Raw genomic sequence first — 44,561 nt, 5'->3', positions numbered from 1 at the left:
TCAACGGGATCATCGAGCTCCACCGTCGCCTCGCCCGCGGCTACCGCAACCGGCACAACTACCGACTCCGCATGCTCCTCGCCGCCGGTGGCCTCACTCCATGACCCCACCGGATGTCCGAAGAGCCAGATAAGCATGGACGTTCGCCTTTTCAGACTCGGTCAGGCGGTCCGGAAACTCGGTAGTTATCGACGAGAGAAACGCAGCCTCCAACGTCGAGATCTGCGTGACGGTGTCCACGAGTCAGGTCCTGATGAGTGGGGCTGGCAACTCATACGTCGCGCCCGTAACCTTCGCGACAGTGTCGCGCCACGCGCGATGCCGAGTGATGAACGCATCCGGGGTCTTGGTGGTCGCGGAGATGGCGCGAATGAAGGAGTCGTTTGTGCCTGAGAGCACTTTGAACTCGGCGAGGACCTCGTCCGCGCGAGGCACAATGGCATCGCGCACTCTCGGGATCGCAAAGGCATAACCCTGAACATCGAAGACGGCGCGATTAAGAGCGCGCTCAAACCGGTCAGGCTTGCCGTCTCCCGAAGTCCACTTCCGCGCGAACGCGTCGTGACCGAACGCCTCGATGCCTGCTAGTACGCCCCGCTCAAACTCAGCCAGTGCAGCGTCGAGCTGGCCCTCGCGCGAGTCCCACTCGCGATTGAATACGCGCGAGGTGTCGTCGAGGAAAGACTTGAGATTCCCGCGATACGGCACAGGCGACATAGAGAACGCGAGATGTCGCAGGAGGAGCTCCGCATCGACCATCCGCCGATCCGGGTTCCGGTTGTTCAAGAGCGTTTGCAGGGCGACCGAATCGCCCGAGTTGCGGTCAAGCCACCTGATGAAATCCCCATGGATCAGCGCCTGCCGCAGTTCCTGAGGAGACAGAGGAACGCTACCCGTGTTGAGGCGGAGGAAAAGCGAAAGCAGCATCCGCTCAGAGTTCCAGTCCCCGAGCACGACAGTCCGGATGCTGTGGTTCTCGACCGTTGCCAGAAGATCGGGGCGCTTTGCCTCCAATTCGGCGATCGTGAACCTGTTCAGTTCCGGCAGCACCTCTAGACCAGTTAAGCGCAAAGGCTCAAAATCCTGGTCTCTTTCTTCTTGGGGGTCGACGAAGAACTGACGGAGTGCGAGGAGGCGTTGCTTTCCGTCCAGCACAAAGAAGTGGCCCTGGCGATGCGGCTCCTCTGCGATGACGATCTGGGGAATCGGGAACTGGAGCATGATCGACTCGATGAGCTTGCTTTTCCGGCCACCGAGCCACGCATTGCGTCGTTGGAAGGAGGGAGCGAGGTCGATGCGGCCTTTTCGCATCTGCGATACGAGGGTCTCGACTGTCCAGTCCTTGCTGCTAATGGACGCGACGAAGGTCGACGGCGGGTCGTCGAGGTCAGTTTCGTCTTCGCCCTGGTCAGGGACAAGCGGGACGCTCTCCTCCAGCAGGTAGTCTGCGTCCTGATTGTCCTCAGCCATACGTGTTGTCCTTTCGCATCCCGCCGCTCGGACGCCGGGTCGCTGCGATCCTATAGGCGAGAGCCCACATCACGAGGGCGAACTGCGGCATGAGGCCGCGGCGTGGGCTGGCGAGTTCGATCCCGCCTCGGCCAGGCGTCGTCGTGGCAAGTGAACCGCCCTGAGTTTGTTGGAGACTTCTGACCTTGGGAACGAGGTTAGGGTCATGCCGAGAGAACAGGCGATCGGAAAGCTGACGACGCGTAGCTATTCGCGGGAGGAGAGGGTCGCTGCGTGGGGCCAACAGGTTCACCGTCGACATGGCCTTGGGGCGCGAGGTGAATCAGTGCGTCCTCGGCTGCGCATCACGTCCCCCAGTAGGCCTCAACGAATAACAGTCTTCCTCCGACAATCAGCCGCCCAGCGCTCGGGCGCGGCGCAGTGCTCGTCGTCGAACGGTTGCTAAGCGACGCGCGCAAGCGCGGAGTCTGCAAGAAGAGAGCGGCGAGAACGGAGACGCGAGCGATCGCTACACTCTCGGCGTCGGAGGGAGGCGCGCTCAACGCCAGTTGACGACGTCTTCCGACATCTATCCACATCTGTGATCGGCGGCGTTGACGAGGCGCGATCAGTGTCCGACACTGGCCGATACTGGCGCCAAACGCGGTAGGAGCGGAGGTCGAGATGGGTAGCATCACCCCTTACGAATCGGCGAAGGGTCGCCGCTACCGCGTGCGGTATCGCAAGCCGGATCGCACCGAGGCGGAGAAGCGCGGCTTCACGACGATGCGCGAGGCGAAGTTGTACCTGTCGATGGTCACCGTGTCGAAGTCGAAGGGGGAGTACATCGACCCGTCCACGTCGCGGGTTCCTGTCCGGATGTTCGCCGAAAGCTGGCTGCGATCCAAGCAGCCGCCGATGTCGAAGCCCTCGTACTACATGACGCTGGAGCGGGCGTGGAAGAACCACGTCGCGCCAGTGTGGGCCGACCGGGAGATCTCGTCGATCCGTCGCTCGGAAGTCCAGGATTGGGTCTCCGACCTCGCGACACAGAAGTCGCGGACCGTCGTGATTCGCGCCCTCGGAGTCCTCGCCGGCATCCTCGACGTCGCGATCGACGATCGGCGCCTCGCGAGCAACCCGGCCCGCCACGTGCGCAGTCTTCCTCGACGCGGGCCCGGCAAGCGGCGTGTCTACCTCACGCACGACCAGGTCGCGACGCTGGCGGCGTGCTCCGCGTATCCAACGCTCATCCTGACGCTGGCGTACACCGGCCTTCGCTGGGGCGAAGCTACGGGACTCCGGGTGCGCAGCGTGAACAAGCTGCGCCGGCGCTTCGTCATCGAAGAGAACGCGGTGATGATCGCGTACGAGATCCACGTCGGCACGCCCAAGACTCACGAGAAGCGCTCGGTCCCGTACCCGGAGCGTCTTGCTCCGATGATCGAGCAGGCGTGCGCCGGCAAGGGGCCCGAGGGGCTGCTGTTCGGCGACGGGGTCAATCACATGCGCAACTCGGGCAGCAAGGGCTGGTTCGCCAACGCGGTCCGGCGTGCGCAGGAGTTCGATCCGTCGATCCCGCGTCTCACTCCTCACGACCTTCGGCACACCGCCGCGTCGCTCGCGATCAGCTCGGGCGCGAACGTGAAGGCCGTGCAGCGGATGCTTGGTCACGCGTCGGCCGCGATGACGCTGGACACCTACGCCGACCTCTTCGACGACGATCTGGATGCCGTCGCCACGCGACTGAACGCCCAGATGCCGTTGGTGGCGCTGCCATCAGGCCCGCAGACCCGCTACGCGCGGCCGCAGTGATCGCCGAGCGCAGCCCAATGCTCCAAGGTGCGGTTCCTGGTAGGTGGCGCAACCCCCGCTAGGTTGAAACCAACCTGTACGTCGAGGACGCGCCCTTGGGAGGAAGCTGTTGAAGACTCAACTAGAAGTGCCCGAGATCGCAAGTCTCTACGCCGCGCTCGACGAGTTCCGAGAACGGTCACTACGGCGGTTGAAGTCGAGCTTCCTTCCTGCGGACGACCCCGACGTGGACAACGTGTGGACTCATGCATCCGCATCTGAACTCGTACGCGAATTCGTCGACAAGCCAGACGAGACCAAGCGCGGATTCCTCGACAAGTTGAGAGATCAGCTGGCGAACATCTCGCGCCCTGCCGGCCAACTCATGGAGGAGCTCACCTGGCTCCACCTTGTCGTCGCGTCCAAGCAGGGGTATCCCTCCAAGCGCCAACTGCTCGACGAGGTCGCGAACATTGGGGGCGCCACCGGACCGTCGGGCAGCTTCGACGATGTACTCCATACCGGGCTCGCCGCGACCGGCACGTCCTTCTTCACGCGACGCCCCAACCAGCTGTGGTTGCTCGTACACTTCGCCGAGAGATGGACTGCGGCATCGGCGCACGAGCGCGATAGTTGGCTGAGCGACCCGAACGCGTTCCGCGCGATGGTGTTCGCACTCGAAGGCGTCGCAGATCAGACGCAGCGGCACGCCCTGCTACACCTCGTGCACCCGGATTCGTTCGAAGATACCGTCAGCCAGTACCACAAGCGGAAGATGGCTTCCCTCGCACATGCCTCCGAGGATAGCGAGAACGACGACGCGACTATCGCGCGCGTCCGCGAACGCTTAGCGAAGACCTACGGTGACGGTTTCTCGTTCTATCAGTCCGAGGTGCGTGAGTTGTGGGACCCCGAGCCTGAGCCGACAGTCGAACCGATGACTGCCGAGCCCGCCCACGCGGAGTCGATCGGGCCGAACGAGCCACAAGTTCGCGGCGCATGGCTGATCCGCGGGTCCGGCGGCGAGCGCGTTCCAGACTGGCTGGCAGACGGCACGTGCGGGATTGGATTCGCCGACACATTTCCGTTTGAGCTCGTGCCGGGTGTCAGTCGCGACGAGCTCAGAGCGCTGGCAGACGAAGCAGGCACCGACACGACTGCTGGCGGATTCAACCACGAGCTCGGCCAGGTCTGGCGATTCGTGAACAAGATGGAGATCGGCGACTACGTGGTTACCGTCAACGGGCAGAACGTCTACCTAGGCGTTGTTGACTCCGGTCCGCGAGACGTTCTCGCTCGAACACGAAAAGAAACAGTTCGGGCGGTTGAGTGGCTGAATGCTGACGCTCCGATCCAGCGACGCGACATCGCGAAAAGCCTCCAGTCCAAGATGAAGACGCTGCTCACGCTGACGCTGATCACCCCCGAGATCGACGAACTCGAACGCTGGGTGAGCGGAGAGAGGCTCCAGTCGGCAGCCGTCGATTCCGCGCAAGTGAAGCTTCCTCTTGCCACCGCGAAACTAACGCAGGATCTCCTCCTCGATAAGCTGTGGCTCGACGAGGTCATCGAGCTACTCGAAGAGAAGCGTCAGATCATCCTCTACGGCCCCCCTGGCACCGGAAAGACGTACCTCGCCCAAGCTTTGGCTGAGCATCTCGCCGACGGCGTCGGCAGCTTCGAGATCGTGCAGTTCCACCCCTCCTTTACATACGAGGACTTCTTCGAGGGATATCGTCCTGTGCTTGGCGGTGCCGGCAAGGTCGACTTCGCTATCAAGTCGGGCCCGCTACGGCGGATAGCGGATGCTGCGGCGGCGGCCCCCAGCATCCCTCATGTTCTGATCATCGATGAGATCAACCGCGCCAACCTCGCGAAGGTCTTCGGCGAGCTGTACTTCTTGCTCGAGTATCGCGAGCAGCCGATCAGTCTGCAGTACTCCGACATGGAGTTCACACTCCCCGAGAACCTCTACATCATCGGGACGATGAACACGGCTGACCGCTCGATCGCGCTTGTCGACGCCGCCATGCGCCGCCGGTTCTACTTCGTGGAAATGTCACCCGCGGTGGCGCCCGTGAGCGAGATGCTCAGTCGTTGGCTCTCAGCTCGGGGAATGTCAGACGAGCCAGCGCGCTTGCTGACCGAGCTGAACTCGCGCCTCGGCGATCCGGATGCGGCGATCGGTCCGTCGTACTTGATGACTGAGCACATCCTGAAGCCGGGTCGCCTCGAACGCATCTGGACACACGGCATCATGCCTCTGCTTGAAGAGCGCTTCTACGGCAGTCGCGATGAACTGACGCAGTTTTCGCTCGATAGCATCCGGGCGGCGATTCAACGCTCGGGCACATGACGATCGAGCTGAAGGAGTGGGGTGCGAAGGGCAACCTCGAACTCGGGGCCGATGCCGTCAGAGCGCTCGCCAATGCCAAGCAATTCGAGATTGCGCCAGATCGCGAAGTCGCGGGGAGATGGCGTGTTTCCGCGACTCGCTATGTAGGCGTTGCCGCCATCGGCGGGCACGTGATCCGCGTGGCGCCGAAGATCCCGGTGCATAGGCTCTTCGAACTCCTCACCCACACGATGCACCTTGTCGAGTGGCGGTCAGAGGCAGCGGACTGGGAAGAATCTGACGACCTCATCTCGGTGATTGCGGCATCCTTTCTCGACAACGCCGAGCGCGCGTTGCGAGGCGGGATGCTGCAGGGCTACGTCACGGTCACCGACGACCTCTACTCGGTGCGCGGCCGGATCGACTTCGGCCGCCTCTCCGGAAGACCACGGGAGCTGCCGTTGCCGGTGGCGGTGACCTACGACGACTACACGACCGACGTGCTTGAGAATCAGCTGCTCGCGGGTGCGGGGCGAGTGCTTCTTAGACTTGGAATGCTCACCCCCGCCTTGACCCGCAGGTTGCGTCGTCTTGAGTTCCAACTCGTCGACATCACCCCGGCGCGTCCATCCGCCTCACCCGCGGAGGTGCGTTGGACGAGGCTGAATGTGCGCTATCGAACCGCCGTCACATTAGCCCGACTCATCCTGCAGAGCACGGCCTTCGACTTCGAAGGCGAAGGATCGTCGCGCGGATCAACGTTGCTCGTGAATATGGATCGGGTGTTCGAAGATGTCGTGGGCCGCGGCATCGACCGAGCGCTGTCGCCGAGGGGCTTGACTGTCGACCTGCAGCACCGTGGCCATCTCGACTACGAGAAACGCATTGATATTCGCCCCGACGTTGTCGTCTTCGACGGGAGCGATGTGGTTGCTGTCGCCGATCTCAAGAACAAGCGCACAGGGGCTCTGAGTACCGGTGACGTCTATCAAGCGGTCGCGTACGCGACGCGGTACCGGCTCACAGAGGTGTGGCTGATTTATCCGGAGCCGCCACCCTACGATGAGGTGACCGTGGGGGAGGTGCGGGTGCGTTTGTTGTCCGTCGACATCTCGCTCCCGCCAGTTGAGCGGCAGTATGCCATGCTCCAGGTTGCAGAGAACCTCGTGTCGAAGGTTCGATCGTCGATCGTTTGACCGTCATGACACCAGAGAGCAGATTGCTCAGTTTTCCGACGAGGCAGATTTCGCCCGAAACGCTCGAATTTGGCGCTCTCAGGTGTCGCGCGCGGGCCGTTGTAGACGGCCGATTTCGGCTCACCGAATTTTCAGAATGCGGGCAAAAAGCGGGCAAAAATGCATTCTGAGTGGTCTGACCACATAAGAAATACCTGGTCAGAGGCAAAAAAAGACTGTGCCCCTGGAGGGACTCGAACCCCCAACCGTTTCCTTAGGACGGAACTGCTCTTCCATTGAGCTACAGAGGCTGGCCGCATGAGTCTACCCGGCCGAAACACCCGCGCCGTGTACCCTCGCTGGGTGATCGTGAGCCGACAGACGCGCCGCCCGGCTCTCATCGTCGCCGTCATCGCGCTCTCCGCGATCCTCGCAGGCTGCGCCGCCGAGGTCCCCACCGCACCGACCGACGACACCACGCCGACCCCCGCCGCCAGGATCGCCCTGCCGCCCGCGGGCGCCGTCCCGGACTATCAGCTGGGCGCGGCGTACGACCCGCCGGCCGGGGTGCAGGTCGTCGCGCGGGATCGCACCGCGGAACCCGCGCCTGACGTGTACTCCATCTGCTACGTCAACGGCTTCCAGACGCAGCCGGGCGAACTGGGTGACTGGCCCGAAGAGGCCGTACTGACGGATCCCGACGGCGACGTGGTGTTCGATCCGGACTGGCCCGACGAGGCGCTGCTCGACACATCGTCCGCAGCGAAGCGCGCGCGGATCGCCGACGTCGTCACCCCGTGGATCCGCGGCTGCGCCGACGTGGGATTCGACGCCGTCGAGTTCGACAACCTCGACACGTACGAGCGAAGTGGCGGCGCGCTGACGCTCGACCACAACCTCGCGCTCGCGACGCTGCTGGTCGATGCGGCCCACGGCGTCGGACTGGCCGCCGGGCAGAAGAACGCCGCCGAGGACGCGGCTGTGCTCCACGCCACCGCCGGCTTCGACTTCGCGGTCGCCGAGGAATGTGCCGTGTACGACGAGTGCGCCCTCTACACCGAGGTCTACGGCGACCACGTGATCGCGGTCGAATACTCCGACACGAGCCTCGACTTCGCCGCCGCGTGCGCCGACCCCGCCGCTCCCGCGTCCCTCGTGCTCCGCGACCGAGATCTCGTCGGCCCCGATGACGACGCCTATGTCTTCGCGCTGTGCGGCGACGCCATGCCGCGCGCACAGTGAAGGCCCCGGCATCCCTCCCCGAAAACCGCGGGAGATGGATGCCGGGGCCAGAGGCGCGAGGTCAGCCCTGGGCTGCGAGCGCGAAGCGCACGCCGCCGTCGTCGGACAGTTCCGCGTCGAGGACGCGGTCCTCGAGCGCGATCGCGGCGGTCTCATCGAGGAAGACGCGGGCGCCGTCGGTGACGACGATCGTGTCGGCCGGCTGAGGGTCGGGTGCGACGCTCAGTTCGAATCCGCCGGTGCCTCCCGTGTCGCGGATGCGGACTCCTCCGTCCTGGACGGCGGGCACCCGCGCGACGATCTCTTTGACGGCCTCGGCGGCGGTCTGGGTCAGCGTGAGCATGCTTTTCCTTTCCGTTTCGGCTGTGGACGGGCCACGATTCCGAGAACCCCGGCGGTGCGCAACCCGTACGCGCCGGATACGGGGCATTCGGAGGAACCTCCCACGTTCGGGGGTGAGTACTGCGGTGTGGTTTCCGAGGTCGGCTTGCGGCGTTTCGACTCGCTGCGCTCGCTCAACGAGCAGGAGGGGGCGCTTGGCTCGTTTCGCTCGCTCGACGACCGGGGAAGGCCGGGTGCGTCACGGGCGCTGGCCGCCGCCGGGAGCGCCGCCCATCCCGCCGGGGCCGCCCATGCCGCCGGCGACGTTCGACCCCTCGGTGACGGTCGCCGCGGTCGTGCCGTTCACGGCCACGCTGTACGCGCCGCCGTCTGTCACGGTGGGGCCGCTGTAGAACACGGCGGTGAAGTCGCGTCCGGCCTCGAACGTGGCGATCACGGTGCCGGAGGCATCCATCACGGTGACGGTGTCGCCCGCCGAACCCGAGGCGCTCGCCGCCAGCCACTGCTGCGCTCCGGTCGGATCGACCAGCGCGGTGCCCGCCACGAGCACCTCGCCGCCGTCGATCGTGATCGCGCCGTTGGCGTCGAGGGCGCCCTGTCCGCCCGCGTCGCTCGGGCCGCTGAGCACCGTAGTGCCACCCGTGATCGCGATCGTGCCGTTCGAGTCGAGGCTGTCGCCGCCCGAGACGACGGCCACCGAGCCGCCCGAGATCGTGATGGTCTCGCCGGTGTCCTGCTCGCCGCCCGAGCTCGCGCCGGCGCCATTGACGCCATCGTCGCTCGCGGTCACGTCGACCGTGCCGCCCGAGATCGCGATGTCGGTGCCCTCCAGCCCCTCATACGAGTCGGTGACGGTGACGTCGCCGTCGCGGATCTCCAGACGCAGATCTGCGTGGATGCCGTCGTCGCCGGTGGTCACCGTCACCGTGCCGCCGCCGATGCCCACCGAGCCGTTGGAGTGGATCGCGTCGTCGGCAGCATCCACGGCCACCTCGCCGCCGTCGATCGCGACGACGGCGCCGGCGGTGATGCCCTTCGCGCCGTCCGAGGCGCTCGCGGCGTCGGCTCCCGCGCTGATCGTGACCGTGCCGCCGGTGATCACGGCGTCGGTGGCGACGGCGATGCCGTCGTCGCCGCTGGTGAGGTCGACGGCGCCGCCCGTGATGGCGACGAAGCCCTGTGTGGCGTCCGAGTCCTGGTCGCTCTTGAGGGCGTCGCCGCCCGCGGTGACCGCGATCGTGCCTCCCTCGACGGTGAGCGAGTCCTTGCCGCGCAGGCCGTCGTCCGCCGCGTCGACGGTGATGTCGCCCGACAGGACGACGAGGTCGTCGGTCGAGGTGATGCCGTCGTTGCCGTTGCCAGAGACGTCGAGCGATCCGGAGCCCGAGATCGTCAGGTCGGCCGTGCTGTAGATCGCGGCGTTCGCCTCCGCGTCGTCGGTGTACGCGGCCGCGTCGGCCACCGAGTTGGAGCTGCCGTCGGCGAGGTACAGGGCCACGTCGTCGGCCCCGGTCACGGTGATCGCGGGGGAGTCGGATGCCGCGATGTCGGCGTCGTCCAGGATGAGCACGACCTGCGCGTCGTCCGGTGCGGCCACGACCACCTGGCCGTCGAGCGAACCCGACAGCCGGAAGACGCCCGCCGCCGTGATGGTGACGGTCGAGCCGTCGACGGTCGCCTCGTCGGAGTCGGAGGACGCAGTGGACCCGCTGAGCGTGATGTCGGCGGCATCCGATTCGCTCCACTCGTCGTCGTTCACCGTGGTGACGTCGTGGTTCGCGGCGAGGACCGCGGCTGCGGTCAGGTCGGAGTCGACCACGACCGCGGTCTCGCCGTCGGACGTGTCGCCCGTCGATCCGGCGGGTGTGGCAGAGCGCGAGGTCACGGCGGTCTGGGCGGCGCAGCCGGCGAGAACGACACCGGCGAGGGTCAGCGGCGCGGCGGCCAGGATCAGGCGGCGGCGAAAGTGGGGGCGGGGCATGACGAGTCCTCCTCGTTCGTGGATGCGGGGTTCGTGGGTACGGGATTCGTAGGGACGGATCGGGTCTGCGGCACGGCGCGGTGCGCATCGTCGAAGGGGCCGCGCAGCAGCCGCGACCAGCGGTTGCGCGGCAGCTCTGGGTGCAGCGCCGCCAGCCCGGTGGCGTACTTGCTGACGGTCGCGGGGCGGTGCCCTGCCCGCCACAGCGCACGGTCGACGCCTGACGGGCGGGCGCCGGACTTGGTCTCGACGATCGCCACCTGCGGCAGTGCGAAGCCGCGGCCGTCGGGCTCGATCCACTCCAGCGCGGTGTCGACCGTGGCGCGGCCGGAGCCGTCCGGTGCGAGCAGCGTCGCGCGGCGGTAGCGGGTCATGAGCGTCGCCCCGAGCTCGTCGGCGCGCTCGGCTGCGACGCCGATCGTGGTGAACGCGTCGGCGACGTCGTCGCGCGCGTCGTCGGTCAGCCGGTCGCGGTGCCGCGGGTCGTACTCTCCGCGATCCTTCACCGTGGTGCCGCGTGCGCCCCGCGTCTTGATCTCGAGGTACGACGCGCCGGTGTCGAGGTAGCTGCGGGTGCGCAGCTTGAACCGGCGACGCCGCGGCTGCGCTGCCATGCGGAAGCTCAGCAGGTCGGGCGTGTCGAAGTACACCGACTCGTAGGCGAACGCGCGGCCGCCGTCGATCTCGAGCACGCGCGTGGCGGGGTCGAGTGCGGCGATGACCGCGTCGAGGCCGGCGCACGGCACGACGTATTTGCGGTCGACGCGTGTGAGAAGGGATGCCTCGGCCACGAGCTCCTCCAGCGTCACGGCGTCGAATCTGTCCAGCGCCGTCATCGGTCCGCTCCGGTCGTCGCGCCTGAACCCAGCGACGTGCCGGCGTGCGCCGAGGCGACCCGGGCCGTCGAGCGGGCGCCGGGACGCGGCATCCGGTACCTGACATCGACGAGGGTCGTGTCGTTCACGAGATCGAGCTCCTGGATGGTCGTGGAGCTGACCGTGCCGCCCAGACGCGCCTCGAGCTCGGCGCGCAGTTCGTCGTCGTCCGACACCGCGCGGTCCAGACGCACCACCTGGTGGCGGGTGCGGGCGAGGAATGCCGGGTGATCGGCGGCCCACAGCACCACGAGGATGAGCGCGACGAGCGCGGCGACCGGCCATGGGTCGGTCTGCGGCAGGCCCGTGACCAGTCCGATCGCGAGTGCGGCGAAGTAGTAGGCCACTTCGCGCTGCGTGATCTCGGACGAACGCAGCCGGATGATCGACAGCACGCCGAAGAGGCCCAGCCCCAGGCCCATGGCGACCTCGGCGGTGCCGAGCACCGCAGCGACGGCCATGACCCCGACGTTGACCCCCAGGAACGCGACGACGAGGTCGCGGCGGTGGTGCCGGCGGTAGTAGAGCCCGAGGCTCAGGATGAGGGCGGCGGCCAGATCGATGCCGATCAGGATCAGTGCGCTGGGGGTCATGGGTTCCTCCCGATGTGGTGTTCGTTCGCATCCATTCGAGCCGTGGCCGCTATGGGGTTGCTATGACGAGCCGAAGGCCCTGGTTCGAGTTCGGTACGACCCTGCTGTGCGCCGGGTGGGCTGCCGAACACGAAGCTGCGCTGCACGCCGTAGCTGGTGGCGAACAGCACCGCCTCGGTCACGACCTTGGCGAGCACGAGGGGCATGCCGTACCGCGTGAGCGCGTCCAGCCAGACGATGTTCGAGGCCAGCAGCGCGGCGGCCAGCACGGCGTACCGGATGAGCTGGCGCGGCATCCCTCGCCTTCGCGCACGGAAGACCACGCGACGATTCACCGCGAAGTTGACCGATGCGCTCACGACCCGTGCGGCCAGGATCGACGGCACCAGCGCGCCGGTGAGCGCGGTGAGCGCGAGCAGCATCACCGTGTCGACCGCGAACGCGATAAGCGACGACCCCGCGAACAGCAGCAGCGGCAGCATGATGCGCACGGAGTCGACGATCGGGCGGAAGTGGCTCGACGCGTTGCCGTCGAGGTAGACCGTCTCGATCGGCACCTCGCGGGTCCGCACGCCCGCGCGCCGGCAGCGCAGCAGCACGTTCTGCTCGTACGCGAAGCGCTCGCCGGGCTGGTCCCTCACCCACTCGAGGAGTTGTGACGGGATGCCGCGCAACCCGGTCTGCGTGTCGCTCAGGCTCCATCCGGCCGCGAGCCGGAAGACGCCGCGGGCGACCGTGTTGCCCGCCCGCGACCGCAGCGGCACGCGACCGCTGAACGCGCGGCACCCGAGCACCAGCGTCGGCGCACCCGCCGCCGCGTCGGCGCGCAGCGCGTCCGCCACGCGCAGGATGTCCATCACGGTGTGCTGCCCGTCGGCGTCCGCGGTCACGACGTCGTCGCCGGCATGGACGGCGAGCACCCGGTCGAACCCGGTGCGCAGCGCGGCAGCCTTGCCGCGGTTGGCCGCGTGGCGCAGCACCGTGGCGCCGAGACCCTCGACCATGGCGAACACGGTGGCGAAGCCCTCACCGCTGCCGTCGTCGACCACGACGATCTCGATGTCGGGATCGGCGGCGAACAGCCCGGCGACCACGCCCGCCAATCGCGGGCCGGGCTCGTACGCGGGGATGACGACGATCACGGGATCACTCCGTGCCGGACGCGTCGGCGATGTAGAGGATGTCGCTCGTGCCGCGCTCGCCGCCGTTGGACGGCTGGTTGACGACCTCGCCGTTGAAGTACATGGTCGACGAGCCGCCGCCGTCGAGGTTGTACGCGGTGGTGGCGCCGAGATCGATCATGATGTCGGCGAGCTCGGTGAGCGTGACGCCCTCGCTGTACCCCGACTGCCGACCGTCGACCACGATGAAGACCAGATGGTTCTCGTCGATGACGCCGACGGCCGTGCGCGGCTGGTCGCCCTGGATGGAGTGGTTGCCGAAGTTGGTGTCGACCTCGACGTCCTCGATGCCGTCGACCGCGGCGCCGTCCTCGACGATCACCGGACCGAAGCTCAGGGTGTTCCAGGCGCCGTCGGCGAGGAGCTCGGCGGCACTGGTCGTCGTCTCGTCGTAGACCTCGACACGACCGTCGGTGTAGAAGGCGAGGCCCTGCCGCGCCGGCTCGTCACGGAAGACCACGCCGTTGCGGATCACGATTCCGGTGTCACGGAACCCGTAGTAGTCGCCGTTGATGGCGAAGATCGCGCCGTTGTCGGCGGCGATCTCACTCGTCAGCTCCGTGATGTTCTGGCCGAACTGGTCCTTCGCGAACGCGCTGCGCACCGTCGTCGCGTCCGACAGCGTCACGTCGGCGACGTAGTACGTCACCGTGTCGGAGCCTGACCCCTCCGTCACCGTCGAGACCGTGATCGAGGTCGAGCCGTCGGAGTACGTGGTGTCGGTCACGGTGGCGTCCGCGACCGTGGAATCGGCGGCCTCCGCCGGATCAGAGGCCGAGTCCGTGGTCGCGGTGGAGTTCTGCGCCTCGTACTCCGACACGTCGGCGATCTCGACGTGCTCGACCAGGAAGCGCTCGGCGGCCCAGACGGCGCCGCCGCCGGCGCTCAGGGCCACCACCAGGCCGGAGGCGATGAGAAGGTTGCGGGTGCGCCGCTTCGTGCGTCGCGTGTCGGTGCCTGTCGTGTCCATGATCCACGGGTACGGGCGCCGCTTACGGCGAGGCTTGCCGTCGGCGATGAACCGGCTCGGCGACGAATCCCTGTGCCCTATGAAACTTCGGTGGTTCTTATCGCCGGATCGGGCGACACGCATGGCGTTCCGGCGCGGCGGTCTGACATCGTGGCACGCATGACCCGCATTGGCATCGTCGCCGAAGCACCCGGCGAGAACCGGGTGGCCGCGACTCCGACCACCGTCCCCAGACTCCTCACCCTCGGCTACGACGTCGTCGTCGAGTCCGGCGCGGGGTCGGCTTCGTCCTTTCCGGATGCCGCGTACGCAGCATCCGGCGCGGTCGTGGTCGATGCCGACACGGCGTGGGCGTCGCCGGTCGTGCTGAAGGTCACTGCGCCGACGCCGTCCGAGATCGACCTGCTCGCGGACGGCGCGATCCTCGTCGCGACGCTGAGCCCGTCGCTGCGGCCGGACCTGGTGGCGGCGCTCGCGACACGTGGCATCACCGCGATCGCCCTGGACGCGGTGCCCCGCATCTCGCGGGCGCAGTCGATGGACGTGCTGAGCTCGATGGCGAACATCGCCGGCTACCGGGCGGTCGTCGAGGCGGCGCACGAGTTCGGCCGGTTCTTCACCGGCCAGGTCACGGCGGCCGGCAAGGTGCCGCCCGCCAAGGTGCTCGTCGCCGGTGCCGGGGTCGCCGGACTCGCCGCGATCGGTGCGGCGTCGAGCCTCGGCGCCATCGTGCGCGCGACAGACCCGCGTCCCGAGGTCGCCGACCAGGTGGCTTCGATCGGCGGGCAGTACCTCGAGGTCGTGGTGCCCGACGAGGCGAAGGAGGTCTCGGCCGACGGGTACGCGAAGGCGACGAGCGAGGCCTACGACCGCCGCGCGGCGGAGATCTACTCCGAGCAGGCCGCCGACGTGGACATCATCATCACGACGGCGCTCATCCCGGGCCGTCCGGCGCCGCGGCTCATCACGGCCGCCGACGTCGCGAGCATGAAGCCGGGCAGCGTCATCGTCGACATGGCGGCGGGCCAGGGTGGCAACGTCGAGGGCTCGGTGGCGGGGGAGCGGACCGTCACGGCGAACGGCGTCGTGATCCTCGGCTACACCGACCTGGCGGGCCGGCTGCCGCAGCAGGCGTCGCAGCTGTTCTCGACCAACCTCGTCAACCTGGTGAAGCTCCTCACCCCCGCGAAGGACGGCGTGCTCGCGCTCGACTTCGACGATGTCGTGCAGCGCACCGTCACCGTCGTGCGAGACGGCGAGGTGACGTGGCCGCCGCCGCCCGTCCAGGTCTCGGCCGCCCCCGCCGCCGCGCCCGTCCCCGCCACGGCGGCCACCTCCTCGGCCTCGGCCCGCGCGCCGATGTCGGCCGGGTCGCGCACGGCGCTCGTCTTCGTGGGGATCGCCGCGCTGTTCGCGGTGTGCGCGTTCGCCCCGCCGCCGCTGCCGCAGCACTTCCTGGTGCTGACGCTCGCGGTGGTCGTCGGCTTCTACGTCATCGGCCACGTCGCGCACGCGCTGCACACACCGCTGATGAGCGTGACGAACGCGATCTCGGGCATCATCGTGGTCGGCGCCATGGTGCAGATCACGGTGCCCGATCTCACCGTGCAGATCCTCGCGGCGATCGCCGTGCTGCTGGCGAGCATCAACATCTTCGGCGGCTTCGCGGTCACCCGCCGCATGCTCGCGATGTTCCAGAAGGGCGACGCCCGATGATCCCGGTCGCCGGAGCCGTCGCGGGGGCGGCCTACGTCGTCGCCGCCCTGCTGTTCGTCCTGAGCCTGGCAGGCCTCAGCAAGCACGAGACGAGCCGTCGCGGCGTCACGTACGGCATCGTCGGCATGGTGGTCGCGCTGATCGCGACGGTCTGGCTGACCGTCGCAGGCGCGTGGGGCACACCGTCGGGCACGACGGGCCTCGTGCTGCTCGTGATCGCCGTCGTCGTCGGCGGCTCGATCGGGCTGTGGCGGGCGCGCATCGTGGAGATGACCGGGATGCCTGAGCTCATCGCGCTCCTGCACTCCTTCGTCGGGCTCGCCGCCGTTCTCGTCGGGTGGAACGGCGCCCTGTACGACACCGGGCTCACCGGGGCGCTCGCCGACATCCATCACGCCGAGGTGTTCATCGGCGTCTTCATCGGCGGTGTGACCTTCACCGGCTCGATCGTGGCGTTCCTGAAGCTGTCGGCGCGGATCTCTTCGCGCCCGCTCATGCTGCCGGGCAAGAACGCGCTCAACATCGGTGCGCTCGTCGCCTTCATCGCTCTCACTGTCTGGTACGTGATCACCCCCGAACTGTGGCTGCTGATCCTCGTCACGGTGCTCGCGCTCGCGCTCGGGTGGCACCTGGTGGCGTCGATCGGCGGTGGCGACATGCCGGTGGTCGTCTCGATGCTCAACAGCTACTCGGGTTGGGCGGCGGCCGCGGCCGGCTTCCTGCTCAACAACGACCTGCTGATCGTCACCGGCGCGCTCGTCGGATCGTCGGGTGCCTACCTCAGCTACATCATGTGCAAGGCGATGAACCGGTCGTTCCTGTCGGTGATCGCCGGCGGGTTCGGCATCGAGGCGCCGCGCGGCGGCGACGAGGACCACGGCGAGCACCGCGAGATCGACGCCGCGGGCGCCGCCGAGATGCTCGCCGGTGCGGGGAGCGTCGTCATCACCCCGGGTTACGGCATGGCTGTCGCGCAGGCGCAGCATGGTGTCGCCGACCTGGTGCAGAAGCTGCGCGAGCGCGGCGTCGAGGTGCGGTTCGGCATCCACCCGGTCGCCGGGCGTCTGCCGGGGCACATGAATGTGCTGCTGGCCGAGGCCAAGGTGCCGTACGACATCGTGCTCGAGATGGACGAGATCAACGACGACTTATCGCGCACCGATGTCGTCCTGGTGATCGGAGCGAACGACACCGTCAATCCCGCCGCCGCCGAGGATCCGTCAAGCCCGATCGCGGGTATGCCGGTGCTGCGCGTGTGGGAGGCGTCGAATGTGATCGTGTTCAAACGCTCGATGGCGTCGGGGTATGCGGGCGTCGCGAATCCGCTGTTCTACCGCGAGAACGCCCAGATGCTCTTCGGAGACGCAAAAGAGAGAGTCGACGAGATTCTCATCGAGCTCTCACGAATTACGGTGCCGTGACATGAAATGAGAAGGGCCCTCGCGGCGATCCGGGATCGCGGCGAGGGCCGAGCGTGCGGTGAGGTTCAGTGAGCCGCGTCGTATGCCTCGAGGATGGATGCCGGAACCCGGCCCCGTTCCGACACCTTGAAGCCGTTCGCCTTGGCCCATTCGCGCACCACGCCGAGGTCGCGCTGTCCGGCGCGGCGCCGGCCACCCGACGCCGGGGAAGGGGCGGCCGAACGACCGGACGAGACGCGTCGGCCTGCCTCGGTGTACGGACCGAGTGCGGCGCGGAGCGCATTCGCGTTCTCTGCCGAGAGGTCGATCTCGTATGCGGTGCCGTCGAGCGAGAAAAGGATGGTCTCGCCGTCGCCGACTTCCAGGACGGTCCCGTCGATGTCGTCGACGAGTTGGTGGATGATTTTACGGGCCATGATGTCGACATTAGCGACGGGAATTCGCCGCGATCAAGGAATGGCTCTCGCCACGCCGTGAATGGTGTCGGAATTGTCTCAGGGCAGAATTCCCGCGCGGCGGGCCATGACGACCGCTGCATGGCGGGTGGAGGCATCCAGTTTCGCCATCGCCGACTGCAGATACGACTTGACCGTGCCCTCTTTGAGATCCAGGGTCGCGGCGATCTCGGCGTTGGTCGAGCCGAGCGCGGCGCACGCCAGCACGTCCACCTCGCGCGGCGACAGGCGCACATCGAGTTCGGCGAGCGGCTCGACCGCGTCGGACGACAGCGCAGCCACGCGCTGCTCCAGGCGGTCGAGTCGCGCGCGGATGGCCGGGTCCGACACCAGCGCCGAGATGCTGCGCAGCTCGGCGTAGGTCTCGCGCAGTCCCTCCTGCGCCGCGGCGGGAAGCGCCGGCGACACCCCCGGCATGGCCCGCGCGAGCGCCAGGCGGCGCTGCACCTCGTCGCGGATCCGCAGCTCGCTCGACAGCTCGTCGGCGACGGCGAAGGCGGGGCGCGCGACGACGTCGCCGACGGGGGCCTCGGCCCACGACCCGCAGTAGATGACGCCGCGGGCGCGGCCCGAGACGAGGATCGGCACGGCGAACAGGGTCGCGATGCCCTCGCCCAGCACGGCCCGGTCGTAGTCGTGCGTGATGCTCCGCGCGGAGCGGTAGTCGATCGCGAGGCGCGGCCGCTTCTCGATGAGCGCCCGGCCGCCGAGTCCCCTCGCCTGCTCGACGACGAGGCCGTCGAGGCTGTGCGTGCGAGCGCCGTGGATGGAGGTGACGTGGATCGCGCCGTCGAGCACGAGCCCGCCGAAGGCGACGGGAAAGCGGGTGCGCCGCACGAGCTCGGCGACGGCATGGTCGAGGGCCTGTGCGTCGCTCAGCTCGTCGGGTGCGCCGACGGCAGCACGGACCCCTGACGATGAACGCTCGGGGACCGGTGCGTGGTGGGGAAGGGACGCGCCCACGACTACCTGCTTCCGGCGATGACGGCGTCCTCGCCGCCTTTTGTAGCGTCGACACTATCATCGGGCGGATTCAGCGGCATCGGGCCGATTCGGCGGCATCGGGCCCATTCAGAGGCACCGGCCCATTCAGGGGAGGGGTGTGCGGGGTCCGGGTCGGTTCCCGGACCCCGCTGCGCGGGCGGCCTACACGCCCGCGGTCCGGGCCTCGCGCGCCCCGGCGGGCGCGGGCGGGATGCTCGGTCCCTGCTCGAGGTCGATGAGGTAGCGCTTGACGTCGGGTCGCCCGCCGTACTCGCCGAGCGAGCCGTCGGCGCGCACCACCCGGTGCACCGGCACCACGATCGAGAAGGGCGTGGTCGCGCACGCGGTGCCCACAGCGCGGGCGGCACGCGCGATGCCGGCGGCGATCGCCACCTCGCCGTAGCCGGCGGTCTCGCCGTAGGGGATGTCGCACACCGCCTGCAGCGCGGCACGTGCGAAGCCGCCGCGCACGAGCCGCCAGTCCAGCGGCAGGTCGAACGCGCGGCGCTCCCCGGCGAAGTACTCGTCGAGCTGGGACTGCGCGGCCTCGAACACCGCGGCGGCGGTGCCGGGGGAGGGTGAGGCTGCGGCATCCGCGTCTTCGTCGGGGACGGGGAGGGCGTGCAGCTGCAGAGCGACCCGTTCGATCTCGCCGTGCAGCGGGCCGTCGAACGGATGGAGCGTCACGATGCCGTCGTCGGTGACGACGATCAGGACGTCGCCGATGGGCGACGGGTGGACGCGGTAGCGGGGCGGTTCCGTCGGGGTCATGCGACCATCCTGGCGCGGCCTCCCGACGCTGTGAGGGGTGGACCTCGCCGATCGGGGACAACCGGCGGACGGCATGGCGCGCGGACCTTCTGGGGAGGAAGGGCGCGCCCGGTCACGTGTCCAATACCGCGAAACTCAGGTCCATTGCAAGTACCCCGCGGGCACGGCGCTTAGGGTAACTCGTGTGTGGCGAGCAGAGCGGAGCGCCGTGTTGGGCGCAGAGGACGCCGAACGCGGGTCGATCGTGACCCCCGGCGACCTCGGTCTCGCCGAACCCGACGTCACCGTCATGCACGTGGCCGAACCTGAGCGCGAGCGGCTGCGGGTGCAGTCGGCCGAGCTCGGCGGCCGCTCGACGCTGCAGCACTTCGTCGACGGCCAGGACGCGGCGATCGAGATCACCAAGGCGCATCCCGGAAGCCTGCCGCAGTTCATCACCGGGCGCTCGACGCTGCTGTCGAACCTCTTCCGCGACGAGGTGGCGCTGCGCGGCGCCCGGATCGCGGCCGAGCGGATCACGTCGAAGGATCTCGAGCTGCGCACGACCCGCGGCCTCGACACCGTGCGTCTCGCGGTGGGCCTCGCGAACTGGCGCATCGGCGGGCTCGTGTGCAGCGCGCCGGTGCTGCTGCGACCGCTCGCGATCCGGCGGCACCACGGCGACTTCGAACTCAAGCTGCACGGCACGTTCTCGGTCAACCCCGAGCTGGTGCGGGCGATGCGCCGTCACTACGGCATCGCGATCGACGCCGGGGGCCTCGCCGCCCTCGCGTACGAGGGAGGCGTGTTCAAACCGCAGCCGGTCATCGACCATCTGCGTGCGCTGACGGCCTCGATCGACAGCTACGCCGTGAAGCCCCGCCTGCTCGTGTCGAGCTTCGCGGACGTGGGCGGACGCATGGCCGCCGACGCCTCGGACCTCGACCACCCCGTGCTCAACGCGCTCGCCGGCCACGTGTCGGATCGCGAGGCGCTCACGATCCGACGAGACGGACCGGTGCCGACGAGCCCCGATCACCGTCCTCCCGCCTCCGACAATCTGCTGCTGGACGCCGACTCCGAGCAGGAGCGCGTGCTCGCCCGCATCGCCGACGGCCAGTCGATCGTCGTGCACACCCTGCCGGGCACCGGCGGCACCCAGACCGTCATCAACACGGTGGGCCAGCTGGTGCGCGACGGCAAGAGCGTGCTGGTGGTCAGCGCGCGGCGCTCCACGCTCGACGGCGTGCGGCATCGCCTCGCAGGCATCGGGCTGCCCGGGCTGGCGGTGTCGCCGGATCGGCTGCAGCGCGACCTCATCCGGGCGATCGGGCGGAACGAGAAGGCCGAGGCGCCCAAGGTCGCCGACATCGACGACGCCCTCGTCCGCCTGCGCGGCGTGCTCGGCGACTACCGTGCGGCCGTGACCGACCGGCATCCCTCCCTCGGCGTCTCGGTGCTCGACATCCTGCGGGCCCTGGCCACCCTGGCCGACTCGGGCGCCGCACCGGCGACCGAGGCGCGCTTCGACGAGGACGCGCTCGAGAGCCTCGCGACGACGCGCCCCGAGGCCGCGGCGAAGCTCGCGGCCGCTGCGCGACTGGGGGAGTTCCGGTTCGGGCCTGACGACTCGCCCTGGTACGGCGTCACCTTCGCGACGGTCGAGCAGGCGCGAGCGGCGCATGCGCTCGCGGGCAAGCTGCAGCGCAGCGATCTGCCGACCCTGCTGGAGCGCGGGTACGAGCTCGTGGGGCAGACGCGCATGCGGCCGTTCCAGACCGTGGACGAGCTCGGGGTCTACCTGCGCCTCATGCAGGGGATCCGCGACTCGCTCGACAAGTTCAGCATGACCGTGTTCGAGCGACCGCTCGGCGAGTTGATCCAGGCGCACGCCGCGCGCCGCGACGCCCCCGAGATGACCGGCGCCAATCGCCGTCGCCTGCGCCGGCTGTCGCGAGAGTACCTGCGGCCGGGCGTGCACGTCCCCGACATGTACGAGGCGCTGGTGCGCATCCACCACCAGCGCACCGAGTGGCAGCGTTACGTCGAGGCGGGGGTCACCCCCGAGGTGCCGCTGGGCCTCGGCGACGTGCAGGTCGCGTGGCATCGCGTGGAGTCGGAGCTCGGCGAGCTCGATGCTGTCCTCGGCCGCACCGGCCCCGACCGCCTCGCGGCGCTGCCGGTCAAGCAGCTCGTGCGCACGCTGGCGGGCCTCGCCGCGGACTCCGATGTGTTCGACAATCTCAAGGAGCGGGCGACGCTGCGCTCCGAGCTCGCCGCGCTCGGCCTGGAGCCGCTGCTGCTCGAGCTCTCGGTGCGGCACGTGCCCGAGGAGCAGGTCGCGGCCGAGCTCGAGTTCGCGTGGTGGCAGTCCGCGCTGGAGCTGGTGCTGCGCACCGACCGTGCCGTGCTGGGCGCCAACACGGCCGTCGTCGACCGCCTCGAACGGGACTTCCGCCTGGTGGACGAGGCGCACGCCGCGGCATCCGGGCCTCTTCTCGCCGCGCAGCTCGCGACGCAGTGGCGCATCGGGATCGTCGACCACGCCGACGAGGCGAGCGCGCTCAAGCAGGCGCTGAAGCGCGGTGCGGTGACGCCCGCCGAGCTCACCGCGGTCGCGCCGACGCTCTCGCGCACGCTCGCGCCGGTGTGGCTCGCGTCCCCGTACGAGGTGCCGCGGATCCCCGCGTCGTCCCCGTTCGATGTCGTCGTCTTGGCGGATGCCGGAGCTCTGTGCCTGGCGGAGGCCGCTCCCGCGCTGCGCCGCGCATCGCAGGTCGTCGCGTTCGGCGATCCCGTGACGCAGAAGCCGACGCCGTTCGTCGTGGCCGCCGGAGCCCCCGCGCTCCCGACGGCTACCCCGGTGGGCGAAGACGCGGACGAGCCGGTGCCGTTCGACGAGACCAGCGTGTTCGAGCGACTGGCCGAGCTCTTCCCGGTCGAGACGCTCACGCGCAGCTACCGTGCCGGCGGCGAGGACCTCGCGGCGCTCGTCAACGAGGCGTTCTACGGCGGGGAGCTCGTGTCGCTGCCGTGGGCCGGCTCCTACCTCGGCCGGGGCAGCCTCGCCGTGGACTACGTCGAGGGCGGCCATGGCGCACCCGACCCGGTGACCGGCGCGGTCGAGAGTCCCGACTCGGAGGTGGCGCGGGTCGTCACGCTCGTCGTGGAGCACGCGGTCAACCGCGGCTCGGAGTCGCTCATGGTCGTCACGGCCAGCGCCCGCCACGCCGAGCGGATCCGCGGCGCCGTCGAAGCGGCTTTCGTCGGCCGCTCCGACGTCGCCGACTTCGTCTCTCGCGACACCGCCGAGCCGTTCGCGGTGCTGACCCTCGAGGAGTCGGTGGCCGAGAGCCGGGATCGCGTCATCTTCTCACTGGGCTTCGGTCTCACCAAGCACGGCCGCGTGCTGAGCGACTTCGGCGACCTGTCGACGCCGGACGGCGAGCGGCTGCTGACGGTCGGCATGACGCGCGCGCGCAGGTCGATGGTGATCGTGTCGTCGATCCGGCCGTCGGCGTTCGACGACGGTCGCCTGGAGTACGGCGCCGCGACCTTGATGTCGATCCTCGGCGGCATCGCCGCGCGCGCCCGCGAGGCGCGGCTCGAGGATCTCGCCGACCCGCTCACGCGGGCGCTCGCCCGCGAGCTGCGCCGGGCCGGGCTGTCGGTGGACGTGCACTACCGCGGCCTGCTGCCGCTGGTCGCCCAGTACGACGGCAAGGCCGTCGTGGTCGAGAGCGACCCCGAGACCGTCGGCGAATCCCTGCGCGAGTCGCTGCGCCTGCGCCCGCAGGTGCTGCGGCGCCTCGGATGGCACTATGTGCGCGTTCACTCCTTCGATCTGTACCGCGACCCGGCCGACGTCGCCCAGCGCATCGCGGCGATGCTCGGCGTGCCGCCGGACGCGCCGCGTGTCGACAACGAGACGCAGCCCATCGATGTCGTCGAGTGACCGTCAGCGCATCGAGCGGGTGAAGGGCTCACGCCGGGCGAAGCTGACGCCCGCGCCCGGGACGACCGCCGAGCCGACGCCAGCCGATGAGGAGGTGGATGCCGCGGCCGCAGCCGGCGCGGCATCCACCGATTCCTCAGGGCCGAACGACGAGCGCATGCGGCGTGACGTCCCGCCCCACTACTGACGGGCGGTCCCTCAGGACTGCGGCTTCTGCAGCAGGTCGCGGATCTGCACGAGCAGTTCGGCCTCGCTCGGCAGTGCCTCGGGCTCTTCGGGCACGCCCTGCTTGGCCGCCGCGCGCTCCTTGAAGTGGTTCATCGGTGCGACGAAGACGAAGTAGACGACGATCGCCACGGCGAGGAATGCGATGACGGCGTTGATGAGGTCCTGGATCGGGAAGGTGACCGGCCCCCACAGACCCTGCACCGTGAAGCCGATCGTGCCGTCCTCGTCCGGCTTCCAGAAGAGCGCGATGATGGGATTGACCACGCTCGCCACGATCGCGTTCACGACCGCGGTGAACGCGGCGCCGATGACGACAGCGACCGCCAGGTCGATGACGTTGCCTCGGACGATGAATTCCTTGAAGCCCTTGATCACGGGTACCCCCCTGGGTGTGTCGACTGGGTGTCGTCCCGCGTCGTGGGGCTCTGGATCAGGCTCCGGACGACGCGGGCGAGGCCTTCGCCTCGGACTTCGATGATGTCGAAGTCGGCGAGGAGGCGCCACCCGAGGCATCCGATCCCGACGTCTTCGCGCCTGCGCGCGATCCCGAATCCGCTGAGCGGGAATCCGTGCGGTAGAAGCCCGAGCCGTTGAACGTGACGCCGATCGAGCCGTACTCCTTGCGGAGCGGTCCGCCGCACTCGGGGCACTCGGTGAGGGTGGGGTCGGCGAAGGACTGCACCGCGTCGAAGCGGTGACCGCACTGCTTGCAGGCGTAGGCGTAGGTGGGCATGGATTCTCTCGCGGGATTCGGTCGGTTCGGGTTCAGCGCCGCGTGGGCGCGAGGGTGATGGTCTGCGTGGGGGTGACGACGCCGGTCACGCGCTGGTCGTGGATGTCGCTGGGCACCTCGTCGACGAGTTCGGAGTCGTACACGACGGCGTACACCGGTGGGCAGCGCTCCATCGACCCGAGGGTCTTGTCGTAGAAGCCGCGGCCCCAGCCCAGGCGCATGCCCGAGCGGTCCACCGCAGCCGCCGGCACGATCAGCAGATCGACGTCGTTCAGCGCGATGGGGCCGAGCAGCTCGCCGACCGGCTCGGGCAGGCCGAACAGGCCTTCGGCGATCTCGCCGTCGGGCGTCGCGACGGCCCAGTCGAGCAGGCCGTCGGTGCGGGTGACGGGGAGCAGGACGCGGATGCCCCGGCCGGCGGCATCCGCGACGAAGGAACGCGTCCCGGGCTCGGTCGTGGTCGACAGGAAGCATGAGATCGATCGGGCGTCGTGCTCGGCGACGAGCGCGTCGAGCTGGGCATGGACACCTGCCTCGGCGGCTTCGCGTGCGGACTCCGAGATCAGCTGGCGTCGCTCGCGCAGCTCCGCGCGCAGGGCGCGCTTCGCATCGGCGATGGCGTCGGACATGCCGTCGAGTCTACGGGGCGCATCCCACAGGGCGTCCGGCCGCGAGTCGGGGGATCGCCGCCCGACGCCATAGACTCGGACAATGCCTCATCCCCCGATCAAGGCCGTGATCCCGGCCGCAGGTCTCGGTACCCGCTTCCTCCCGGCAACGAAGGCGATGCCGAAAGAGATGCTGCCGGTCGTCGACAAGCCGGCGATCCAGTACGTCGTCGAAGAGGCCGCGCAGGCGGGCATCGATGACATCCTCGTGATCATCGGCCGCAACAAGAACGCGATCTCGAACCACTTCGACTCGGTGCCCGAGCTGGAGGAGAAGCTGAAAGACAAGGGCGACCTCGACCGTCTGCACCGCGTTCTGGAATCCAGCGACCTCGCCGACATCCATTTCGTGCGCCAGGGCGAGCCGAAGGGCCTCGGCCACGCGGTGCTGCGGGCCAAGGCGCACGTCGGCGACTCGTCGTTCGCCGTCATGCTCGGTGACGACCTCATCGACGAGCGCGACGAGCTTCTGACCACGATGATCGCCGAGCACGAGCGCACCGGTGCGGCGATCATCGCCCTCATGGAGGTCGACCCGTCGCACATCCACCTGTACGGGGTCGCGTCGGCCGAGCCCACCGAGCAGGACGGCGTCGTCAAGGTCAGCGGTCTGGTCGAGAAGCCCAAGGCCGAAGAAGCGCCCTCGAACCTCGCGATCATCGGACGCTACGTCCTCAGCCCCTCGGTGTTCGAGATCCTCGAGCGCACCGAACCCGGCAAGGGTGGCGAGATCCAGCTCACCGACGCCTTGCAGGAGCTCGCCGCCGACCCGGACGGACCCGGCGTTTACGGCGTCGTCTTCCGTGGCCGTCGCTACGACACCGGCGATAGGGTGGACTACATCAAAGCCATCGTGCAGCTGGCGGTCGATCGTGACGATCTCGGCCCCGACCTGCGTCCCTGGTTCAAGGATTTCGCGGCGAATCTCTGACGCCGCCCGTTCGAGGGGGTCTCATGGATCTGACGGCTCCCCGCAGTCATGGCCCGGTGGCGATCCGGCTCGTGAAGCAGCGCGACGCGCGCGGGCTGCAGAACGAGCTGCTCGCCAACCGCGGCTGGCTGCGTCCGTGGGAGGCGACCAGCCCCGACGGGCCGGTGTCGTTCGACATGCGCGTGGGCGTGCGGCGGCTGCTGCAGCAGTACCGCGACGGTGTGGGCGTGCCGTTCGTCATGGAGTACGACGGTGAGCTCGCCGGCCAGCTGAACGTCTGGGGCATCGCCCGGGGCTCCCTGGCGTCGGCGACGATCGGCTACTGGGTCAGCGAGCGGTTCGCCGGGCGCGGCATCACCCCGACGGCCGTGGCGCTCGCGACCGACATCTGCTTCGGCGAGATGCGGCTGCACCGCATGGAGATCTGCATCCGCCCCGAGAACCGCGCGAGCCTGCGCGTGGTCGAGAAACTCGGCTTCCGCTACGAAGGACTGCGGCGGCGGTTCATCCACATCGACGGCGACTGGCGCGATCACTACGCGTTCGCGCTCGTGCGCGAGGACGTCCCCGAGGGCGTCCTGCAGCGCTGGGTGTCCGGTCGTGCGCCGCAGGACGCCGCGATGGTCCCTCCGACGGACCGCCTGCACGCCTGAAGGACCCGGGTCCCCGGTCGCCCACTCATCGCGCGACACGCGACGAGATGCGAGCGTGGCGGGCGTCCGGTCGGGTTACCGTGGTCTGCATGGGCGGGCAGGTGCTGGGCGGAGGTGTCGTCGTCCTCGTCGCGGCGGCGTTGTGGCTGGTGTATCTGCTGCCGACGTGGCACAGCAGGCGCCAGTACGACGCCGCTGAGCGCAACGCCGTCCGCCTGAACCAGGCGCTGCGCGTGCTCGCCGAGACGAGTGAGACCCCCGAAGAGGTGCGGCTGGAGCTCAACGCCCGCACCGCGGCCGCCCAGCAGAAGCTCGCCAAGCGCGCTCTCGCCGAACGTGAGCAGGCCGCACTGCACGGCGCGAAGGCCGACCTCGAACGCGCCCGCACCGAGAGGGCCGCCGCGGAGGCGGCGGCTCGGGTGGACCTCGAGCGCACCCGCGCCGAGCGAGCCTCGGCCGAAGCCGTCGCCCGTGCCCAGGTCGCGGCGGCGCGTTCGCTCCCCGCCGCCCGCCGCGCTCGCGTCCGTCGCCGGTTCCGGCTGGCCTCGACGTTCGTCGGGGTGCTCGGACTCGGACTCGCCGCGTGGGGCGCCTACGAGACCGTCACCAGCGGCGTGCAGACCCTGCTGTGGACGGGAGTCGGGCTGGCCGCGGCATCCCTTCTCATCCTTCATCGGCTCTCGCGGGTGGCGGCGAGGGCGGTCGCCCAGACGGTGGATGCCGCACCGCGACGCACCGCGGCGGTGCAGGACGTCGAGCTCGAGGCGGAGCAGCGGGCATGGGAGCCGCGGACGCTGCCGCAGCCGCTCACGGCCTCGGCCGGCTCGCGTGCGGCGGCCGTGCTCGACGCGCAGGCCGCTCGCGCGGCGCTGCGCCAGGCGGCGCTCGAAGAGGCGATGCGGGTGCGCGCCGACGAGCAGCGGCCGCCGTCGATCGACACCGCCCGCACGGCGCGGACGGCGTCGTCGGGCACCGACTACGCCCGCATGGGGTACGTCGACGATGCCGAGATCGAGGCCCACGTGCGCGATCTGCTGACCCGTCGCGCGGCGGGCGCGTGAGGCGCGCCCGGGCTCCTCGATCGATTCGGAGCACACCTCGAGCCGTGATAGTGTTTTCGAGGTTCACGGGCCTGTAGCGCAGTTGGTAGCGCGCCTCGTTCGCATCGAGGAGGTCAGGGGTTCGATTCCCCTCAGGTCCACCAGAACACCGAAGAGCCCGCCGGATCCGGCGGGCTCTTCTGCGTCCGGCCGACTCAGGCGGTCAACGCCATGACAGCGACGACCACGGCGACGATGACGTCGAGCACGGCGCAGAACTCGGCCAGCGAGCGGTCCACGACGCGCCCGGTGCGGTGATGGTGGACGTCCCACGCGGCGTGCGCGAGCAGGGCCGCGGCGACGAGCAGCCCACCCGCGAGCGGGTCCAGGCTGACGGCGATCAGCGATGCCGCACCGAGCACGAACATCGCGACCGTCTGCAGCGTCAGCGACCACCACGGCCGCGTGTGGTGGGTCGCAAGGCCGAAGGCGACGAGGCCGACCGCGAGGACGAGCATGAACAGGGTCGCATCGAGTCCGACCAGCTTGTGCAGTGCGATCAGCACGAAGGTCGCCGCGAACGCGAACCAGGCCGCGCTGCGGCGGCCGGTCGCGGCTGCGGCGAGGTACACGAATCCCGAAGCGGCCACCATCGGGGCGACGTCACGGCCGTCGCTGAGGCCGTAGGCCGTTCCGGCGGCGACGGCCACGCCGAGCGCGGCAGGCCAGAAGACACGCCATCCGGCACGCGCCGGGGTCTCGTTCGCGGCGCTCTGCTGCGTCCGGTCTGGGCTGGTGGTCGCGCGCATGGCGGCATCCTTTCTTGAACACTGGTGTACGAGATAGCAGAAACTGTACGCTGGTGTTCAAGTTAAGGGAAGGGTGGATGCTGTGACCGCGAGTGGTGCGAGCACCCCGGTCCGCGCGCAGCGGGCGGACGCGGTGCGCAACCGGCAGGCGATCGTCGAGGCGGCGACGCGGATGCTGGCGGCCGATCCCGAGGCGAGTCTCGCTGAGATCGCACGCGCGGCCGGTGTCGGCCGCATCACGCTGTACGGACACTTCGACTCGCGCGCGGCGCTGCTCGGCGAGGTGGCCGAGCGTGCGATCGGGCAGACCGAGCAGGAGCTCGCGCGCGTCGACGTCTCCGGCGACCCCCGCGAGGCTCTCGGTGCGCTGCTGCAGGCGACGTGGCACCTGACCCACAGGTTCGGCGCGCTCGTCGTGGCGACCGCGCAGGTGCTCTCGGCGGAGCAGGTGCGGCGCGCCCATGACGAGCCGGCCGCACGAGTGCGGCGGCTGCTCGAGCGCGGGCGCGCGGCGGGGGAGTTCCGGCGCGATGTGCCGATCGCCTGGCAGCTGAGCGTGACGCAGGCGGTGCTGCACGGGGCGTCGACGGCTGTGCATCAGGGCGAGATCACGGCGGACGAGGCACCGCGTCTCGTGAGCGAGACCGTGCTCGCCGCGCTGGCGGCCTGACCGTACCGAGGCTTCGGCGCGTCCGGTGCTCCGGCGGGTCAGACCGCCCTGAGCGACGGGGGAGCAGCCGACGACTCGATGATCGAGAGCCCGCGGCCGCGCAGGCGCCGGCGCTCCGCTTCGAGTGAGGCCAGCAGGCGGTCGCGCGTGCCCCGGCTGTGCTGCACGACGAGCTGTCGCGCCGCGGGCGCGTCGCGATCGGCGACGGCGGCAGCGATCTGCATGTGCTCGGTGCGCGCCTGGGCGCGCGACTCGGGCGTGCGGACTTCCAGCCAGCGGGTGCGGCTCAATCGGGTCAGCGCGCCCGCCATCGCCTCGGTGAGGAACGGGTTGCGAGACAACCGTGCCAGCGCGAGGTGGAAGTCGCTGCCGTCCTGCAGCCCGACCTCTTCGTCGTCGTGGTGGTGGTGGACCTGGGCAAGGGCGCCCAGCGCGGTCAGCTCGGCGTCTTCGGCGCGCTCGACGGCATGCTCCACGACGGCCGCCTCGACGGCTTCGCGATACTCCATCACCGCCCGGATCTCGGCGAGGTCGATGGGTGTCACCTGCCAGCCGCGGCCTTCGCGGCGCGTCAGCCCCTCGTTCTCGAGCCGCATCAGTGCGGCGCGGATCGGGGTCCGCGAGGCGCCGAGCAGGGACTCCAGTCCGCGTTCGCTCAATCCTTCGCCGGGCATCAGCTCCAGCGACAGGATCGCCGTGCGAAGCCGGTCGGCCAGGCCGCCGTCGCCTGCTGCGTTCATGAAGATCTCCTGGTTCACCAGAGTGGTATACCGTAATGGTACTCGACCGCCGCGGAGGAAAGAAGGCCCATGTCGAATCAGGTGGCGACACAGCAGGTGAGGACTCCGTCCAGAGCATGGGTCATGCTCGCGCTGGGCGTCGCCGCCCAGGCCGCGGGCACGATGCTCGTCTCGACGCCCGCCTACCTCATCCCGCTGCTGCATGCCGAGGGGATGCCGCTTGCTCAGGCGGGCCTGCTCGCCTCGGCTCCCACCTTCGGCATGGTGCTCACCCTCGTCGCGTGGGGCGCGCTGGCCGACCGCTTCGGAGAGCGGTGGGTCATCGCCGGCGGTCTCGCCCTGACGGGGCTGTTCGCCTTCGCGGCGCTGCCCGCGGACGGCTACGTCTGGCTCGCCGTGGTGCTGATGCTGGGTGGCGCCGCATCGGCGAGCACGAACGCCGCCAGCGGTCGGGTGGTCGTCGGATGGTTCCCGCGCCATCGGCGCGGTCTCGCGATGGGCATCCGGCAGATGTCGCAGCCGCTGGGCGTCGCCGTCGCGGCGGTGACTGTCCCCGCGCTCGCATCGGGCTACGGTCTCACCGCCCCGTTCGTGCTGTCAGGGGCGGCTGCGCTCGTCCTCGCGGCGCTCTGCGCGTGGGGAATCCGCAATCCGCCCCGTCCGGGCGCGCCCGCCGGTGCCGCAGACCAGGCATCCGCGAATCCGTACGCGCGCGACGGGTTCCTGCTGCGCATCCACCTCGTGTCGGCGCTGTTGGTCTTTCCGCAGTTCACGCTGTCGACCTTCGGCCTGGTGTGGCTGACGGCCGGGATGGGGTGGGATGCCGCGACCGCCGGTCTCGTCGTGGCGGGGTCGCAGTTCGTGGGAGCGCTGGGCCGCATCGTCATCGGGCACCTGAGCGACCGCTTCGGCACTCGTGTCGGCGTGCTGCGGTGGGTCGCGATCGCCGGGGTGGTCGCGATGGTCGCCCTGGGCCTCGCGGGCTGGGCGCACTGGGACGCCGTGGCGGCCGCGCTCTTCGTGATCGCGGCGACCATCAGCGTCGCCGACAACGGGCTGGCCTACACGTCCGTGGCCGAAGCCGCCGGCTCCCGCTGGTCGGGCCGGGCTCTCGGCATCCAGAACACCGGCCAGTTCCTCAGCGCCTCGGCCGTGGGGCCGGTCGTCGGGGCCCTGATCACGGTGGCCGGCTACCCGCTCGCGTTCGGGCTGGTGGCGCTCACACCGCTGGTCTCGCTGGCACTGCTGCCGCCCCGTGACCAGCACGCGGACGCGTAGGGCCGCCGTTCAACCGTCGTTGCCCGTCCAGCCCTTGCGGCGGAAGAACAGCCACATGCCCCCGGCCGAGATCGCCATCGTGCCCAGCCCCAGGAAGAAGAACGCCCAGGGGCCGGCGAAGACGTGGGTCACGGCCCAGCCGAAGTTCATGCCGAAGAACCCGGTGAGAAAGCTCAGCGGCAGGAAGATCGATGCGATGATCGCGAGCTGCTTGGACGTCTCGCCCTGCCGGTTGGCGACGGTGGAGAGGTACAGGTCGGTGCAACCCGTGACCATCTCGTGGTACGAGTCGAGCTCGTCGGTGATGCGGATCAGGTGGTCGTAGATGTCGCGGAAGTAGTCGTGGCTGTCGGCCTCCAGCCCGGCGAGGTCGGCGATCACCTCGATCTCGCGCGCGAACACGTCGCGCATCGGCACGACCGCCTTGCGCAGCCGCAGCAGCAGGCGCTTGAGGCGGAACGTCTCTTCGAGCTCGCGACGACCGCCGCCGGACGCGATCGCGTCTTCGAGGTCGTTGATCTGCTCGTCGAGGTCGGCGAGCATCGGGAAGTAGCTGTCCACGATCACGTCGATGATCTTGTAGACGTGGTATTGCTCGCTCTTGGGCGTCTTGGCGGTCGAGAACAGCGGGGCGACCCGCCCGAGTTCCGCGTACGGGTGGCGGTGCAGCGTCACGATGAAATCGCCGCTCAGATGGCAGTGGATCTCTTCGAGCGGGTGCGAGTTGCGGTCCTCGGGCTGCGACGACACGGCGCCCTCCAGCACGAGGAGCGCCGTGTCGCCGTAGGTGTCGAGCTTCGGGCGCTGCCCGAACGCGATGCTGTCTTCGACGGCGAGGGGATGCAGATCCAGCAGCGCGCCGAGCCGCTTGATGTCGTCGGGCGCGAGGTCGGTCGCATCGAACCAGAAGAACTCGTGGTCGCGTCGCAGCTGCCCGATCAGCTCGTCGTCGATGGAATCGAGGATGCGCATGGCTTCACCCTAATGAGCCGTGCCGAGCCCGGCTGCGCGACGCTCAGACCTCCGTTGCGGCGCGGTGCAGCAACGGCCTGGTCAGGACGAGCCCCAGCGCCACCACGCCGATTCCCGCCGCGAGCACCGCGGCGATCACGATGAGCGCGAGCGGCTGGACGAGCAGGGTGACGCCGGTGAGCGGCAGCATCACGATGGCCGCGATCACCGCTGAGCCGATCGCGGTGATCCGCAGCGGCGACATGACCGCGCGCCGGCGTGCGGCATCCATCGTGCGCTCCGGCATTCCGAGCATGTCGAGCGAGCGGTACAGATCCCGCCGGTCGAGGATTCCTGCTGCCTGGTTGACTCCCACCGAGCACGCCACCATCAGGAACGAGCCGACCACCGTGATGAGCACCCCGGTGCGGATGTCGGCGAACAGCTGCGCGCCCTCGGGGTCCAGTCCGCCGCTCCCGGTCGTGAGGTCCACGAGCGCGACCCCGACGCCCGCGAACACGGCCATGAAGCTCGTCATCGCAACCCCTGACACCTGCCGCCAGGCCGCTTTCGGCGACTCCAGGACGGCGCGGGCGGCGAGCAGCTTCGCGGGGCGCGCGGCCCGCCGCGCCTGCCGCTGCGCGACCAGGCGGAGGACCCACGGGCCTACGAGGTTCAGCACCGCGAGGGTCCCGCCGAACGCCGCGGCGAGGAACGCGATGATCACCATCGCGCTGCCGGCGACCTGCAGCACGCTCATGAGGCCGAACGACACGACGACCACCGCCACGGCGATGCCCGCACGCACCCACGACAGCTTCGGCGCGTCCTGGCGGGTGCGCACGCCCAGGGGCGAGATGACGACCTGCCGCAGGCCGAGCACCGCGCTCATGGCGGCGAGCATCGCGATGCCGATCACGACGGCCGCGATCACCGGCAGCCCGAGCACGACCCCGTCGATGCCGAGCGGTTCGCCTCGGAACGGCACGAGGGCGAGAGCCGGCACGATCGCGAAGTAGCCGGCGACCCCTGCGATCGCTCCGCCGAGCGCGAGCACAGTCGATTCGAGCACGGCCAGCGCCGAGACCGTCGCCGGGGTGGCGCCGAGCAGGCGCAGCGTCGCGAGCCGGTCGTCGCGACGTCGCGCCGACAGCCGCGCCGCCGCGCCTCCCAGCGAGGCCAGGGGCACCACGAGCAGCACGAGCGCGACGACGGCGAGCAGCTGGTAGCTGAACGCGATGTCGTCGCTCCAGGTCCAGAACGACTGGGCGCCGCCGAGCACCGTGAGCAGCAGCGCCGTCACGATCGCGAACGCGGTGGCGGGCAGCACCAGAGTCGCCGTGCCCGACGCGCCGGGCCGGGCGAGCAGCCACGCGACGCGCGCGATCATGCCGCCGCTCCGACGCGCTCGCCGACGATGCGCCCGTCGCGCACCTCGATGATGCGCGAGCAGCGGCCGGCGACGTCGGCGTCGTGGGTGACCATGACGAGGGTGCGGCCCTGACCGGTCGTGGAGTGCAGCAGTGCGCCGATCACCTCGGCCGAGGTCGTGGAGTCCAGCGCGCCCGTCGGCTCGTCCGCGAAGACGACGGCGGCACCCGTCACCTGCGCGCGGGCGATCGCCACGCGCTGCGCCTGGCCGCCGGAGAGCTGTCCGATGCGGCGGTCGTGCATCCCGCCCAGGCCCAGCGCGTCGAGCCAGCCCGCCGCGTGCGATGTCGCCTCGCGGCGCGACATGCCGTTCAGCATGAGCGCGAGGGCGACGTTCTCGATGGCCGTGAGCTCGGGGATCAGCAGCCCCTGCTGGAACACGAACCCGAACTCCTCCCGGCGCAGCTGCGAGCGATCCCGCTCGCTCAGCGCGTTCACCTGGACGCGCCCGGCACGGCCCTGGAACGTCACCGTCCCCGCGTCGGGGAGGGTGATGCCGGCGAGGCAGTGCAGCAGTGTCGTCTTGCCCGAACCCGACGCGCCCATGATGGCGACCGACTCGCCGGCCCGCACCGCGAGCGAGACCCCCGCCAGCGCGCGCGTGGTGCCGAACGACTTCTCGAGGCCGGTGGCCTCGATCACGAAAGAACTCATGCCTCCACGGTGCCGTGCGGCACCGCCGTGGCGCGTCCGGCGAGAGAGTGATCCCGCCCTGTCGCCGTCATCCTCGCGGATGATCCGGGCTCAGCCCGGGGTCGCCTCCGCGGCGGCACGGGCGGCGGCCGGCAGCGCCGCGACGATGCGCGACACGGCCTCGTCGTCGTGCGACGCCGACACGAACCACGCCTCGAACACCGACGGCGGCAGCGATACGCCCTGCGCGAGCATCGAGCGGAAGAACGGCGGGTAGCGGAACGCCTGCTGTGCCTTCACGGTGTCGTAGTCCGTCGGCGCCTCGGCCGCGAACTGGATCGAGAAGAGGTTGCCCGAGCGCTGCAGCACATGGGTGACGCCCGCTGCGGAGAGGGCGGATGCTGCGGCCTCCGCGATCGCCGTCGACGCGGCGTCGAGGCGGGCATAGGCGGCGGAGTCGAGGTGATCGAGCGTCGCGCGCCCGGCGGCGACGGCGAGCGGGTTGCCGCTCAGCGTGCCGGCCTGGTACACCGGTCCGAGCGGAGCCAGCAGCTCCATGAGCGCGGCCGGACCGCCGATCGCGGCGAGCGGCAGCCCGCCTCCGACCACCTTGCCGAACGTGATCAGATCGGGGGCGAACGGCACGGGATCGATGCCGTACCAGCCTGCGGGCCCGACGCGGAAGCCGGTGAGCACCTCGTCGAGGATCAGCAGTGCGCCGTGTGCGTGCGCGATGTCGGCGAGAGCGGCGTTGAAGCCGTGCGCGGGCGGCACGATGCCCATGTTGGCCGGTGCGGCCTCGACGATCACCGCGGCGATCTCGTCGCCGCGCGCCGCGAACACCTCGCGAACCGCCCCGAGGTCGTTGTAGGGGATGACGAGCGTCTGCGCTGCGATGGCCGCGGGAACACCGGCGGAGCCTGGCATCGCCAGGGTCGCGACGCCCGAACCCGCCTCTGCCAGCAGTCCGTCGGAGTGGCCGTGGTAGTGCCCGGCGAACTTCACGACGAGGTCACGGCCGGTCGCGCCCCGCGCGAGGCGGATGGCGGTCATCGTCGCCTCGGTGCCGGTCGACACCAGCCGGACACGCTCGACGGGGTGTGAGCCATCGCGGGTGACGCGGGCGGCGATGAGCTCGGCCAGCTCGGTCTCGCCCGGAGTGCTGGCACCGAAGCCGAGACCTCGGCCGGCGGCATCCTGAACCGCCTTCACGACGGCGGGGTGCGCGTGGCCGAGGATCGCCGGGCCCCACGACCCGACGAGGTCGACGTACTCGCGCCCTTCGACGTCGGTGACGTACGGGCCCGACGCCGACACGAAGAACCGCGGCGTCTCGGCGACCGAGCCGAACGCGCGCACCGGCGAGTTCACTCCTCCGGGCATCGCACCGCGGGCGCGGTCGAACTCCTGCTGATTCGTCGTCATCGGATCCACTCCGCTAGCTCCAGGGCCCAGTACGTCAGCACGGCGTCGGCACCGGCCCGGCGGATGCTCACCACCGATTCCTCGATCGCACGGCGGCGGTCGATCCAGCCGTGCGCGGCGGCGGCCTCGATCATGGCGTACTCGCCCGACACCTGGTACGCCCACACCGGGACGGGACTGGATGCCGCAGCATCCGCCAGCACGTCCAGATAGCTCATCGCGGGCTTGACCATGACGATGTCGGCGCCCTCGGCGAGATCGAGATCGAGCTCGCGCGCGCCCTCGCGGCGGTTCGCCGGGTCCTGCTGGTAGGTGCGGCGATCGCCCACGAGCGAGGACTGCACGGCCTCGCGGAACGGGCCGTAGAAGGCGGACGCGTACTTCGCGGCATACGCCAGGATCGGGGTGTTCGCGAAGCCGGCGTCGTCGAGCGCGTCGCGCACCGCGGCGACCTGACCGTCCATCATGCCCGACAGGCCCAGCAGGTGCGAGCCCGCCTCTGCCTGCGCCACGCCCATCTCGCGGTAGCGCTCCAGGGTGGCGTCGTTGTCGACGTAGCCGTTCGCGTCGAGCACGCCGCAGTGGCCGTGATCGGTGAACTCGTCGAGGCACAGGTCGGTCTGCACGACGAGCGCGTCGCCCGCCTCGGCGACCGCGATGCGGGTCGCGACGTTCAGGATGCCGTCCGGATCGGTCGCGCCGGAGCCCACGGCGTCCTTGTGCTCGGGAACGCCGAACAGCATGATGCCGCCGATGCCGGCGGCCGCGGCATCCGCCACCACTCCCTTGAGCGAGTCCGTGGTGTGCTGCACGACACCGGGCATCGACGAGATCGGGACCGGAGCCCCGCTGCCCTCGCGCACGAAGACGGGGAGGATCAGCTCGGCGGCGTGCAGCCGGGTCTCGGCGACGAGGCGTCGCATGGCAGGTGTCGCGCGCAGGCGTCGAGGCCGGGGGGTGAGGGGGCCGGCCCCCGCAGAAAGGGATCGATCGATCACGGGCGTTCTCCGGTGAGGCCGGCGGCGCCGGCGGCGAGCAGCTCGCGCGCGACCGCGCCCGCGACGTCGCGCGGGGCATCGGCGTCGGGCCATGCGGCGGCGTGCGACGACGTGAGGATGGTGGTGCCGTCGAGGCTGTAGACGCTCGCCGACAGGAGCAGGAGCCCGGCATCGACGACCGCACGGGCGCCGACGGGTGCCGAGCAGCCGGCTTCGAGCAGGGCGAGCACCTCCCGCTCAGCCTCCACTGCGGCACGGGTCTCGGCGTGGTCGAGGGCGTGGACGAGGTCTTCGTCGCCGCGGCGCACCTCGATCGCGAGGGCGCCCTGGCCGGGGGCCGTGGGCCACGCGTCGGCGTCGAGGAACTCGGTCACGACCTCGGCGCGACCGAGACGGCGCAGGCCGGCGGCCGCCAGGATGACGGCATCCAGCTCTCCGCTCGTGACCTTGCCGAGCCGGGTGTCGACGTTGCCGCGGATGTCGACGACCTCGAGGCCGGGGCGACGTGCGCGCAGCTGCGCCATGCGACGGGGCGAGCCGGTGCCCACGCGGGCGCCGTCCGGCAGCTGATCGAGGGTGAGTCCGTCACGGGCGACGAGCGCGTCGCGCGGGTCTTCGCGCGCCGGGATCGCGGCCACGACGAGTCGCTCGTGGGGCGCGGTGGGCAGGTCCTTCAGCGAGTGGACGATCACATCGCACTCGTCGGCCTCGAGCGCGTCGCGCAGTGCGCCGGTGAACAGTCCGGTGCCGCCGGCGCGCGACAGCGGCTCGTTCGAGCGGTCACCGTCGGTGGTGATCGTCACGATCTCGGTCGTGACGCCGGTGGCGTCGGCGAGGTCGTCGGCGAACATGCCGGTCTGGGCGAGCGCGAGCTTGCTGCCGCGGGTGCCGATGCGCAGCGTGGTCACGCCAGCACCTCGGCGATCTCGTCGAGGCCGATACGGCGTCCGGTGAAGAACGGCACCTCTTCGCGCACGTGGCGGCGGGCCTCGGTCTGGCGCAGGTCGCGCATCAGGTCGACGAGGTCGACGAGCTCGGGGGCCTCCAGGGCGAGGATCCACTCGTAGTCGCCGAGCGCGAACGACGCAACGGTGTTGCTCAGCACCGACCGGTGAGCGGCGCCCTTGCGACCGTGGTCGGCGAGCATCTGCCGGCGCTCGTCGTCGGGCAGGATGTACCAGTCGTACGAGCGCACGAACGGGTAGACGGTCAGCCACGCCTCGGGGTCCTTGTCGCGCATGAACGCGGGCAGGTGGCTGGCGGTGAACTCGGCGTCGCGGTGCACGCCCATGACGTTCCACACCGGCAGCAGGCTCGCGAGCGGCTCGGCGCGGCGGAGCGTCCGCAGCGCCGCCTGCAGCACCTCGGGGGCGACGCCCACGCCGGCGAGCCAGATCATCAGGTCGGCGTCGGCGCGCAGACCCGATACGTCGTAGAACCCGCGCACGACGACCCCCGAGGCCTCGACCTCGGCCACCGCGGCGGCCAGATCGCCTGCCGGCGCCGGACGCGCAGGGTCTCGCCGGAACACGGCCCACAGGGTGTAGCCGAGGGTGTCAGGGGAGGTCTGGGCCGGGGCGTCCGTCATGCCTCCATCTTTTCACGCGTGGCTGGGCGCGCTCCCCGCCCAGGGAGCCCGCATCCATCCCTGTCGCACCGCGGGGCGCTTACCCCTCCCGTGGCCCGCGGAGGCCTCTATCTATCCCGGTCGTTGAGCGGAGCGAGGAACGAGCGAAGACGAAACGCGGTGAGCCGCTCTCGAGAACTCGCTTCGCCGAGTCGCGCGCGTGGTGCGTCCGACGGGCGGCTCACTGCGTTTCGTCTCGCTCCGCTCGCTCAACGACCAGGTGGGGTCGGAGCAGGTCCGACGCCGTCCGCTCGGCATGCGCCACGATGCCCGCGAGCCCCGAGCCCGCGACCGTCTCGCCGACGAGCGTCACGCCCGGGGGAGGAATGGAGGCCGCACCCGGCCGCATCCACCAGACGTGCGCCGCGCCGACCACGGTCGGCAGCCGGACGCCCAGCAGCGTCTCGGCATCGGCGCGTGCCGCGGCCACCGGGTCGGACGGCGTCCGGTCGTACGAGAGCCGGATCACGTGGCGCCCGCCGGCCGCTTGGCGCAGCCATTCCCATTTCGCCGTGGCGTGCGTGAGCGCGCGGGCGCCCAGCGGTGCGCCCGCGGCCACGAGCAGGCCGGTGCCGCGGGGGGCGGCATCCAGTTCGTCCTGTTCGACGACGAGCGTGATGAGGTCGATGCGGCGACCGGGCGGGGCGGGCGCGGCCACTCCGGGCGCCGCGACGACCACGGTGCCGTCCAGGCGCGACAGGTCGTCGATGTGCGCGTTGAACCGCACGTCCCCGCCCCGTCGGGCGAGGTCGTCGGCGAGGGCCGGCACGATCCGGTGGAGGCCGCCGCGGATGCCCGCCACAGCCGCGCCCGGGGGAGCGGCCGCGCGAAGCCGGGCGACGGCGGCGCCCAGCGAACCGGCTTCGCGCACGGCGTCGGCGAGACCCGGGTGGGCTCGGGCGACGGGCAGCTCGTCGGGGTGCTGCGAGTGCACGCCGTGGACGACGGGGGCGACGAGGCGATCGAGCACCGCGTCGCCGTACCGCGCCCGCACGAGCGCGCCGAGGGTGCCCGGCACGCCCTCGACGGCGCGCGCGTCGAGTTCGACGGCGCGCGCGGCCGCGGTGCCGCCGACGACGCGCACGACGTCGTCCGCCAGCGGATCGGCGGGGATGCCCAACAGCGCCGTCGCCGGCAGCGGCAGCGGGTCTCCCGACATCGGCTGCAGCCAGGCCGGTCCCGGCGCCGGCGCCACGATGTCGTCCTGCAGGCCGAGCTCCTCGAGCAGGGCCGCCACGACGCCGCCGCGGACGGCGAAGCTCTCGGCGGCGGCATCCAGTCCGATCCCGGCGACCTCGTGACGGGCGACGGTGCCGCCGAGACGATCGGATGCCTCGAACACCGTCACCTCGGCGCCCGATGCCGCCAGTCGACGAGCCACGACGAGGCCGCCCACGCCGCCGCCGACGATCGAGAAGCGGCCGGAGTGGTCAGGCATGCGCGTGCACGAACTCCACGATGCGGGTGAGGACGGTCGGGTCGGTGTCGGGCGGCACGCCATGGCCGAGGTTCAGCACGTGCGCTCGCGCAGCCTGACCGCGCCGCAGCACGTCGACGAGGTGAGCTTCGAGCACCGGCCACGGCGCGCGCAGCAGCGCGGGATCGATGTTGCCCTGCACGGTGACGTCGGGTCCCACACGGCGCACGGCTTCGTCTAGCGGCAGGCGCCAGTCGACGCCGACCGCGTCGACGCCGACGTCGCGCATCGCCGCGAGCAGCTCGCCGGTGCCGACGCCGAAGTGGATGAGCGGCACGTCGAGCTCTCGCACGGCGTCGAGCGCGAGCGTCGAGAACGGCGCCACATGTGCGGTGTAGTCGGCCAGGCTGAGCGAGCCTGCCCACGAGTCGAACAGCTGGCCCGCCGACGCGCCCGCCTCGATCTGGGCGGCGAGGAAGGCGCCGGTGATGCCCGCGCACCACGTCAGCAGCGCGGTCCACGTCTCGGGATCGGAGTGCATGAGCGCGCGGGTCTTGAGCTGCTCCTTCGAGGGGCCGCCCTCGACGAGGTAGGAGGCGAGCGTGTAGGGGGCGCCCGCGAAGCCGATGAGCGGAGTGGCGCCGAGCTGCGCCACGGTGAGAGCGACGGCCTCGCGGATCGGCGCGAGGGCCGCCGGGTCGAGCGGCGGCAGCGCGGCGACGTCGGCGGCGGTGCGGACCGGGTCGTCGAGCACGGGACCGCGTCCTGCGACGATGCGGACGTCGACGCCCGACAGGCGCACCGGGATCACGATGTCGCTGAAGAAGATGCCCGCGTCCACGCCGTGACGGCGCACCGGCTGCAGCGTGATCTCACTGGCCAGCTCGGGGTTCAGGCACGCGTCCAGCATGTCGGTGCCCACGCGCAGCTCTCGGTACTCCGGCAGAGAACGCCCGGCCTGCCGCATGAACCAGACCGGCGTCGTGGCCGGCCGATCACCGCGCAGTGCGCGTATCAGCGCGGGGGGATCGTTTCTCTGAACGACGGAAGGGTGAGAGTCATGCAACGTCACACGTTAAGATTAGGCACGTGCTCCTCTGTCTGACCGCGAACCATCGGAACGCGAGCCTCGACATCCTGGAGCGTCTCTCGGTGGGGGCGCCCACCGCGACGCGTGCGCTCGTCGAGCGCGAGCTGTTCGTCTCGGGTGCCGTCGTGCTCGCCACGTGCAGCCGCTTCGAGGCCTACCTCGACATCGACGAGCCGCTCACCGGTGGCGAGGCCGTCGCGGTCGAGTCCGTCGTCGAGGCGATGGCCGAGGCCTCCGACGTGAACCCCGACCTGCTCCGCGCATCCGTCGCCGTGCACCAGGGGGCAGCGGCGGCCGCGCACCTCTTCGCCGTCACGAGCGGTCTGGAGTCCGTCGTCGTCGGTGAGGACGAGATCTCGGGTCAGGTGCGCCGGGCCCTGGATGCGGCCCGCGCGGACGGGCTGACCAGCGGCGAGCTGGAGCGGCTGTTCCAGAAGGCCACGCACACGAGCCGCGGCGTGCGCAACCGCACTCAGCTGCGCGGCGCGCACCGTTCGCTCGTGCGCCTCGCGCTGGAGCTCGCCTCGAGCCGCGTCGCCGACTGGTCGGCCGCGCGCATCGTCCTGGTCGGCACCGGTCGCTATGCCGCCCGCACCGTCGACGCGCTGCGTGCTCGCGGTGCCGGCGACATCCACGTCTTCTCGCCCTCCGGCCGTGCCGAGGGCTTCGCCGTGCAGCGCGGTCTGCTGCCGGTGACCGACTTCGCCGCCGCGGCCGCTCAGGCCGACGTCGTCATCACCTGCACGGCCGACGCGGTCGTGCACGCCGACGCCTTCGTCCCCGGCCGGCGCGTGCTCGTCATCGACCTCGGTCTGCCGCGCAACGTCGACCCCGCCGTCGGCGAGGTCGGCGGTGTCGAGCTGCTCGACCTGGAGACGATCCGGTTGCACGCCCCGCTCGAGGAGTTCAGCGCCCACGCCGACGCCCGCGCGATCGTGGGCGACGCCGCGACCGAGTTCGCGGCCGACCGTGAGGTGGGCCCCGCGATCACCGCGCTGCGCGGCGAGGTGCTGAGGGTCGTCGACGACGAGATCGCCCGTGCCCGTGCGCGCGGAGCCGGCGATGATGTCGAGGCGGCGCTCCGGCATCTGGCGGGAGTGCTGCTGCACAAGCCGTCGGTGCGCATGCGCGAGCTCGCCGTCGAGGGTCGCCTGGACGACGTCCACGGCGCGCTGGAGCTGCTGCACGGCCTGTCGATCGACGCCCCGAACGCGGCGATCGACGACGACGACGAGCTCTGGGCCACCGCGTAATTCCGCCGACGACGGGCCGACGCGGTGCGGCCGCCGCGGCATGGGATGCTGCCGGCCCGGGCTGCGGTGTGGCTGCTGCAGCGTGCGGTCGCCGCGCGCGGGTCGTGGGTCGGCCGCGGCGTGACGGCATCCATTCCCCTTCCTGTGCCGCTCCGAATATCGGAGAATCGCGCAGTTTCCGGAGGATTCGGCGCTGTGGGTCCGGAAAGTCGGGGAAAGTCCGATATTCGGATCGGCGAGGGTGGCGGAGGGATGCCACGACAGCGCAAGCGGGCGCAATTTACGCAAAGATGCCGCAGATTCACGCAATACTCTGACAATCGCTTGAGAAGTCTCGCGTCTCGCCTCTAGATTGGGCGCGAACGGGCATCGAGGCCCGCCCCGGATGAAGCGAGTCGATGACGACACGACCCCGTACCCTCGTCGCGGCTGTGGCCGCGGCATCCCTCACCGTCGGCATGGCGGTGACGACCCAGACCGCCGTCGCGGCCCCTCCGGGCTGGAACATGCCCGCTCCGGTCGTCACGCGAGCCGCGCTGGACCCGGCGCTCGTCGCCGGACGCGGAGCCGACGTCGCGTTCCTGGAGCAGGAGGCCGAGAATGCCGTCACGAACGGCACGGTGATCGGGCCGGGCCGCGAGGCGTACACGATCGAGGCCGAGGCATCGGGCCGGTCTGCGGTCCGCCTGACGCCGGGGCAGTATGTCGAGTTCACGCTGCCCGCCGCGGCCAACGCGCTGACGGTGCGCTACAGCATCCCCGACGCGCCCGACGGCGGCGGGCTGACGGCACCGCTCACCGTGCAGGCGGGTCCGCACGCGACCACGATGCAGCTGACCTCGCAGTACTCGTATCTCTACAACCAGTACCCCTTCACGAACGACCCGGACGCGGGGCTGCTGCACCCCGACTGGTGGCTCGCCGAATGCGCGTGTGTGCCCGCGGCGACGCCGCCGGCCTTCGAGCCGTCCGCGCCGTTCCGGCCCATGAAGTTCTACGACGAGCAGCGACTGCTGCTGCACAAGACGTATAAGGCGGGCGACAAGGTGCGGCTGACGGCGGCGCCGGACGTGCCGTGGACCGTCATCGACCTCGTCGACACCGAGCTGGTCGGCAAGCCCGTCGTCCTGAAGAAGGCGGTGAACGTCGTCGACTTCGGCGCCGACCCGACGGGGCGCCGCGATTCCGCCGACGCGTTCGATGCGGCGATCGCCGTCGCGCAGCGCAGCGGCAAGGTCGTCTACCTGCCGCAGGGCGAGTTCCGGGTCGAGCGACACATCGTCGTCGACAGCGTCACGATCCAGGGCGCGGGCAACTGGTACACGAAGGTGTTCGGCTCCGAGGTCGCGCTCGCCGAGCCGGCCGCGGACGGCTCGACGCACACCGGCGTCGGCTTCTACGGGAAGGATGCCGCCGAGGGCGGCAGCTCGGACGTCCATCTGTCGGGCTTCTCGATCGTGGGCGATGTGCGCGAGCGCATCGACACCGACCAGGTCAACGCGATCGGCGGTGCCTTCCACGACTCGTCGTTCTCAGACCTGTACATCCAGCACACCAAGGTGGGGATGTGGTTCGACGGGCCGATGTCGAACGTCACCGTCGAGCGCAACATCATCGTCGACCAGATCGCCGACGCGCTGAACTTCCACATCGGCGTCACCGACTCGGTCGCGCGCCATAACTTCGTGCGCAATTCGGGCGACGACGGTCTCGCGATGTGGGCAGAGGCGAAGGGCGGCACGACGCTCACGAACGCGCGCAACACGTTCGAGCGCAACACCGTGCAGACGCCGAACCTCGCCAACGGCATCGCCGTCTACGGCGGCACCGACAACGCCGTGGCGGGCAACCTCGTGGCCGACACGATCCGCGAAGGGAGTGCGCTGCACGCCGGATCGCGGTTCGGGGCACACCCGTTCGCGGGCGCGCTGACGTTCCGCGACAACACGACCGTGCGCGCGGGCACCCGTGAGCTCAACTGGAACATCGGGCTCGGCTCGCTGTGGGTGTACGCCCTCGAAGGATCGATCTCAGGCATCCACGTGACCGGCGACCACTACCTCGACAGCACGTACAACGCGATCATGCTGGTCTCGGAGTGGGGCGTGAAGGACCTCTACTCGATGACCGACGTGTCGTTCGCCGACGTGCGGGTCGATGGCGCCGGGACATCGGTGCTGAGCGCCCGAGTCAAGGGCGGGGCGTCTTTCCAGAACGTGGACGCCCGGGGTGTCGGCGCCGTCGGCATCAACAACTGCGGCTCGTTCGGGTTCCCGCCCACCGGCTCGGAGTTCTCGGTGGCAGACCTCGGCGGCAACGACGGCGGGGGGACGACCGGTCCGTGGATGGCGTCGTGGGAGCTGCCCAACACCATCACGTGCGACGACCGTCCGCCTGTGGTCGCACCGCCGGCCCCGTCGCCGTGGCCGTGATCCGCGTCGTGTGAGGAGTGAAGGGATGCCGCCACCCGGCCGGCTGGCGGCATCCCTTCGCGTGCACACAATCCTAAAGAACTCTTGCGAAAGACTTCTTTAGAATCTAATCTGGTCGGCATGACAGCTGAACGACGTGAGCGGATCACCGATCCGGAGCGGATCCGTGCCCTCGCGCATCCCGTCCGAATCGCGCTGCTCGACTACCTGAGCGATGTGACCGAGGCGACCGCCACCGAGTGCGCCGAAGCGCTGGGGGAGTCGCCGGCGAGCTGCTCGTTCCACCTGCGCACGCTGGAGAAGTACGGGTACATCGAGCGGGCGGAGCGCCGCGGA

40 protein-coding genes and 2 tRNA genes (1 of these 42 cut by a window edge) are annotated in these 44,561 nt (G+C 70.1%); 17 read left to right on the top strand and 25 right to left on the bottom strand.

All coding sequences use genetic code 11. The annotated features are described in order from the left end of the window. Positions 1 to 243 precede the first annotated feature (243 nt). Entirely contained in the window at positions 244 to 1,470 is a 1,227-nt protein-coding gene (locus IF188_RS12610) for a DUF262 domain-containing protein (RefSeq protein WP_191172152.1), read from the bottom strand. 663 nt (positions 1,471 to 2,133) lie between these two features. Between IF188_RS12610 and IF188_RS12605 the strand changes: the two genes are divergently transcribed. From IF188_RS12605 to IF188_RS12595, 3 genes are all read left to right on the top strand, one after another. Then, a complete protein-coding gene (locus tag IF188_RS12605) occupies positions 2,134 to 3,264 on the top strand; it encodes a tyrosine-type recombinase/integrase (protein ID WP_191172151.1) in 1,131 nt (376 codons plus the stop codon). 127 nt (positions 3,265 to 3,391) lie between these two features. After that, a complete protein-coding gene (locus IF188_RS20570) occupies positions 3,392 to 5,599 on the top strand; it encodes an McrB family protein (protein ID WP_191172150.1) in 2,208 nt (735 codons plus the stop codon). Then, positions 5,596 to 6,774, top strand: coding sequence for an McrC family protein (locus IF188_RS12595; RefSeq protein WP_191172149.1), 1,179 nt, complete (start codon positions 5,596 to 5,598; stop codon positions 6,772 to 6,774). The genes IF188_RS20570 and IF188_RS12595 overlap by 4 nt, the downstream gene beginning before the upstream one ends. Before the next feature lie 218 nt (positions 6,775 to 6,992). Here the strand turns inward: IF188_RS12595 and IF188_RS12590 are convergent. Beyond that, a tRNA-Arg gene (locus tag IF188_RS12590) sits at positions 6,993 to 7,064 on the bottom strand. 52 nt (positions 7,065 to 7,116) lie between these two features. On the opposite strand from IF188_RS12590, the gene IF188_RS12585 reads away from it, so the two are divergent. Further along, positions 7,117 to 7,995 (top strand): endo alpha-1,4 polygalactosaminidase, encoded by an 879-nt coding sequence (locus IF188_RS12585; protein WP_318152871.1) that lies wholly within the window; start codon positions 7,117 to 7,119, stop codon positions 7,993 to 7,995. Positions 7,996 to 8,056: 61 nt separating this feature from the next. On the opposite strand, the gene IF188_RS12580 is transcribed toward IF188_RS12585, so the two are convergent. The 6 genes from IF188_RS12580 to IF188_RS12555 all read right to left on the bottom strand — a co-directional run bounded on the left by IF188_RS12580 (position 8,057) and on the right by IF188_RS12555 (position 13,937). Next, entirely contained in the window at positions 8,057 to 8,338 is a 282-nt protein-coding gene (locus tag IF188_RS12580; protein WP_191172147.1) for a Fe-S cluster assembly protein HesB, read from the bottom strand. Between the two features lie 237 nt (positions 8,339 to 8,575). Further along, a complete protein-coding gene (locus IF188_RS12575; RefSeq protein WP_191172146.1) occupies positions 8,576 to 10,318 on the bottom strand; it encodes a carbohydrate-binding domain-containing protein in 1,743 nt (580 codons plus the stop codon). Further along, positions 10,288 to 11,154, bottom strand: a complete 867-nt coding sequence (locus IF188_RS12570; RefSeq protein ID WP_191172145.1) for a polyphosphate polymerase domain-containing protein — start codon at positions 11,152 to 11,154, stop codon at positions 10,288 to 10,290. The genes IF188_RS12575 and IF188_RS12570 overlap by 31 nt, the downstream gene beginning before the upstream one ends. Next, positions 11,151 to 11,786 carry a DUF4956 domain-containing protein gene (locus tag IF188_RS12565; protein WP_191172144.1) on the bottom strand — a complete coding sequence of 212 codons (636 nt, stop codon included), beginning with the start codon at positions 11,784 to 11,786 and terminating at the stop codon, positions 11,151 to 11,153. Before IF188_RS12565 ends, IF188_RS12570 begins: the two co-directional genes overlap by 4 nt. After that, a complete protein-coding gene (locus tag IF188_RS20565; RefSeq protein WP_191172143.1) occupies positions 11,783 to 12,928 on the bottom strand; it encodes a GtrA family protein in 1,146 nt (381 codons plus the stop codon). Before IF188_RS20565 ends, IF188_RS12565 begins: the two co-directional genes overlap by 4 nt. 4 nt (positions 12,929 to 12,932) lie before the next feature. Then, positions 12,933 to 13,937, bottom strand: coding sequence for a phosphodiester glycosidase family protein (locus tag IF188_RS12555; protein WP_191172142.1), 1,005 nt, complete (start codon positions 13,935 to 13,937; stop codon positions 12,933 to 12,935). A 159-nt stretch (positions 13,938 to 14,096) separates the two neighbouring features. Here IF188_RS12555 and IF188_RS12550 point away from each other — a divergent pair, with 159 nt between their 5' ends. Both IF188_RS12550 and pntB read left to right on the top strand, forming a co-directional pair. After that, complete coding sequence (locus IF188_RS12550; protein WP_191172141.1) at positions 14,097 to 15,653, top strand: Re/Si-specific NAD(P)(+) transhydrogenase subunit alpha; 1,557 nt, start codon at positions 14,097 to 14,099, stop codon at positions 15,651 to 15,653. Further along, the gene (gene pntB / locus IF188_RS12545; RefSeq protein WP_191172140.1) at positions 15,650 to 17,074 is read left to right on the top strand and encodes a Re/Si-specific NAD(P)(+) transhydrogenase subunit beta; all 1,425 of its coding nucleotides are present in this window, start codon (positions 15,650 to 15,652) and stop codon (positions 17,072 to 17,074) included. The genes IF188_RS12550 and pntB overlap by 4 nt, the downstream gene beginning before the upstream one ends. Before the next feature lie 65 nt (positions 17,075 to 17,139). Here pntB and IF188_RS12540 read toward each other — a convergent pair whose 3' ends face one another. The 3 genes from IF188_RS12540 to IF188_RS12530 all read right to left on the bottom strand — a co-directional run bounded on the left by IF188_RS12540 (position 17,140) and on the right by IF188_RS12530 (position 19,284). Next, the gene (locus IF188_RS12540; RefSeq protein ID WP_191172139.1) at positions 17,140 to 17,490 is read right to left on the bottom strand and encodes a histone-like nucleoid-structuring protein Lsr2; all 351 of its coding nucleotides are present in this window, start codon (positions 17,488 to 17,490) and stop codon (positions 17,140 to 17,142) included. A gap of 78 nt (positions 17,491 to 17,568) precedes the next feature. After that, positions 17,569 to 18,492, bottom strand: a complete 924-nt coding sequence (locus tag IF188_RS12535) for a helix-turn-helix transcriptional regulator (RefSeq protein ID WP_191172138.1) — start codon at positions 18,490 to 18,492, stop codon at positions 17,569 to 17,571. Between the two features lie 183 nt (positions 18,493 to 18,675). After that, entirely contained in the window at positions 18,676 to 19,284 is a 609-nt protein-coding gene (locus tag IF188_RS12530; RefSeq protein WP_191172137.1) for a methylated-DNA--[protein]-cysteine S-methyltransferase, read from the bottom strand. A gap of 208 nt (positions 19,285 to 19,492) precedes the next feature. On the opposite strand from IF188_RS12530, the gene IF188_RS12525 reads away from it, so the two are divergent. Both IF188_RS12525 and IF188_RS12520 read left to right on the top strand, forming a co-directional pair. After that, positions 19,493 to 23,218, top strand: coding sequence for an AAA family ATPase (locus tag IF188_RS12525; RefSeq protein ID WP_396652781.1), 3,726 nt, complete (start codon positions 19,493 to 19,495; stop codon positions 23,216 to 23,218). Further along, positions 23,205 to 23,405 carry a hypothetical protein gene (locus IF188_RS12520; protein ID WP_191172136.1) on the top strand — a complete coding sequence of 67 codons (201 nt, stop codon included), beginning with the start codon at positions 23,205 to 23,207 and terminating at the stop codon, positions 23,403 to 23,405. Before IF188_RS12525 ends, IF188_RS12520 begins: the two co-directional genes overlap by 14 nt. Before the next feature lie 11 nt (positions 23,406 to 23,416). Here the strand turns inward: IF188_RS12520 and mscL are convergent, their stop codons facing one another. The 3 genes from mscL to IF188_RS12505 are packed head-to-tail and all read right to left on the bottom strand — an operon-like array spanning position 23,417 to position 24,808. Then, positions 23,417 to 23,821: a large conductance mechanosensitive channel protein MscL gene (mscL, locus tag IF188_RS12515; RefSeq protein WP_191172135.1), complete on the bottom strand. Its 405-nt coding sequence runs from the start codon at positions 23,819 to 23,821 to the stop codon at positions 23,417 to 23,419. Between the two features lie 55 nt (positions 23,822 to 23,876). Further along, positions 23,877 to 24,179: an FmdB family zinc ribbon protein gene (locus tag IF188_RS12510; RefSeq protein ID WP_191172134.1), complete on the bottom strand. Its 303-nt coding sequence runs from the start codon at positions 24,177 to 24,179 to the stop codon at positions 23,877 to 23,879. Between the two features lie 32 nt (positions 24,180 to 24,211). Beyond that, positions 24,212 to 24,808: a 5-formyltetrahydrofolate cyclo-ligase gene (locus IF188_RS12505; protein WP_191172133.1), complete on the bottom strand. Its 597-nt coding sequence runs from the start codon at positions 24,806 to 24,808 to the stop codon at positions 24,212 to 24,214. Between the two features lie 82 nt (positions 24,809 to 24,890). On the opposite strand from IF188_RS12505, the gene galU reads away from it, so the two are divergent. The 4 genes from galU (at position 24,891) to IF188_RS12485 (ending at position 27,635) form a co-directional block, all read left to right on the top strand. Beyond that, complete coding sequence (gene galU, locus IF188_RS12500) at positions 24,891 to 25,778, top strand: UTP--glucose-1-phosphate uridylyltransferase GalU (RefSeq protein WP_191172132.1); 888 nt, start codon at positions 24,891 to 24,893, stop codon at positions 25,776 to 25,778. Between the two features lie 23 nt (positions 25,779 to 25,801). Next, positions 25,802 to 26,431 carry a GNAT family N-acetyltransferase gene (locus IF188_RS12495; protein WP_191172131.1) on the top strand — a complete coding sequence of 210 codons (630 nt, stop codon included), beginning with the start codon at positions 25,802 to 25,804 and terminating at the stop codon, positions 26,429 to 26,431. A gap of 89 nt (positions 26,432 to 26,520) precedes the next feature. Beyond that, positions 26,521 to 27,492, top strand: coding sequence for a large exoprotein (locus tag IF188_RS12490; protein WP_191172130.1), 972 nt, complete (start codon positions 26,521 to 26,523; stop codon positions 27,490 to 27,492). A gap of 67 nt (positions 27,493 to 27,559) precedes the next feature. After that, a tRNA-Ala gene (locus IF188_RS12485) sits at positions 27,560 to 27,635 on the top strand. A 51-nt stretch (positions 27,636 to 27,686) separates the two neighbouring features. On the opposite strand, the gene IF188_RS12480 is transcribed toward IF188_RS12485, so the two are convergent. Continuing rightward, positions 27,687 to 28,280 (bottom strand): hypothetical protein, encoded by a 594-nt coding sequence (locus IF188_RS12480; protein ID WP_191172129.1) that lies wholly within the window; start codon positions 28,278 to 28,280, stop codon positions 27,687 to 27,689. A gap of 82 nt (positions 28,281 to 28,362) precedes the next feature. Between IF188_RS12480 and IF188_RS12475 the strand changes: the two genes are divergently transcribed. Beyond that, positions 28,363 to 28,950 carry a TetR/AcrR family transcriptional regulator gene (locus IF188_RS12475; RefSeq protein ID WP_318152870.1) on the top strand — a complete coding sequence of 196 codons (588 nt, stop codon included), beginning with the start codon at positions 28,363 to 28,365 and terminating at the stop codon, positions 28,948 to 28,950. Positions 28,951 to 28,988: 38 nt separating this feature from the next. Here the strand turns inward: IF188_RS12475 and IF188_RS12470 are convergent, their stop codons facing one another. Next, a complete protein-coding gene (locus IF188_RS12470; protein WP_191172128.1) occupies positions 28,989 to 29,690 on the bottom strand; it encodes a GntR family transcriptional regulator in 702 nt (233 codons plus the stop codon). A gap of 69 nt (positions 29,691 to 29,759) precedes the next feature. Between IF188_RS12470 and IF188_RS12465 the strand changes: the two genes are divergently transcribed. Continuing rightward, a complete protein-coding gene (locus IF188_RS12465; protein ID WP_191172127.1) occupies positions 29,760 to 30,968 on the top strand; it encodes an MFS transporter in 1,209 nt (402 codons plus the stop codon). A gap of 9 nt (positions 30,969 to 30,977) precedes the next feature. Here the strand turns inward: IF188_RS12465 and IF188_RS12460 are convergent, their stop codons facing one another. The 9 genes from IF188_RS12460 to hemE all read right to left on the bottom strand — a co-directional run bounded on the left by IF188_RS12460 (position 30,978) and on the right by hemE (position 40,522). After that, a complete protein-coding gene (locus tag IF188_RS12460) occupies positions 30,978 to 31,940 on the bottom strand; it encodes a magnesium transporter CorA family protein (protein ID WP_191172126.1) in 963 nt (320 codons plus the stop codon). A 43-nt stretch (positions 31,941 to 31,983) separates the two neighbouring features. Continuing rightward, positions 31,984 to 33,309 carry an FtsX-like permease family protein gene (locus tag IF188_RS12455; RefSeq protein ID WP_191172125.1) on the bottom strand — a complete coding sequence of 442 codons (1,326 nt, stop codon included), beginning with the start codon at positions 33,307 to 33,309 and terminating at the stop codon, positions 31,984 to 31,986. Next, positions 33,306 to 34,004, bottom strand: a complete 699-nt coding sequence (locus IF188_RS12450; RefSeq protein ID WP_191172124.1) for an ABC transporter ATP-binding protein — start codon at positions 34,002 to 34,004, stop codon at positions 33,306 to 33,308. Before IF188_RS12450 ends, IF188_RS12455 begins: the two co-directional genes overlap by 4 nt. Before the next feature lie 90 nt (positions 34,005 to 34,094). Next, positions 34,095 to 35,408, bottom strand: coding sequence for a glutamate-1-semialdehyde 2,1-aminomutase (gene hemL, locus IF188_RS12445; RefSeq protein ID WP_191172123.1), 1,314 nt, complete (start codon positions 35,406 to 35,408; stop codon positions 34,095 to 34,097). After that, positions 35,405 to 36,331, bottom strand: coding sequence for a porphobilinogen synthase (gene hemB, locus IF188_RS12440; protein ID WP_396652778.1), 927 nt, complete (start codon positions 36,329 to 36,331; stop codon positions 35,405 to 35,407). The genes hemL and hemB overlap by 4 nt, the downstream gene beginning before the upstream one ends. Positions 36,332 to 36,402: 71 nt before the next feature. After that, the gene (gene hemC, locus IF188_RS12435) at positions 36,403 to 37,314 is read right to left on the bottom strand and encodes a hydroxymethylbilane synthase (RefSeq protein ID WP_191172122.1); all 912 of its coding nucleotides are present in this window, start codon (positions 37,312 to 37,314) and stop codon (positions 36,403 to 36,405) included. Beyond that, the gene (hemQ, locus tag IF188_RS12430; RefSeq protein WP_191172121.1) at positions 37,311 to 37,994 is read right to left on the bottom strand and encodes a hydrogen peroxide-dependent heme synthase; all 684 of its coding nucleotides are present in this window, start codon (positions 37,992 to 37,994) and stop codon (positions 37,311 to 37,313) included. Before hemQ ends, hemC begins: the two co-directional genes overlap by 4 nt. A gap of 220 nt (positions 37,995 to 38,214) precedes the next feature. Next, entirely contained in the window at positions 38,215 to 39,471 is a 1,257-nt protein-coding gene (locus IF188_RS12425; RefSeq protein WP_191172120.1) for a protoporphyrinogen/coproporphyrinogen oxidase, read from the bottom strand. Continuing rightward, on the bottom strand, positions 39,464 to 40,522 hold the full coding sequence (gene hemE / locus IF188_RS12420; protein ID WP_191172119.1) for a uroporphyrinogen decarboxylase: 1,059 nt from the start codon (positions 40,520 to 40,522) through the stop codon (positions 39,464 to 39,466). Before hemE ends, IF188_RS12425 begins: the two co-directional genes overlap by 8 nt. 17 nt (positions 40,523 to 40,539) lie before the next feature. On the opposite strand from hemE, the gene IF188_RS12415 reads away from it, so the two are divergent. The 3 genes from IF188_RS12415 to IF188_RS12405 all read left to right on the top strand — a co-directional run. After that, positions 40,540 to 41,793, top strand: a complete 1,254-nt coding sequence (locus tag IF188_RS12415) for a glutamyl-tRNA reductase (RefSeq protein ID WP_191172118.1) — start codon at positions 40,540 to 40,542, stop codon at positions 41,791 to 41,793. A 398-nt stretch (positions 41,794 to 42,191) separates the two neighbouring features. Continuing rightward, positions 42,192 to 44,225, top strand: a complete 2,034-nt coding sequence (locus IF188_RS12410; protein WP_191172117.1) for a glycosyl hydrolase family 28-related protein — start codon at positions 42,192 to 42,194, stop codon at positions 44,223 to 44,225. Positions 44,226 to 44,345: 120 nt separating this feature from the next. Beyond that, positions 44,346 to 44,561, top strand: the 5' portion of a protein-coding gene (locus IF188_RS12405) for an ArsR/SmtB family transcription factor (protein ID WP_191172116.1). It continues 378 nt past the right edge of the window; 216 of the gene's 594 nt are visible here — the first part of the coding sequence; its start codon is at positions 44,346 to 44,348; its stop codon lies beyond the right edge, outside the window.

The organism is Microbacterium helvum (assembly GCF_014779795.1).
Classification (GTDB): Bacteria; Actinomycetota; Actinomycetes; order Actinomycetales; family Microbacteriaceae; genus Microbacterium; species Microbacterium helvum.
The sequence above is the reverse complement of the archived record's forward strand: the minus strand, read 5'-3'. Positions and strand labels throughout refer to the sequence as shown.

Excerpts from the sequence above, each read along its gene's own strand:
- IF188_RS12610 (WP_191172152.1), bottom strand. The coding sequence starts at position 1,470 with ATGGCTGAGGACAATCAGGACGCAGACTACCTGCTGGAGGAGAGCGTC.
- IF188_RS12605 (WP_191172151.1), top strand. The coding sequence starts at position 2,134 with ATGGGTAGCATCACCCCTTACGAATCGGCGAAGGGTCGCCGCTACCGC.
- IF188_RS12595 (WP_191172149.1), top strand. The coding sequence starts at position 5,596 with ATGACGATCGAGCTGAAGGAGTGGGGTGCGAAGGGCAACCTCGAACTC.
- IF188_RS12580 (WP_191172147.1), bottom strand. The coding sequence starts at position 8,338 with ATGCTCACGCTGACCCAGACCGCCGCCGAGGCCGTCAAAGAGATCGTC.
- IF188_RS12575 (WP_191172146.1), bottom strand. The coding sequence starts at position 10,318 with ATGCCCCGCCCCCACTTTCGCCGCCGCCTGATCCTGGCCGCCGCGCCG.
- IF188_RS12570 (WP_191172145.1), bottom strand. The coding sequence starts at position 11,154 with ATGACGGCGCTGGACAGATTCGACGCCGTGACGCTGGAGGAGCTCGTG.
- IF188_RS12565 (WP_191172144.1), bottom strand. The coding sequence starts at position 11,786 with ATGACCCCCAGCGCACTGATCCTGATCGGCATCGATCTGGCCGCCGCC.
- IF188_RS12555 (WP_191172142.1), bottom strand. The coding sequence starts at position 13,937 with ATGGACACGACAGGCACCGACACGCGACGCACGAAGCGGCGCACCCGC.
- IF188_RS12550 (WP_191172141.1), top strand. The coding sequence starts at position 14,097 with ATGACCCGCATTGGCATCGTCGCCGAAGCACCCGGCGAGAACCGGGTG.
- pntB (WP_191172140.1), top strand. The coding sequence starts at position 15,650 with ATGATCCCGGTCGCCGGAGCCGTCGCGGGGGCGGCCTACGTCGTCGCC.
- IF188_RS12540 (WP_191172139.1), bottom strand. The coding sequence starts at position 17,490 with ATGGCCCGTAAAATCATCCACCAACTCGTCGACGACATCGACGGGACC.
- IF188_RS12530 (WP_191172137.1), bottom strand. The coding sequence starts at position 19,284 with ATGACCCCGACGGAACCGCCCCGCTACCGCGTCCACCCGTCGCCCATC.
- IF188_RS12520 (WP_191172136.1), top strand. The coding sequence starts at position 23,205 with ATGTCGTCGAGTGACCGTCAGCGCATCGAGCGGGTGAAGGGCTCACGC.
- IF188_RS12510 (WP_191172134.1), bottom strand. The coding sequence starts at position 24,179 with ATGCCCACCTACGCCTACGCCTGCAAGCAGTGCGGTCACCGCTTCGAC.
- IF188_RS12505 (WP_191172133.1), bottom strand. The coding sequence starts at position 24,808 with ATGTCCGACGCCATCGCCGATGCGAAGCGCGCCCTGCGCGCGGAGCTG.
- galU (WP_191172132.1), top strand. The coding sequence starts at position 24,891 with ATGCCTCATCCCCCGATCAAGGCCGTGATCCCGGCCGCAGGTCTCGGT.
- IF188_RS12495 (WP_191172131.1), top strand. The coding sequence starts at position 25,802 with ATGGATCTGACGGCTCCCCGCAGTCATGGCCCGGTGGCGATCCGGCTC.
- IF188_RS12490 (WP_191172130.1), top strand. The coding sequence starts at position 26,521 with ATGGGCGGGCAGGTGCTGGGCGGAGGTGTCGTCGTCCTCGTCGCGGCG.
- IF188_RS12480 (WP_191172129.1), bottom strand. The coding sequence starts at position 28,280 with ATGCGCGCGACCACCAGCCCAGACCGGACGCAGCAGAGCGCCGCGAAC.
- IF188_RS12470 (WP_191172128.1), bottom strand. The coding sequence starts at position 29,690 with ATGAACGCAGCAGGCGACGGCGGCCTGGCCGACCGGCTTCGCACGGCG.
- IF188_RS12465 (WP_191172127.1), top strand. The coding sequence starts at position 29,760 with ATGTCGAATCAGGTGGCGACACAGCAGGTGAGGACTCCGTCCAGAGCA.
- IF188_RS12460 (WP_191172126.1), bottom strand. The coding sequence starts at position 31,940 with ATGCGCATCCTCGATTCCATCGACGACGAGCTGATCGGGCAGCTGCGA.
- IF188_RS12455 (WP_191172125.1), bottom strand. The coding sequence starts at position 33,309 with ATGATCGCGCGCGTCGCGTGGCTGCTCGCCCGGCCCGGCGCGTCGGGC.
- IF188_RS12450 (WP_191172124.1), bottom strand. The coding sequence starts at position 34,004 with ATGAGTTCTTTCGTGATCGAGGCCACCGGCCTCGAGAAGTCGTTCGGC.
- hemL (WP_191172123.1), bottom strand. The coding sequence starts at position 35,408 with ATGACGACGAATCAGCAGGAGTTCGACCGCGCCCGCGGTGCGATGCCC.
- hemB (WP_396652778.1), bottom strand. The coding sequence starts at position 36,331 with ATGCGACGCCTCGTCGCCGAGACCCGGCTGCACGCCGCCGAGCTGATC.
- hemQ (WP_191172121.1), bottom strand. The coding sequence starts at position 37,994 with ATGACGGACGCCCCGGCCCAGACCTCCCCTGACACCCTCGGCTACACC.
- IF188_RS12425 (WP_191172120.1), bottom strand. The coding sequence starts at position 39,471 with ATGCCTGACCACTCCGGCCGCTTCTCGATCGTCGGCGGCGGCGTGGGC.
- IF188_RS12410 (WP_191172117.1), top strand. The coding sequence starts at position 42,192 with ATGACGACACGACCCCGTACCCTCGTCGCGGCTGTGGCCGCGGCATCC.